Origin of the sequence: Microlunatus sagamiharensis, from assembly GCF_900105785.1 — a bacterium.
GTDB classification, from domain to species: domain Bacteria; phylum Actinomycetota; class Actinomycetes; order Propionibacteriales; family Propionibacteriaceae; genus Microlunatus; species Microlunatus sagamiharensis.
The window spans coordinates 3,996,474-4,051,709 of record NZ_LT629799.1; the positions used below are offsets into that span (position 1 = coordinate 3,996,474).

The following is a 55,236-nucleotide window of genomic DNA, read 5'->3' on the forward strand; positions in this document are numbered from 1 at the left end:
GCCATGGCCGCGGGCGGCCGCGAGCACTGGGTCGTCCCGCTGGCCGTGCTGATCGTCGGCATGTTCATGTCGGTGCTCGACACGAGCATCGTCAACGTGGCGATCTCGGCCATCCAGACCGACTTCGGCGGCAGCACCGCCGACGTCGCCTGGATCTCGACCGCGTACAGCCTCGTGCTCGGCGTCGTCGTCCCGGCCAGCGCCTGGCTGGGCGACCGGATCGGCCTGGGCCGGGTCTACATGTGGTCGCTCGTCGCCTTCTCCGCCGGCTCGGCGCTGTGCGGCCTGGCCTGGAACCTCGACAGCCTCATCGCCTTCCGCGTCGTCCAGGCCATCCCCGGCGGCCTGCTGCCCGCGGTCTGCCTGACGATGGTCTACCGCCTCGTGCCGCCCGCCAAGATCGGTGCGGCCATGGGCATGTACGGGCTCGGCATCATCGTGGCGCCGGCCATCGGCCCGGCGCTCGGCGGCTACCTCGTCGAGTACGTGAACTGGCGCCTCGTCTTCTACATCAACGTGCCCGTGGGCATCCTCGGGCTGATCGCCGCGGTGATCTGGCTGCCGAAGTTCGCGCAGGCCCCCACGCGCCGCTTCGACGTCGCCGGCTTCCTGACGATCGCGACCGGGCTCGTCTCCCTGCTGCTGGCCTTCTCCGAGGGCCCGTCATGGGGCTGGACCGGCTACCGCGTCCTCGGCCTGATCGCCCTCAGCGTGCTGAGCCTCGCCGCGTTCGTGGTCATCGAGCTCGAGGTCGAGCACCCGCTGCTGAACCTGCGCGTGTTCACCAACCGGCTCTACACGACCTCGCTGCTGGCGATGAGCGTGATGATGACCGGCCTGTTCGCGACGCTGTTCTACATCCCGCTCTTCCTGCAGGAGGGGCTCGGCTACCCGGCGCTGCGGGCGGGCTTCCTGCTGCTGCCGCAGGCGCTGGTCATGGCCGTGCTGATGCCGGTCGCCGGGCGCCTGTACGACACGATCGGCCCGCGCTACCTCGCGTTCGGCGGGCTGCTCATCGCGGCGACGGGGACGTTCCTGCTCACGGGCATCAACCCGGACATGACCCGCGGCGAGCTCGTCTTCTGGCTGTGCGTGCGGGCCGCGGGCACCGGCCTGGCGATGATGCCGATCATGACCGGTGGTCTGTCGGCGCTGCCAGGCGACCTGACGACGAGCGGCAGCGCGATCAACACCGTCGCGCAGCGCGTCAGCGCCGCCCTCGGCCTGGCCGGGCTGACGGCCGTGGTCACCAACCAGCAGGGCGGGCTGATGGCGGCCCGCGCCGCGCTGGTCCCCGCCGGGCGCATGCCTCCCGGCGAGGTGCTCGCGGTCTACCAGCGCACCCAGCTCGACGTGCTCGCGGCGTCCTACTCCAACGTCTTCCTGCTGACCGGCGTCCTCACCCTCGTCGCCGCCGCGCTCAGCCTGATGCTGCGCACCGGCTCCAACCCGCACGCGGGCGGCCCGGGCGCCGCGATGATGGAGTGAGCGGTTCGATCACCGGGTCAGTTCCTGCACCGTGACGGTGCAAGATCTCACCCGTTGTCCGTGCCGCGCGGGACCAGGGCGTGTACGGCCTCCTCGACCGGCGTTCCGCCCTCGGTGAGCTCGACGACGACGTGGTGCAGGCGCGGCTCGTGCAGCGCCGCCGCGAGGAACGCGGCCACGTCGTCGCGGGGCACGGCCCCGTACGGCACCGCCCACCCCGAGCGGACCTTCCCGGTGCCGGGGGCGTCGGTGAGCGTGCCCGGCCGGACGACCAGCCAGTCGAGGTCGCTCTCGGTGAGGTGCACGTCGGCGGCCTTCTTGACGCGCATGTAGTGCTCGAAGCCGGCGTTCGTCTCGACGTCGCGCCCGGCCTCGGGGAACACCGACACCACGACGAACCGGCGTACGCCGGCCCGCGCCGCCGCGTCGACCGCGTGCTCGAGGCCGCGCCCGTCGATCAGCGTCGTCTGCTCGCGTCCTGTGCCGTGCGCGCCGGCGGTGAAGACGACCGCGTCCTGCCCGCCCAGCAGCCCGGCCAGCTCCTCCACCGGGCCCTCCACGAGGTCGAAGAGCGCCGAGCGCCCGCCCGCCTCCTCGACGACCGCGGCCTGCTCCGCCCGGCGGTGCACCACCGTCACCTCGTCGCCGGACCCGCTCAGCAGCGACGTCAGCCGCCGCCCGACCCCGCCGGCCCCGCCGATCACGCACACCCGCACGTCCTGCCCCTCTCCTCGTGCCCGCCGACCCCCGCGGGGTCGCTCGCCTACGCTCCCATGGTGGACGTCCTCGACGGCTGGGTGCTGGGTCAGTACACCGAACCGACCGCGCCGGTGCCGACGCACCCGACCTACCGCAGGGGCAGCGGTCCCGGGGTCGTCGTGATCGCCGAGATCCCGGGCATCACGCCCGAGGTCGTGGCCTTCGCCGACGAGGTGGTGGCGCAGGGCTTCACCGTCGTCATGCCGCACCTCTTCGGCGAGGTGCCGAGCGCGTCGGGGGCGGGTGCGGCCGTCCGCACGCTGGCCAAGGTCTGCGTGAACCGCGAGTTCACCAAGCTCCGGCTGCGGGAGACGTCGCCGGTCGCGACGTGGCTGCGCTCGCTCGCCCGTACGCTCCACGCCGAGCTGGGCGGACCGGGCGTCGGGGCGCTCGGGATGTGCTTCACCGGCGGCTTCGCGCTGGCGATGATGGTCGACGAGTCGGTCGCCGCGCCGGTGCTGGCGCAGCCGTCCCTGCCCTTCCCGATCGGCCGGGCGCGGGGCGCCGACCTGAACCTCTCGCCCGCCGACCTCGACGTCGTCAAGCGCCGGGCCGCGGCCGGCTGCGCGGTGCTCGGCCTGCGCTACGCCGACGACCCCGCGACCGGGACGCGCTTCGACACCCTGACCGGGGAGATCGGCGACGCCTTCCTCCGCGTCGAGCTGCCCGGGCGGAAGCACTCCACGGTCACCGGCGACCGGCAGCCGGAGTTCGTCGACGCGGTGATGAGCTTCTTCCGCGACACCCTCCTCGTGGAGGACGACCGCCCGGGGTTGTGACGAAGCCGACCCGCCGGTTCGGAAGCCCGGGCGCGTGCGCCCGGTTGAGCACCTCGTGACCAAGCTCTTCGAACCCCTGACCCTCCGCGGTCTCACCGTCCGCAACCGCGTCTGGCTCGCCCCCATGTGCCAGTACTCCGTCGAGCGCCAGGACGGCGTGCCGACCGACTGGCACCTGGTGAACCTCGGCTCCCGCGCGCAGGGCGGCTTCGGCCTGCTGCTCACCGAGGCCACGGCCGTCGTGCCGGAGGGGCGCATCAGCCCGCAGGACACCGGCCTGTGGAACGACGAGCAGCGCGACGCGTGGGCCCGCATCGTCGACTTCGCCCACAGCCAGGGCGCGGCCATCGGCGTCCAGCTCGCGCACGCCGGGCGCAAGGCGTCGACCTACCGCGGCTTCGCCGACGAGCCGCAGGGCAGCGTGCCCGACGGCGACGGCGGCTGGCCGACGGTGTCCTCCTCGGCCGAGGCCTTCCCGGGCTACGACGCGCCGCGCGAGATGACGGTCGCGGACATCGAGGCCGTCGTCGAGGCGTTCGGCGTCGCCGCCCGCCGCTCGGTCCAGGCCGGCTTCGACACCGTCGAGGTGCACGGCGCCCACGGCTACCTGATCCACCAGTTCCTCAGCCCGCTGACCAACCACCGCACCGACGGCTACGGCGGCGACTTCGACGGTCGTACGCGGTTCCTCGTGGAGATCGTCGACGCGGTCCGGGCCAACGTGCCCGAGCAGATGCCGGTGCTCCTGCGGCTCTCGGCGACCGACTGGACCGAGGGCGGCTGGGACGCCGAGCAGACCGTCGCGGTGTCCGCGCTGCTGAAGGGTCACGGCGTCGACCTCGTCGACGTGTCCTCCGGCGGTGCCGTCCACGCCGACATCCCGGTCGGCCCGGGCTACCAGGTCCCCTTCGCCCGCGCCGTGCGCGAGGGCGCCGACCTGCCGTCCGGCGCGGTCGGGCTCATCACCGAGGCCGAGCAGGCCGAGCGCGTGCTCGAGTCCGGCGACGCCGACGTCGTGCTGCTCGCCCGTGCCGCCCTGCGCGAGCCGGCCTGGCCGCAGCGCGCGGCCGCCGAGCTCGGTGTCGACTGGCAGCAGGCGTCGTACCCCGACCAGTACGCCCGGGCGCACTGGACGCCGGAGCTGCTGGCGAGCTGACCCGCCTCTCTAGCTCCGGGAGGGTCAGGCGGTGAGGCGCTCAGCGAGCGCCTCACCGAGCGCCGTGCCCGAGAGGTAGGCCGCCTCGACGCGTGGCCGGTCGGAGAACGCGTCGCCGCAGACCCCGACCAGGGCGCCGTCGAGGCTGTCGTCGAGAGCGTACGGCTCCTCGCGGCTGCCGGACGGCTTGCCGAACGTCCAGCGGTGCACGTGTGTCGAGACCGGCTCGGTCTCGATCTTCAGCGCGTCGCGGACGGCGACGGCCATCGGACCGGCCGCCTCGTCGGGGGCGTCGAGGTGCTCCGCCGCGAAGTCCGGCGTCGAGTGCGCGACCAGCACCGGGGCGCCGTCGCCGCGGCGGCGGCCGTCGTCGGCGATCCAGCTGATCACGTCGTCGCCCGCCACGAAGGCGCCCTGCACGTCGTCCCACACCCGCTGGTCCCACGTGGCGGTGAGCGCCAGCACCGGCTCGAAGGGGTCGTCCAGGGCCGACCGCAGCCCGGCGTACGCGGGGTCGAGCAGCCTCAGGGCCTGCGGGTCGGGCATCGCCAGGACGACCGCGGCCGTGGGCAGGCCGTCGACGACCGGCCCCGGTCCGACGTGCCCGACGGTCGTCTCCCGCACGTCGAGGCCGGTGGCCAGGTCCTCGACCAGGCTGCGCAGCCCGCCGGCCGCGGACCAGCGCACCGGGCCGCTCTTGGAGGTCAGGTCACCGCCCTGCGACACGGAGAAGGTGTCCGTCCACCCGCGGGCCAGGCCGGCGTCGCGCCAGGCCTCGACGACGGTCTGGAAGCGGTCGTCCGACACCGTGAAGTACGACGCCCCCGTGTCGACCATGCGGCCGTCGGTGCGCCGGCTGGCCATCCGCCCGCCGATCCGCCGGCCCCGGTCGAGGACGACGACCTCGAGGCCGGCGGCGGTCAAGGCGCGAGCTGCAGCGATGCCGGAGATGCCGGCACCGACGACGACGACTGGATCCACCCCGACATCCTGCCCCACGGGCCTAGAGCCGCTGGCCCCCCGACAGCTCGATCGCGGTCCCGTTGGCCCAGCGGAGGTCGTCGGACAGGATCGCGGCGACACCGGCGCCGATGTCGTCGGCCTCGCCGGGGCGGCCGAGCGCGATCATCGCCGACACCGCCGCGTTGTACTGCGCGTTGTCGCGGACGGCCCCGCCGCCGAAGTCGGTGGCGATCGCGCCCGGCCGCAGCACGTTGACGCGGATCCGCCGGGACCCGAGCTCCTGCGCCTGGTAGCGCGTCAAGACCTCGATCGCGCCCTTGGCGGACGCGTACGCCGACATCCCGGGGCCGACGAAGGTCGCGAGGCCCGAGGAGACGTTGAGGACCTGGCCGCCGTCGACGAGCAGCGGCAGCAGGGCCTGGGTGAGCAGGAACGGCGTCTTGACGTGGATGTCGAGGATCGAGTCGAGGTCGGCCCCGGTCGTGTCGACGTACGGCTTGCTCAGCCCGACGCCGGCGTTGTTGACGAGCGCGTCGAAGCCCTCCCGCCCGAAGGTCTCCTGCAGCCGCGCCCTCAGCGCGCCGGCGAAGGCGGGGACCGAGGAGGGGTCGGAGGCGTCGAAGGGCAGGAAGGTGGCGGTGCGGCCGGCCGCGCGGACCGCCTCGACGACCTCGTCGGCCGCGTCGGGGCGGCTCTGGTAGGTGCCGACGACGTCCCAGCCGCGCGCGGCGAGGTGCTCGGCCATGCTGCGGCCCAGGCCGCGGCTGGCTCCGGTGATGACAGCGATCTTGGTGGTGGGTGCGGTGGTCATGCCCCGAGCCTGCGCCGCGACACCGCCCTGGACCACGCCCGCCTCATCCCCGGACCGGCAGGGCGGGGCTGGCGGACGCCGGAGGAGGCAGGCTGGGGGTGTGGACCGTGACGGGCTGGGCGACTTCCTACGGTCGCGGCGCGAGCGGCTGCGGCCCGAGGACGTCGGCCTCGTGCCCGGCCCGCGCCGGCGTACGCCCGGCCTGCGCCGTGACGAGGTGGCGCTGCTGGCGACGATGTCGACCGACTACTACGAGCGCATCGAGCAGGGCCGCGGCCCGCAGCCGTCGCCCTCGATGCTCGGCGCGATCGCCCGCGCGCTGCGGCTGACCCGCGACGAGCGCGACCACGTCTACCTCCTCGCGGGGCACCAGCCGCCGCCGGCGCACGTCGCCCTCGGCTACGCCGACCCGGGCCTGATGACCATCCTCGACGCGCTCGCCCCGAGCGTCCCGGCGATGGTGACCGACGACCTGGAGGGGGTCCTCGCGCAGAACGCGCTCGGTGTCGCGCTGCTCGGTCCCCTCACCGGTTCGGGGGTGCGCGGCGAGGGGGAGGGCGGCGCGAGCTTCCTGTGGCACTGGTTCACCGACGAGCGCTACCGCCGCCTGTACGCCGAGAACGACCGCGAGGTCCTCAGCCGCGGCTACGTCGCCGACCTGCGCGCCGCCGTGGCCCGTCGCGGCTCCGACGCCGAGTCCACCGCGCTCGTGGCCCGGCTGAGCGCGGCGAGCGCTGAGTTCCGGGAGATCTGGGCGCTGCAGGAGGTGCGCACCAAGCGGGTCACGCGCAAGGTGCTGGACCACGAGCGCGTCGGGCGCCTCGACCTGGAGTGCGACGTCGTCGTCAGCCCGCCCTCGGGGCAGCACCTCGTGCTGTTCCGTCCCGTGCCCGGCACCGGCACGGCCGAACGGCTCGCCCTCCTCGCCGTCGTCGGGACGCAGGAGCTCGCTCCGGCGGAGTGAGTCCCGCGACTAGCGTGGCGGCGTGATCAGCGCACTCAGGTACCCCTACGACGGCCTCGTCGTGCTCGTGACCGGCGCCGGCGACGGGATCGGCCGGGCCATCGCCCAGGCCTTCGCCGAGCAGGGGGCGAGCGTCGTCGGGCTCGGACGGCACCCCGAGACGGTGGCGGAGGCGCTCGCCGGCGTGCCGGACGAGCGCAAGCTGGTGGTCAAGGCCGACGTGTCCGCGCGCGCGGATGTCGAGGCCGCCGTGGCGCAGACGGTGGAGCGCTTCGGCCACCTCGACGTCGTCGTGCCGAACGCCGCCGTCTACGAGAACGGCGGACTGCTCGACCTGACCGAGGAGCAGTGGCGCCAGCTGCAGTCGGTGAACGTCGACGGGCTGTTCCACGTGCTGCAGGTGACGGTCCCGCACCTCAAGAGCTCCGGCGGGAACGTCGTCGCGGTCTCATCGGTCTCGGCCCTGCGCGGCGACTGGGGCCAGTTCGCGTACAACGCGACCAAGGGTGCCGGCAAGACGATGCTGCAGTCCCTGGCCCTCGACCTCGGGCCGGACGGCGTCCGGGTCAACATGGTCGCGCCCGCCTTCACCGTCACCCGGATCACCGAGGGCGCGCTGCAGCAGCCAGGCTTCGAGGAGGGCCTGGCGAACCGCGTCACCCTCGGCCGCCCCGGCCAGCCCGAGGACGTGGCGCGGGCCGTGCTGTTCCTGGCCAGCCCGGACGCCGCGTACATCACCGGCGCCGTCCTCCCCGTCGACGGCGGCACGACGGCGGCGACCGGTCAGTTCCACTGAATCGTCTGTCCTCGCTCCGCTCGGACGCGGCGCTCGCTCTGGTCCGGCGCTTTCGTCGTCGGGCATGACGACGAAAAGCGTGTCGTCATGCCCTCCTCCTCAACGCGCCGGCGCTCGCACCGGCTGAGGTCGGGCACAGCGACGTTCTCGCTCACTCCTCGCCGATGTCCTCGTTCCACAGCGCGGGGTGGGCGGCGATGAAGTCGGTCATCATCGCCACGCAGGACTCGTCGTCGAGGACGACGACCTCGACGCCGTTCTCGGCGAGCCAGTCGTGGCCGCCGTGGAAGGTCTGGGCCTCGCCGACGACGAGCCGGGTGATGCCGAACTGCCGCACAAGACCGCTGCAGAACCAGCACGGCGACAGCGTCGTCACCATCGTCGTGCCGCGATAGCTGCGCTGGCGCCCGGCGCGACGGAACGCGTCCGTCTCCCCGTGCACCGACGGGTCGTCGTCCTGGACCCGCCGGTTGTGGCCGCGCCCGAGCAGCTGTCCGTCGGCGTCGAACAGCGCCGCGCCGATGGGGATCCCGCCCTCGGCCAGCCCGGCCCGGGCCTCCTCGATCGCGACGGCGAGCAGCTGGCGGTCGTCCGGGCGGGTCATGCCGCGACCCTACGGCGACCGAGCACCCGGAACAGCACCCCGTACGCGAGCGCCGCCACGACGAACCCGACCAGGGCCGTCAGGTCGCCGGCGTTCGCGTTGGCCGTGGGGACCGGGCCCTCGTACAGCTCCTGGTTGGAGAACAGCGGGATCGAGATGACCAGCCCGAGGGCCATCGCGACGACGCCGGCGAGGTTGCGGTGCCCGCGGTCCTGCGCGATCACGGCGATCTCCTGGCCGCGGCGCAGCAGGCGGTCGGCGTAGACGACCCCGAGCCAGGGGGCGATCCAGTACGCGATCACGAGCAGGAACGCCTCGTAGCTGGCGCCGGCGTTCTGCAGCCCGAAGCTCGCGACGACCAGCCCGAGGATCCCGAACACCACGGCGACGATCGCCCGGGCCTGCTTGAGCGCGATCCTGACCCCGAGGGCCATGAAGGACATGGCGCCGGAGTAGACGTTCAGGACGTTGGCGGCCACGGCGCCGAGGCAGACGGCGAGCAGGGTGAGCTGGCCGAGCCAGTGCGGCAGCAGCGCGGTGAACGACGACGGGTTCACGGCGGTCTGCCCCGCGGTGACGACGGCGGCGCCGGCGATCTCGAGCAGGCAGCAGGAGAGGAAGCACCCCAGCCCGGCAAAGAGCGCGATCGGCAGCTTGCGGGTGCTCTTCGGCAGGTAGCGGGTGTAGTCGGAGGAGTACGGGTTCCAGCCGGCGGCGTAGCCGAAGGCGGCACCGGCGGTGATCAGGAACCCGCCCAGCGGCGGCGGTCCGTCCATCGCGGGCGCTCCCGGGTTCGCCTGCGAGAGGACGATGACCGACCCGACCACGAAGATGATCGCGAGCACCGGGAAGGCGTAGCGCTCGAAGGCGTGCACGAGGTTGTGGCCGAAGAAGGCCACAACCAGCTGCGCGGCCACGACGATGACGAGCGAGACGAAGGCCGGCAGCCCGGTCAGCGCGTTGAGGGCGAGCGCGCCGCTGATGCTGTTGACCGCGAACCAGCCGATGCCGGCGGTCAGGGCGTTGAGCCCGGCGGGCAGGACGTTGCCGCGGTAACCGAACGCGGTCCGGCTCAGCACCATCTGCGCGAGGCCCTCGCGCGGGCCCCACGTCGACAGCACGCCGAGCGAGACCGAGCCGAGCAGCGTGCCCAGCACGATGGCGCCGACGGCCTGGTAGAAGGTCAGCCCGAACGCGAGCACGCTGAGGATGCCGACGGCGATGGTCGCGAACTCGAAGTTCGGCGAGGCCCAGGTCCACAGCAGCTGGACCGGCCGCCCGTGCCGTTCGCCCTCGGGGATCGGCTCGACGCCGCCGGGCTCGACGGCCACGACCTTCGTGCCGTACGCGAGCTGGGCCTGCGTGATGTCCGGGTCGGTGACCGCCATGGTGCGCATTCTCGCCCTATGCACACCCTGCGACCAGGCGCGTCCGGTTACGGGTCCTTTACGGTCGGGCCGGCTGCGACAGGTCAGCCCCTTACAGCTGGAGGTGAAGGCGTAGGGCTGCGTCGAGCGACTCCATCGATGCGGCCGGAAGCCGCCCCACCCGGGCACCCAGACGTTCGACGGCGATCGACCGAACCTGCTCGGCTTGCGCCTTCGAGGGCCTCGAGAGCCCGGACTCGTCCGGCGGGACGAGCAGCTGGAACGGCAGGACGCGCGTGACGTTCGACGTCAGGGGAACGACAGTGATCACGCCGCGGCCCAGAGCCTCGGCACGACGGTTAGCCGCGTCGTTGCTGACGATGACCACCGGGCGTCGCTTGCTCGCCTCCGAGCCTCGCACCGGCTCGAGGTCGGCGACCCGGATCTCGCCCCGCCTCACCGAGGCTGCAGCCCGTCAGCGACGACGGGCTCCCAGAGCGCCGCCTCACCGCTGCTGTCCCACTCGTCCCACGCCTCCTCGTAGGCGTCCGACAGCTCCGACTGCCGCAGGAGCTCGATGGCGTGCTGGAGCGCGGCAGACCGCGACGCGAAGGAATGCGAGTGCGCGTAGGAGTCGAGCAGCTCGACATCGACGCTCGGGAGGCTGACGCTGATCTTCACCCTGCCGATGCTACCGGATTCGCCCGCAGGTCATACCCGTGGTCATACCCCCGCCAGGCGGTCGCACGTCGCGGCGAGGGCGTCGGCGTACGCGTCGTCGCGCAGGTGCTTGGGGACGGTGATCGTGCGGCGGCCGCGCCAGTAGAGGCCCTGGCCGAGGTCGGCCTCGGTGCAGAGGTAGGTCAGCGAGTCGGCCGAGGTGTCGACCGTCCCGGGCGCGCCGGCGGAGGCGAGCTTGGTCTTGACCCAGCCGGGGTCGACGACGGCGGAGCCGACCGGGCCCGCAGCGCTCAGGCGCCGTCCCCAGGCGTTCGCGAGCAGCACGTCGCTCGCCTTGCTGTCGGAGTACGCGCGACTCGGGTCGGTCCTCGCGCCCGGGTCGGACGGGTCCGGGTGGCCGCTGCCGGCCATGCCCGAGCCGAGGAAGACCACCCGGTCGCCGAGGTGGTCGGCCAGGCGGGCGGTGAGCAGGTGCGCGGCGAGCACGTTGACCGCGAAGGTCGTCTCGAAGCCGTCGGCGCTCGTGGGCGGGGTGCTCCCGCGGACCCACACGCCGGCGTTGTTGACCAGCACGTCGAGCGGGCCCTGCTCGCGGACCTGCGTCGCCAGGGCCTCGACCTCGGCGAGCGAGGAGAGGTCGCCGGTGACCAAGACAGCGTCACCCCCGAGGCGGTCCACGACCGCCCGGCCGCGCTCCTCGCTGCGGGCGTGGACGAGGACGCGGTGGCCGGCCGCGAGGAGCCGTTCGGTGGTCGCGAGGCCGATGCCGTCGGTCGCGCCGGTGATGCAGATGGTCGCCATGCAGCCATCCTGCGTCAGCGGGCCTCGCCCGCCCCGGGACCGTCGGGTCGGAGAGCGGCCGCCGCCCCGGCGAGCGCCGCGTGCACGCGCGCGCGGCCCTCGAAGCCGGGCCGGTTGTAGACGCGCTGGCTGGGGTGCGGCGCGAGCAGCACCGTGAACCGGCGCCCGCCGAGCTCCGGGGTCGCCGTCGACAGGTGGGTGACCGCGGCCTGCGCGCTGCGCCCGAGCGCGACGACGACCTCGAGGCGGGGGAGCAGGGTCAGGAAGGGCAGCAGCCAGGTGCGCCCCAGCCGCAGCTCGGCCGCGGAGGGCGTGATGCCGCGCTCGCGCGTCCCGACGAACCACGGCACGGCGTTCCAGACGACCAGCTCCTCGCGGGGGAGCCCGGCCTCCTGCACCGCGCGGAGGAGGTTCGCGGCGGTGGCGTCGTCGTTGTCCAGCGAGATGAGCCCGGAGCCGTACGTCCCGGCGACCGACGGCGTCTCCAGCAGCAGGAGCACCCGGGCCGCGGTGCCGCCCGAGTCCGGGTCGACCCGCGGCGCCGGGCGCCGCGTGCTGCGCTCGACCTGCGCGGCGAGGGCGTTCAGACCGGCGACGTGCGGTTCGTCGAGCCGCGCCCGCTTGGCCGCGAGGAAGGCCGCGTCGCGGTGGGCCCGCGGCTCGGCCGAGCTTTCCGCCATCTGACCACCGTAGAGGTGGTCAGATGGCGAGAAGCTCGTCAGGCGCCGCCCTGCTCGAGGGTCACCGTCGCCGGCGTGAAGCCCTTGCCCTCGACGTCGACGCCCTCGGCCTTGAGCTCGGTGAGCGCCTTCTCGACGTAGGTCGTGCTCTTGGCCGTCGCGGGCGGGTCGGCGCTGATGATCGTCGCGCCGGTCTCGTTCTTGGTGCCCTTGGCGATGCCGACCGTCCGGGTCCAGGCGTCGTCGCTGATCATGCCGATGCCGCCGCTCGCCGACGGCCAGATCAGCTTGTTGACCTCGTTGGTCTGCCACAGCTGGTGGCTCTTGCCGAGCTGCGAACCCGCGTTCGTCACGATGTCGGCCGCCGGCTGCGGGTTGTCCCGGGCGTACACCCAGCCCTTGATCGACGCCTTGATGAAGCGCGTCGTCTGGTCCTGGTAGGCGGCGTCGCTGCCCAGCTTGTCCGAGTTGGCCCAGATCGCGTCCTGCAGCATGTTCGTGCCGACGTCGTTCCAGCTGATCACGTTGAGGTCGGCCGGGGTGAAGAGCTGCCCGGTCGCCGGGTTCTCCGACTCCAGCACCTGGGCGTACTCGTTGTAGGTCATCGCCTGCGCCGCGTCGATGTCGCCGGCGAGGAAGCCGTTCATGTCGAAGGCCTGCTGCACCAGCTTGATGTCGCCGACCTCGACCCCGGCCTTCTGCATGCCGGCGAAGAGCTCCCACTCGTTGCCGTAGCCCCAGCTGCCGACGTTCTTGCCCTTGAGGTCCGCGGGGCTGGTGATGTTCTTGTCCTTGAACGAGATCTGCGTCGTCCCGCTGCGCTCGAAGATCTGGGCGACGTTGGTGATCTTGGCGCCCTTCTCGATCGAGCCGAGCACCTTGGGCACCCAGGAGATGGCGTAGTCGACGTCGCCGGCGGAGAGCACGTCCTGCGGCACGATGTCGGGCCCGCCCTCGAGGATGCTCACGTCGAGCCCGGCGTCCTTGTAGAAGCCCTGGTCCAACGCGGCGTAGTAGCCGGCGAACTGCGCCTGCGCGACCCACTGCAGCTGCAGCTTGACCGGCGTCAGCGAGGCTCCGCCGCCGCTCGAGGCGTCGGCGCCGGGGCTGGCGTCGCCGGAGGAGCCGCAGCCGGCGAGGGTGAGACCGACGGCGGCCGCCGCCAGCCCGGTCCGGCCGAGCATCGCGCGGCGGGTGATCTTCGGTGAGCCCATGGGCTCCTCCTTCTGGCAGGTGTGGGTCGGTGTCAGCGGTGACGGGTCGCGAGGCGCTCGACGGCGAGCGCGACGCAGTAGAAGACGAGGCCGAGCACGATGGCGCCGAGCACGTACGCCCAGGCCAGCGGGTAGTTGCTGGAGGACGCGGCGGAGGTGATCGACTTGCCGAGCCCGCCGATCGGGCCGCCGAAGTACTCCGCGACGAGCGCGGAGATCACGGCCAGCGACGAGGCGATCCGCAGGCCCGTGAACAGGTACGGCGCGGCCGTCGGCAGGGTGAGCGCCCACTGCTGCTGCGCCGGGGTCGCCGCGTACGCCCGCATCAGGTCGCGGTGCACGGCCTTGGTCTGGCGCAGGCCGCGGAGCGTGTTCACGTAGACGGGGATCAGCACGGCGAGGGCGGCGACGAGCACCCGCGCGGTCTCGACGCTCGCGCCGTAGAGCGTGTAGAGCACCGGGGCGAGCGCGACGATCGGCATCACCGACAGCGCGGCGACGACGGGTGCGGCGAGCGCGTCGAGGACCCTGACCACGCTGGCCAGGACGGCGGCCACGACGGCGACGAGCGTGCCGATCACGAGCCCGAGCAGCGCGTTGAGGCCGGTGTGGACGGCGCCGGAGGTCACCGAGCCGAGGTTGTCGACGACCTCGGCGAGGATCGCCGACGGCGCCGGGACGACGTACGGGTCGATGTCGAGCGCGGTGACCAGCACCTGCCACAGGCCGATGACCACGGCGCCGAAGACGAGCGGCGCGACGACGGTCCGGACCGAGGTGCCCGGCGCGAGGACGCGGCTCGGGACGGTCGGCGACCCGGCGGGGACGCCGTCGACCGGGGCGGGCGCCTCCGCGGCGGTGGTGGTCACCGGTTCTCCACCCCGCGCGCGACCGGCGGCGGGGCGCCGTGCAGCGCCTCGCGCACCGCGGCCACGGCGTCGAAGAAGGCCCGGTCCTCGCGCACGGAGTCGTCGCGCGCCTCGCCGGGCAGCCGTACGGGCACGACCTGGACGATCCGGCCCGGCCGCGGTGACATGACGACGACGCGGTCGGAGAGGAAGACCGCCTCGGGGATGGAGTGGGTGACGAAGACGACGGCCGCGCCCGTCTCGGCGCTGATCCGGGCGAGCTCGTTCTGCATGCGCTCGCGCGTCATCTCGTCGAGCGCGCCGAAGGGCTCGTCCATGAGCAGCAGCCGCGGCCGCTCGGCGAGCGCGCGGGCGATGGCCACGCGCTGCTGCATGCCTCCGGAGAGCTGGTCGGGGTAGGAGTCCGCGAACTCCCCGAGCCCGATGAGCTCGACCAGCTCCGAGACCCGCGCCGCGCGCTCGGCCTTGCCCACCTTGTGCAGCGCGAGCGGCAGCTCGATGTTCTTGGCGACGGTGCGCCAGGGCAGCAGCCCGGCCTGCTGGAAGGCGATGCCGTAGTCCTGGTCGAGGCGGGCCTGCCTGGCGCTCTTGCCGAACACCTCCAGCGTCCCGGCCGTCGGCTGGTCGAGGTCGCCGACGAGGCGCAGCAGGGTGCTCTTGCCGCAGCCGCTCGGGCCGATGAGCGACACGAACTCGCCGGGCGCGACGTCGAGGTCGACCCCGCTGAGCGCGGTGACGCTGCCCTGCTTGCTCCGGAACTCCCGGTCGAGCCCGGCGACGTGCACGGCGGGCGTGGTGCCCGCCGCCTCCGACCCCTGAGCCTGTCGAAGGGCGGTGCTCGCCCGGGTCTCCGTCGGGCTGCTCACGCGCCCACCTCTCCTCGTCGATAGGTCTTCAGGAAGACGCCGAGCAGCGCGACGAACGCGGCGGCCACGAGGCCGACCACGATCGCGCCGACGATCGGCGCCCACGGCTTGGCCGGGTCGCCGCCGGCGGCCTGGGCGTACTCGATGACGAGCCGGCCGATGCCGCCCCGCAGGCCGATGGAGACCTCGGCGACCACGGTGCCGATGACGGCGGCGGCCGCGGCGAGGCGCAGCGCCGGCAGCAGGAAGGGCACGCTGGCCGGCAGCCGGAGCCGCAGCAGGGTGGTGCGCCAGCCGACGCCGTACGTGCGCATCAGGTCGAGGTGCGTCGCGTCGGGCGCGCCGAGACCGCGCAGCATGCCGACGGCGACGGGGAAGAAGGCCAGGTAGGCCGCGATCACCGCGACCGAGTCCTGGCTGCTCCAGGCCCAGGAGCCGATCTGGACCTGCGAGCCCCAGCGCCGGACGAGCGGGGCGATGGCGATGAGCGGGACGGTCTGGCTCAGCACGACCCAGGGCAGCACGGCCGCCTCGGCCAGGCGGAAGCGCTGCATCAGCAGGGCGAGCAGCAGCCCGACGACCACACCCACGACCCAGCCGATCGCGGCGGTCTTCAACGTGAACAGGCACGCCTGGCCCACGACCTCCCACAGCGGGGCGCCGGAGCGGCCGAGGGCGGGTTCGGTGAGGCGCGAGGCGATGTCCCACAGGTGCGGCATCGCCCGGTCGCTGGTGCGGGGCAGGACGAGCCGGCCGCCGAGCTTGACGCCCGCGTCGGGCCCGAGGGCCTTGTAGACCTCCCAGACCACCCCGAGGACGACCAGCCCCAGCAGGCCGAGGCCCCAGCCGCGCAGGCGCCTCACGAGCGGGCGGTGACGGAGTCGCGCAGCGCCGGGATGATCGTCTCGCCGTACGCGCGCAGCGTCTCCTCCTTGTTGTCGTGCTGGAGGTAGACCGAGAACTGGTCGACGCCGAGCGCCTTCAGCTCACCGAGCTTGGCGATGTGGTCGTCCGCGGTCCCGAGCAGGCAGAAGCGGTCGACGATCTCGTCGGGCACGAAGGCCGTGTGGGTGTTCCCCGCGCGGCCGTGCTCGTTGTAGTCGTAGCCCTCGCGCGCCTTGATGTAGTCGGTCAGCGCGTGCGGGACGGAGCTCTCGGCGCCGTACTTGGCGACGATGTCGGCGACGTGGTTGCCGACCATCCCGCCGAACCAGCGGCTCTGGTCGCGCATGTGCGGCAGGTCGGTCCCCACGTACGCGGGCGCGGCGACGCAGAAGGTGAGCGCATCCGGGTCACGACCGGCGTTGCTCGCCGCCGTGCGGACCGCCTCGATCATCCAGCGGGCGATGTCGACGTCGGCCAGCTGCAGGATGAAGCCGTCGCCGACCTCTCCGGCCGCCTTGAGCGCGAGCGGCCCGTACGCGGCGATCCACACCTCGAGCTCCGACGTGGTCGCCCACGGGAAGCGGATCGTCGAGCCGTTGTAGTCGACCGCGCGGCAGTTCGCGAGCTCGCGGATGACGTGCGTCGCCTCGCGCATGTCGCGCACGGTCGTCGGCTTGCCGTTGGTCACGCGGACCGCCGAGTCGCCGCGGCCGATGCCGCACACGGTCCGGTTGCCGAACATCTCGTTCAGCGTCGCGAAGACCGACGCGGTGACCGTCCAGTCCCGGGTCGCCGGGTTGGTGACCATCGGGCCGACGATGACGCGGTTCGTGCGCGACAGGATCTGGCTGTAGATGACGTACGGCTCCTGCCACAGCAGGTGCGAGTCGAACGTCCACACGTACTCGAACCCGTGCGCCTCGGCCAGCTCCGCGAGCTGGACGGTCCGCCACGCGGGCGGGTTGGTCTGCAGGACGACCCCGAACTTCACGAGGCAGACCCCCCGTCCGTCGCCCGGGCAGCGGGCCCGGCCACGCTCCCTGAGCTCGTCGAAGGGCTCTCGAGCTCTGCGGTCCGAGGCCCTTCGACAGGCTCAGGGATCGTGGTGGCGTACGTGCCCATCGCTCGCGTCATACGAGGTACTGCGTCAGGTCGCGCTTGAGGAACTTCCCGTGGCTCTTCGAGCCCACGTACCCGGACCCGTCCACGAGGACCGAGCCGCGGGACATCACCCAGTCCACGTGGCCGTCGATCTCGTAGCCCTCCCAGGCCGAGTAGTCCATGTTCATGTGGTGGCTCTTCCCGAGTCCGATCGAGGTGTGGCCCTGCGGGTCGTAGACGACCAGGTCGGCGTCGGCGCCGGGCTGGACGACGCCCTTGCGCCCGTACAGGCCGAACATCCGTGCCGGGGTGGTGGCGATCAGCTCGACCCAGCGCGACAGCGTGATCTCGCCGGTGACGACGCCCTGGTAGAGCAGGTCGACGCGGTGCTCGATCGAGCCGATGCCGTTGGGGATGGCGCGGAAGTCGCCCTGGCCCATGTCCTTCTGGCCCTTCATGCAGAAGGGGCAGTGGTCGGTCGAGACGGTCTGCAGGTCGTTGGTCCGCAGCGCGCGCCACATGGCGTCCTGGTGGCCCTCGGCGCGCGAGCGCAGCGGCGTCGAGCAGACCCACTTGGCCCCCTCGAAGCTGCCCCACTCCTTCCCCTCGGCGCCGAGCTGCTCCTCCAGCGACAGGTAGAGGTACTGCGGGCAGGTCTCGCCGAACACGTTCTGCCCGCGGTCGCGGGCCGCGGCGAGCTGCTCCACGGCCTGCTTGGCGCTGACGTGCACGACGTAGAGCGGGGCGCCGGTGAGGTCGGCCAGCATGATCGCGCGGTGCGTGGCCTCCTCCTCCATCTGCCACGCGCGGGCGATGCCGTGGAAGTACGGCGTGGTCTTGCCGGCGTCGTAGAGCTGCTCGGCGAGGACGTCGATCGCAGGCCCGTTCTCGGCGTGCATCATCGTCAGCAGGCCGGTCTCGCGGGACTTCTGCATCGCGCGCAGGATCTGTGCGTCGTCGGAGTAGAAGACGCCCGGGTAGGCCATGAACAGCTTGAAGCTCGTGATGCCCTCGTCGACCAACGAGTCCATCGCCTTGAGCGAGAACTCGTCGACGCCGCCGACGATCTGGTGGAAGCCGTAGTCGACCGCGCACTCGCCGGCCGCCTTCTCGTGCCAGGCGGCGAGGCCGTCCTCGACCCGCTCGCCGGAGCGCTGGATGGCGAAGTCGATGATGCTCGTCGTCCCGCCCCAGGCCGCGGCGCGCGTCCCGGTCTCGAACGTGTCCGACGCCTCGGTGCCGCCGAAGGGCATCTGCATGTGCGTGTGCGCGTCGATGCCGCCCGGGATCACGTACTTGCCCGTCGCGTCGACCACCTGGTCGACGGAGGCCTTCAGGTCGGTCCCGAGGAGCTGCGAGCCGGGCGTCAGGACGGCGGCGATCGTCTCGCCGTCGACGAGGACGTCGGCCTGGGCGGTCCCCGTCGCGTTGACGACGGTGCCGCCGGTGATCAGTGTCGTGCTCACGCCCGTACGCCCCTCTCCCCCTGGTGGCGACCACTGGTCACCAGTGGTCGCTCTCCCGCCCTGCTGACGACCACACCTGACCACTGGTCGCCGGGGGAGGGAGGTGCGACGCGCGCGAAGCCGGGCGCGCTCACGGCTTGGGGATGCTCGTGTAGGAGTCCGGGCGGCGGTCCCGGTAGAACTGCCAGGCGTTGCGGACCTCGCGGATCATGTCGAGGTCGAGGTCGCGGACGACGACCTCCTCGGAGTCCTTCGACCCCATCGGCCCGACCAGGTTGCCCTGCGGGTCGACGAACTGGCTCGACCCGTAGAACGTGACCGCCTCGTCGCCGTACTCGTTGTCCTCGCGCCCGACGCGGTTGGGTGCGGCGACGAAGTAGCCGTTGGCGGCCGCGGCGGCGGGCTGCTCGATCTCCCACAGCCGGTTCGACAGGCCCGGCTTCGTGGCGTTGGGGTTGAAGACGATCTGCGCACCGTTGAGGCCGAGCTCGCGCCAGCCCTCCGGGAAGTGGCGGTCGTAGCAGATGTAGACCCCGATCGGGCCGACCTTGGTCTGGAAGACGGGGTAGCCGAGGTTGCCGGGGCGGAAGTAGAACTTCTCCCAGAACTTCTCGAGGTTCGGGATGTGGTGCTTGCGGTACTTGCCGAGGACCGTCCCGTCGGCGTCGACCACCACGGCGGTGTTGTAGTAGACGCCCGGGATCTCCTCCTCGTAGATCGGGAGGACCATCACGATCCCGAGCTCGGCGGCCAGCGCGGCGAAGCGCTGCACGACCGGCCCGTCGGCCGGCTCGGCGTAGTCGTAGTACTTCACGTCCTCGGTGATGCCGAAGTAGGGCCCGTAGAAGAGCTCCTGGAAGCAGATGATCTGCGCCCCGTCGGCGGCCGCCTCGCGGGCGAAGCGCTCGTGGAGATCGAGCATCGAGTCCTTGTCGCCCGTCCACGTCGTCTGGGTGATCGCTGCTCTGACGATGGTCACTGCCACGCTCTCCGTCCCGCCGCTGGGTACCCCTTCCGGGGTGAGGAAGTGAACATCACCGGAGTTCCGGCCCCGTGTCAACGGATGACAGCCACATGACGAAGAACTGAGAAGGATCAGGGTCCGCAGGCACCGTGAGCAGGCCGGGTCGGTGCTCTACGCTGCCGCGGTGTCGGTGGCGCTGAGCACGGAGCCGGGGGACGAGGTCCTCCAGGCGCGGGAGGACCGTCCCGTCGTGCGGCACGGGGACCAGGTCCGCCACCCGCGCAACCCGTGGTCGGAGTCGGTGCAGTCGCTCCTGGCCTACCTCGCCGAGGCCGGCTTCGCCGAGGCGCCGCGGCCAGGCGGGGTCGTCGGCGACCACGACGACGTCAGCTACATCGAGGGCATCTCCGGCGACGAGGCCTGCACGCTCGTCCAGTCCGACGAGGCGGTCGCCGAGGTCGCCCAGCTGCTGCGGCGCTACCACGACACGGTCGAGGCCTGGCAGCCCGACGAGGAGCCCGTCTGGTTCGACGGCCGGCGGGGGACCGGGAGCCTGCCCGGCGAGCTCGTCTGCCACGGCGACCCCGGCCCCTGGAACCTCGTCTGGGACCTCTGCCGCCCGGTCGGTGAGCAGCTGGTCGGCCTGATCGACTGGGAGTACGCCTCCGTCGGCACCCGCCTGACCGACATCGGCTACGCCCTGCACTACCTCGCCCCGCTGCGCGACCGCAGCTACTGGCACGGCGTGCTCGGGATGGCCCGTAAGCCGCGCCGGCGGCACCGGATGGCCGTCTTCGCCGAGGCGTACGGCGTCCGGCTCGACGAGGACCTCGTGGAGGCGGTCGTGGCCTCGCAGCAGGCCGGGGTGCAGATGATGATCGACCTGGCCGCGCTCGGGCGTCCGCGGCAGGTCCAGCTGATCGCCGCCGGGGAGCTCGAGCGCGAGCAGCGGGCCGTGGACTGGACCGAGCGGCACCGGCACAAGTTCAGCCTCGCGGGCGTGACGGTGGCGCCGGACGCCTGAGTCCACGACCTCTCCGGTCGAGTCGAACACATGTTCTAATAAGGGCATGTCGCGGCACGGACCTGACCCCGAACGCCTCTTCTTCGGCCGGCTCGTCGGCACCGCCCGGCAGCTGGCCGCCGACCAGGGCTCGATCGCCGACTCGATCGACGTGATCCGCCGGACGGCGAGCGGGCACGAGGACCTGCTCGTCCAGGGTGCCGGGCTCGGGATCGGTGCCTGGTCGGTGAACCCCGGCCTGCCGACCGACATCCTCGCCGCCAGCCTCCTGGTCGGCAGCATGCCGCGCCTCGAGCTCGACGTGCTCCTGCACTGGATCACCGTCGGCCAGCAGCGTGGCCTCAGCGGCGCGCGCTACCGGGCCTGAGCGGTACGGTCCGCCGGCCCTTCGACAGGCTCAGGGGTCGTGGCTGGGCCTCGTCGACTGTGGGGTGGACAGGGATACGGGCTCGACCACGATCCCTGAGCTTGTCGAAGGGCGGTGGTTCCGTGCGGACGGGGCCCTTCGACAGGCTCAGGGATCGTGGTTGGGTCTCGCGCAGAGATGAGCCCTTCGACAGGCTCAGGGGTCGAGGTCGGCTCAGCGGATGCCGGAGGTCGCGAACCCCTGGACGAACCAGCGCTGGAAGACCAGGAAGAGCACGACCAGGGGCCCGACGGTGATCAGCGTCATCGCCATCAGGGCGCCGTAGTCGGTCTGGTACTGCCCCTGCAGGAACTGCAGCCCGATCGGGAGGGTGTAGAGGCTGGGGTCGCGCAGCACGATCAGCGGCCAGAGGAAGTCGTTCCACTGGTACATCAGGCTGAGCAGCGTCAGGACCGCGAGCAGCGGCTTCGACAGCGGCAGCACGATGCTGACGAAGATCCGCACCGGGCCGGCGCCGTCGATCTTGGCCGCCTCGATGAGCTCGTTGGGGATCGCCAGCATGAACTGCCGGGCCAGGAAGATGCCGAAGGTCGCCGCCGCACCCGGGATGATCACGGCCCAGAAGGTGCCGACCAGGCCGAGGGCGTTCACGAGCCGGAACTGCGGCACGAGGATCGCCTGCGTCGGGATCATCATCGTCGAGAGCAGGACGAGGAAGAGCGGCGTCTTCAGCGGGAAGCGCAGCTTGGCGAAGCCGTAGCCGGCCATCACGCTCACCACCACCGAGATGATCGTGGTGAGGGCGGTGACGGTGACCGAGTTGGAGAACCAGGCGCCGACCGGCCACGCGTCGAAGACGCGCGCGAAGTTGTCGAGCGAGACGTCGGTCGGCAGCAGGTCGAGCTCGGAGGAGAAGACGGACTGGCCGGACAGCGCGGTGACGACCATGACCCACAGCGGGAAGGCCATGACCACCGCGACGACGACCGCCACGACGACGCGGACGACCACCGCGACCTTGGAGCGTGTACGCCTCGACATCGGCCCGCGGGCGGTGCTGGCCGGCGCGGCCTCGCGGCCGTGCAGGGCCGCGGCCTGCGGGGTGGTGACGGCCATCAGCGGCTCCTGACTCTCATGCGACCACGTCCCGGTTGCGGTTCGCGCGCCACTGCACGATGGTGAAGATCAGCGTGAGGACGAAGATCACGACGCCGATCGCCGCGCCGTAGCCCTGGTCGCGGGTCGGCCCGAACGCCACCTTGTACGCCCACGTGCCCAGCACCTCGGTGCTGTTGCCGGGCCCGCCGTTGGTCAGCACGAAGATCGTGTCGAAGACCTGGAAGCTGTAGATCACGTTCATGATGATCAGGAAGAACGTGGCCGGCCCGACCAGCGGGAACGTGATGTGGCGGAAGCGCTGCCAGCCGTTGGCGCCCTCCAGCCCCGCCGCCTCGTAGAGGTCGCCGGGCACGGCCTGGAGCGCCGCGAGGTAGATGATCATGCTGAACCCCACCCGGATCCAGACGGTCACCAGCACGACCGAGGTGAACGCCCAGAAGCCGTTCGACTGCCAGGGGACGCCGCCGTTCGCGCCGAGCGCCAGCAGCAGCTTGTTCACCACCCCGATGACCTCGTTGTAGAGGAAGGTGCCGATGAGCCCGACCGAGACGCCCGAGATCACCAGCGGCAGGTAGACGACGGTGCGCCAGACCTTGCGCCAGGGCAGCACCGAGTTCATCAGCACCGCGAGCGCGAGCCCGAGGCCCATGCTCAGCGGGACGGTGATGATCGTGAAGACCGCCGTGTTGACCAGGGCCCGCAGGAAGGTCGGGTCGGACAGCATCGTCGTGTAGTTCTCGAGCCCGCGAGGGGTGCTCGTACCGGTCAGCGGCGAGACCTTGCGGGTCGAGTAGTAGAACGACCCGAGCATCGGCAGGATCAGGAACGCCAGCGCCAGCAGCACCGACGGACCGACGAAGAGCAGCGCCGAGGGCTCCCACAACGAGCGCCCGCGGCGGCGCGACGAGGGCTGCGAGCCCCCCGCCGGGGCGACGGGGTTCTCGCCGGCGGCCAGCGCGGCCGCCGAGCTCACTGCACGGCCTTCTGCACCGCCGCGGCCAGCGCGGCCGTGGTGTCCGCCGACGACCTGCCGCCGAGGAAGGCCTTCTCGAGCTCGTTCTGGAGCGCGAGGTTGAGGTCGGCGAACTGCGGCACCGTCACCTGCGAGACCTGCTCCGGCGTCAGGGTCTTGGCCTGCAGAACGAAGGGCGCCATCAGGTCGGGCCGGATGTCGAAGTCGAGCTGCGACGACGTCAGGCTCTTCAGCGTCGGCAGCTGGTTGGTGGCCTGGCAGTAGGTGCGCATCGCGTCCTCGGTGACGAGGTACTGCAGGAACTTCGTCGCGGCCTCGGTGTTCTTGCCGTCCTTCGGCGCGACGACGGCGTTGCCGCCGAGGTCGGTCGAGGCGGCCACGTCGCGCGGCTGCGGCATCGCGCCGTACTCGAACTTCTTCTTGACCCCGTCGTCGATCCCGGGGACGAGGAAGCTGCCCGCGAAGGCCATCGCGACGGTGCCCGAGATGAAGGCACCGTCGGGGTAGGTCGTGCTCTTGACCGAGCTGTTCTTGGCGACCCATCCACGGTCGAAGAAGCTCTTGGTGAAGTCGACGGCCTTGCGTCCGGCGTCGGAGTCGATCGCGGCGCTCTTGAGGTCGGGGCCCAGCAGGGCGCCGCCGGCCTCGAAGAGCCAGGTGAGCCAGCGGTACGCGCCCGCGCTCTGCCAGTCGTAGATGAAGGCCGACTGGCCGCTCTTGGTGACCTTGGCCAGCTTGTTCGCCGCGTCGGTGAACTGCTCCCAGGTCCAGGCCTCCTCCAGCGTCGTCGGCACGTCGGTGATGCCGGCGGCCTCGAAGGCGTCGAGGCGGTAGAGGATCGCGGTGGTGTCGATCTGGTGCGGGGCGCCGTACGGCTTGCCGTTCGCGACGACGGCCTGGAAGAGCCCGGGCTCGAAGGCGTTCGCGTCGAGGCTCGCCGACAGGTCGAGCAGGACGTCCTGGCTCGTGTACTGCCCCATGTCGATGTAGGAGACGCGGAAGAGGTCCGGCGGGTTACCGGCCTGGAAGCGGGTGTCCAGGTTGGTCTGCACGCTGGCGTACGGAACCGTGTCGGTCTTGATCGTGATGCCCGGGTTGGCCTGCTCGAAGGCGGCGATGACGGCGTCGAACGCTGCCTTCTCGCCCTCGCCGGACCAGTTGACGAAGGTCAGCTCGACCGGGGCGCCGGCGCTGGCGCTGGTGGTGGGGGCGCTGCTGCCCGCCTTGCTGGTGAGCCCGGAGCAGGCGCTCAGCCCCACGGCGGCCCCGAGGCCGAGACCACCTGCCAGGACCTGTCGACGGTTCAAAGCCATTGGGTCGTTCCTCTCCCTCGAGTGCTGCCGATGATGGCAGGCACCCTGCCTTCCCGACCTCCGGTGGGGTCGGATGCACCGTCCGTCGTGACGCATATCGCCCTGACCAGGCCATATGCACGAGAGGGCTGGGTTCCTACCCCGACAGCAGGAAACGGAACATGGGGCTGTCGCTGGGGATCGGCTCGACCTGCGCCGGGGCCGCGGCCATCCGCTCGAGCAGCGGCGGCAGGTCCTCACGCCGCGCGAGCTCGATGCCGACGAGCGCGGGACCGGTCTCACGGTTGCTCCGCTTGACGTACTCGAAGAGCGTGATGTCGTCGTCGGGCCCGAGGACCTCGTCGAGGAAGTGCCGCAGCGCGCCCGGCTGCTGGGGGAACTCGACGAGGAAGTAGTGCTTGCGGCCCTCGAAGACCGCGGCCCGCTCGGCGATGTCGTCGTAGCGGCTGACGTCGTTGTTGCCGCCGGAGAGGATGCAGACGACCCGCTGGCCGGGCTCCACCCGGACCGTGCCGCCCGTCAGCGCGGTGGAGGCGAGGGCGCCCGCGGGCTCGGCGACGATGCCGTCGGCGGCGTACATCCCGAGCAGCTCGACGCAGACCCCGCCCTCGGGGACCTGCACGAGCTCGGCCCCGGAGGCGGCGATGACCGGCGTGGTCAGCGAACCCGCCCGGCGCACCGACGCCCCGTCCACGAAGGTGTCGAGGTCGACCAGGTCCACCGGGCCGCCCGCGGCCAGCGCGGCGGCGACGCAGGCGGCGCCCTGGGGCTCCACCCCGACGACGCGGATGCCCGGGTGCCGCTCGCCGAGCCAGGACACGCAGCCGGCGAGCAGCCCGCCGCCGCCGACCGGCACGACGAGGACGTCGGGCAGGTGGCCGGTCTGCTCGAGGAGCTGCTCGACGAGCTCGAGGGCGACGGTGCCCTGGCCGGCGATGGTGCGCAGGTCGTCGAACGCGGGCACGACGGTCGCCCCGGTGCGGAGGGCGTCGGCCGCGGCGGCCACGGCCGCCTCGTCGTAGGTCGCGCCGGTGACGACGACCTGGACGTGGTCGCCGCCGATGGCGGTGATCCGCTCGCGCTTCTGGCGCGGGGTGTTGCGCGGGAGGAAGATCCGGCCCTGCACGCCGAGCGCGGCGCACGCGTACGCCAGGCCCTGGCCGTGGTTGCCGGCGCTGGCGCAGACGACGCCACGGGCGCGGGCCGTCTCGTCGAGCTGGGCGATGACGTTGTACGCGCCGCGCACCTTGTAGGAGCGCACGACCTGGAGGTCCTCGCGCTTGAACCAGACCTCCGCGCCGCCGGCCGAGAGCCGGGCGTTGCGCTGCAGCGGGGTGCGGTCGACGACCCCCGACAGCCGCGCCGCGGCCTGCTCGACGAGGTCCGCCCCCAGGGGGGCGAGCACGGCGTCGAGCCTCGTCCCCAGCGCAGCCCCGGAGCCTGTTCCCGTCACGACGCCCACCTCCCGATCATCGCGCACGCGAACTCTCAAGTGTGACGCCAGGGACGAGAGTTTCTGGCGACGACTCGCCGAAACCCTTCCCGCGGTCGTCCCCAGGTGCTTAAGGTCTCCCAGTCCGCGGCACGAGCAGGGGGCTGGGCCGCTGGGCAGCACGCGCCCGCGCCGACCCCGAGGACCCGCCATGCCTGCGCCGCAGCCGCACACCCGTACCCGTTCCGCCCGGACCGCCTCCGGACGCCCGGACGCCACCCCGAGCGCGCTGCGCCGCAGCCTGCCGGTGCTGGCGCTCGGCGTCGCCGGCCTCGGTCTCGCGCTGCCGACCGCGCTCCCGGCCAGCGCCGCGCCCGGCGGGCCGGGCACGAGCACCGCGCCGGTCGCCTCCGACGGCGCCACGGCGAAGGAGACCACGGCGATCGGCTCGACCCCCCGGCTCACGACCGAGGCCCGCGAGGCCGGGGTGGAGTTCGGGAACGCGCCGATGGGCTGGCGCCAGCGTGGCACCGAGCGCGCCGAGCTGGCGGCGCTGAACCAGCCGAAGTCACCGCTGCTGCGCTACGGGGCGTCGGCGGCCGCACGCTCCTCCTCGACCAGCTCCTTCGTCCCGAAGGGCGTGCTGGGGGTCGACGTCTCCAGCTACCAGCGCGACATCAAGTGGTCGACCTGGACCAAGAAGGACCGCGACTTCGCCTACATCAAGGCGACCGAGGGCACGTCGTACAAGAACCCCTACTTCAAGACCCAGTACAACGGGGCGACCAAGGCCGGCCTGATCCGTGGCGCCTACCACTTCGCCAGCCCCTCGGGGAAAGCCGGCTACCTGCAGGCCCGCTACTTCGTGAAGAACGGTGGCGGCTGGAGCGCCGACGGCAAGACCCTGCCCGGCGTGCTCGACATCGAGTACAACCCCTACGGCAAGACCTGCTACGGCGTCAGCAAGAAGAACATGGTCAAGTGGATCAGCTCCTTCACTAAGGAGTACAAGAAGCTGACGCGCAAGGACGCCGTCATCTACACGACCACCGACTGGTGGACGCAGTGCACGGGCAACAGCAGCGCCTTCGCCACGACGAACCCGCTGTGGATCGCCCGCTACGGCACCACCAAGCCGGGCACGCTGCCGAAGGGCTGGAAGGTCGCGACCTTCTGGCAGTACGGCGTCAACCCGATCGACCAGGACGTCTTCCCGAGCAAGCCCGACCGGCTGAAGGTCCTGGCGACCAAGATCTGACCCCGCGCGCCGGGCGGTGTGGAAGCATCGCCCGGTGCCCCTGCCGTACGCCGCCGTCAGCCGCCGCGCGGTCCTCGCGCTGGGGCTGACGGCCGGCCTGGCCGCGGCCTGCGGCTCGCCCTCCGACCCGGGCCCGGCGCCCTGGCAGGCGCGGCTGCGCAGCGGGACGGACGACCGGCCGCGCGAGGTCGCCGTGCTCGGCGACTCGATCGCCTTCGGCGGGGGCCAGTGGGGGAGCAGCGCGCCCAAGTGGCAGCACTCGTTCGTCGGGCGGCTGCGGACCGCGCTCGAGCCGGCGTCCGGCGACGCCGGCACCGGCTGGGTCTTCCTCAACCAGGCGCTCTGGCCGACCACCGCGCTCAACCGGGGCTGGGACCCGCGGCTCGCCGTCGTGGGGGACGTCGCGAAGGTCGAGCGGGGCCTGTTCCGCCGGACCTGCGCGCGCGTCCCCGCCGCGGCGTCCGGCCGCGCGCCCGCCGCGTACGTGGAGCTGACCGCGAGCGGGACGTCCTTCTCGGTCCTCGCCCTCGCCGACCCGACCGGCCGCGCCCGCCCGCTCGTCTCGGTGGACGGGGCCGAGCCGCTGCGGCTGAGCGGCGGGCCGGAGGACACCCGGACGCCCGACGTCGCCCCGCGCACCGGGCTGCACCCGGGCCACGTGGTGACCGACGTGCCGACCCCGGGAGGGGGCCCGCACACGCTCCGGGTCTGGGGCGACGGCGGTGCCGTCGACCTGGTCGCGCTGCGCGCGAGCACCGGCACCGGGCGCCTGGTCGTCACCTCGGCGGCGGTCTCGGGGGAGTCGCTGGGGACCTTCTGCGGACCCGGCGCCGACGACGAGCAGGGCGGAACGACGGGGCTCGCGTTCCTCGACACGCTGCGCGCGGACCTGCTGCTGGTCGAGCTGGGCGCGAACGACTACAACGCCGGCCGACCCCTCGCGCCGGTGCGGGACGAGCTGCTCGCGGTGGTGGCACGTCAGCGCGCGTGGGGCGGGGACGTGGCGCTGCTGTTCCCGCCGATCAGCTCGCCCACGCTCTACAAGGGCGGGGACGCCCCGACGTACGCGGCGTACGCGGCCATGTTCGGCGAGGTCGCCCGCGACCAGTCGGTGCCCTTCCTCGACCTGACGCACCTGTGGGGCGCGACCTTCGAGGAGTCCTCGGCGCTCCGGCCGGCGCGCTACGCCGACGCGATCCACCCCAGCGACGCCGGCGCCACCGACATCGCCGAGCGGTGCCGGGCCTTCCTGGGCCTCTAGGGCCTAGCTGACGTCCTCGTCGTCCTCGCTGGCGGTGCCGGCGAGCTCGGACGGGTCGACCGTGCCCTCGGGGTCGTCCTCGACGGTCAGGTTGCCGATCGTCGACTCGGGGTCGACCGCCTCCTGGGCCTGGCCGGTCTCGTCGGCGGGCACGGAGGGCTCCTGGGCCTGGGACGACATGGGGTCTCCTCGCTGAGGGGGTGCCGTCGTCGCGATCGCGGCGCCGGGGCGACCACTCTAGGCGGAGCCCGTGATCACGACTGCGCTGCGGTCGGGCGGTCCGGGCGCGCGCGACCCGATTGCTCGATAACCTTCCGCGAGGACGTCGGCGATCGGCTGGGGGGTTGGGCGCCGGCGTCCGCCCACCCGGTCGACGCCGTGCACCGGCGGGCTGCGCAGGTCTGCCAGGGTTGAGGGATGCACGCAGCAGCGGACCGCTCCTCCTGGGTCGACCACGTCGTGTGGTGGCACGTCTACCCGATGGGCTTCGTCGGCGCCGAGCGCGAGCTCTCAGAGCTCGGCGGGCTCGGTGGGCTCGACGGGCGGGTCGAGCACCGGCTCGGCCGGATCGAGGCCTGGCTCGACCACCTCGTCTCGCTCGGCTGCAACGGGCTGCTCCTCGGGCCGGTCTTCGCGTCGGCGACCCACGGCTACGACACGGTCGACCACTTCCGCATCGACCCGCGACTGGGTGACGACGCCGACTTCGACGCCCTCGTCGCCGCCTGCCGCGAGCGGGGGGTCCGGGTCCTGCTCGACGGGGTGTTCAACCACGTGGGCCGAGACTTCGCGCCCGTGGCCCAGGCCCTCGCCGAGGGCCCGGGATCGGCGGCCGCGGAGTGGGTCCACGGGCTCTACGAGAACGACGGCGTCGTCACCGCCGACTACTTCGAGGGCCACGACACCCTCGTGACGCTGAACCACGACGCCCAGGTCGTGCGTGACCACGTCCGCGACGTGATGCTGCACTGGCTGCGCCGCGGCGTCGACGGCTGGCGCCTCGACGCGGCGTACGCGGTCCCCGCCTCCTTCTGGGCCGCGGTGCTGCCGGCCGTGCGCGAGGAGTTCGCCGAGGCGTGGTTCGTCGGCGAGATGATCCACGGCGACTACGTCGCCTACGTGGCGGAGTCCGGGCTCGACTCGATCACCGCGTACGAGCTGTGGAAGGCCGTCTGGTCCTCCCTCGACACCGTCAACCTCCACGAGCTCGACTGGACCGTCGGCCGTCACGCGGCTCTCGTCGAGCGGTTCGTGCCGATGACCTTCCTCGGCAACCACGACGTCACCCGGATCGCGAGCCAGGTCCACGACGAGCGGCACCGCCCGCACGCGGTGGCGCTGCTGGGCTTCCTGCCCGGCGTGCCCTGCGTCTACTACGGCGACGAGCTCGGCCTCGAGGGGGTCAAGGAGGACCGGGCAGGCGGGGACGACGCGGTCCGGCCCGCGATGCCCGCCGAGCGCGGGCTGCTCGAGAACGCCCACCCCGAGGTCGAGGAGCTCTACCGCCGCGTGCTCGGGCTGCGCCGGCGCCACCCGTGGCTCGTCGACGCGGTGACCTCGACCGAGCAGGTCGCCAACGAGCACCTGCTCGTCCGGGCCCGGGCGCGCTCGGGGGAGGGTTCGCTGACGCTGGCCCTCAACCTGGGCGACCAGCCGTACGGGCTCCCGGCCGGCGCGTCGGTGGTGGAGGGCTCGGCGCCCGGCGGTGCCGGTTCGGTGGAGCCGCACGGCTGGGCCGTGCTCGAGGGCTGAGCCAGCCGGTCGTCCTCAGCCCGGCGTCCTCGGGGCTGCGGCTCCGGCCCGTCGAGGACTGACACTCCTCCAGCGGGCGAGGAAAGACCCTGGTTCTGTCGTGTGCGACTCTTTCGGGGTGCGGCCAGGGTGCGGGATGCACGGGATCCGTCCGACCATCACTTACGGTGTAAGTCTGGGCGGCGGCCCCGACCGGGGGGTCGGCCGCCGCCGCTCAGGCCGCGGTCGACGTCCACGAGGGCGACGGCTCGCGGCTGCCCCCACGGGTCCCGGTCCGACCGGTCTCCGCGGAGGGGCGGGGCGACGGAGGAAGGGGCAGGTGTTGGAGCAGGCCGAGAGCCGGACGGGCGCTGGCCCGAGCGACGCGCCGACCGACGGGCCGCGCGGCTCGGCGAGCGAGCTCCGGGCGAGGGTCGGCAGCACCGTGTCGGTGCACCGGGGCGTGTTCCGGATCGAGCCCACCCTGCGCGGCTCGTGGTCGGGCGCCCCTGGCTCCTCCGTGTCCGCAGGTGCCCCGCTCGACGGCATCGTGCTCCACGTGCGGGAGCGTCTCGTCGACCTCGAGGTCAACATCTCGACACGCGCCGACCACCAGGCGCACCTCACCGTCACCGAGCTCCGGGCGCGGCTGGCCGAGGTGGTCGCCGAGCTCGGCTTCGTCTGCCGGGCTCTCACCATCAACGTGCTGAGCATCGAGCCGGCGAGGTAGGAGGCGGGGCCGGACCCCGCCTCCTGCGTCCGTCAGGCGAGCAGCGCCCGCGCCGCGTCGGCGATGCCCTCCGGCGACATGCCCGCGCGGTCGATGAGGAACTCCGCCGACCCGGTCGGCTGGAAGGCGTCGAAGCCGAGGATCGACACGCGCGTCGGGTGGTGCGCGACGACGGTCTCGGCGACCGCACCGCCGAGGCCGCCGGCCCTGGTCGACTCCTCGGCGGTCACGATGCCGCGGGTCTCGCGGGCCGCGGCGAGGACGGCGTCGACGTCGAGCGGCTTGACCGTCGGCATGGAGACGACGCGGGCGAAGACACCCTCGGCGGCCAGCTGCTCGGCCGCGGCGAGCGCGCGCCACAGGATCGTCCCGTTGCTGATGATCGTGACGTCGTCGCCCTCGCGGACCGTCGTGGCGCGGCCGGGCTCGAACGTGTAGTCCTCGTCGTGGACGGCCGGCACGGCCATACGGCTGACGCGGACGAACACGGGCCCGTCGACCTCGGCGGCCCAACGCATCGCCGCCGCGGTCTCGACCGGGTCGGCCGGGACGATGATCGTCATGTTGTCGACCGCCCGCAGCCAGGCGATGTCCTCGATCGACTGGTGGGTCGGGCCGAGCTCGCCGTACGCGACGCCCGGGCTCATGCCGCAGAGCTTGACGTTGCGGTCGGAGTAGGAGACGTCGGCCTTGATCTGCTCCAGCGCCCGCGCGGTGAGGAAGCACGAGGCGGCCGACACGAAGGGGATGCGCCCGCCGTTGGCCAGCCCGGCCGCGACGCCGACCATGTCCTGCTCGGCGATGCCGACGTTGATCAGCCGGTCGGGGAACGCCTTCTTGAAGGCGTCGAGCTTGGACGAGCCGACCGAGTCGTTGACGACCCCGACGATCCGGTGGTCGGTCCTCGCGAGCTCGACCAGGGTCTCGACGTAGGCGTTGCGGCAGTCGAAGCGCGCCTGGTCCTTGATCGAACCGGTGCTGAGCTCGGTCGTGGTGGTCATGGGCGTCCCTCGTCCTTCGTGGTGCCGGTGCCGGTGGTCGCGGCGGCGACCTCCTCGTCGAGCTGCTCCTGCTGGAGCCGGTCGAGCTCGGTGATCGCCTGGTCGAGCTGCTCGGGGCTCGGGACCTTGTGGTGCCAGGCGACGTTGCCGCTCATGTACGAGATCGGGTGGCCCTTGTGGGTGTGCGCGATCACGAAGGTCGGCCTGCCCGGCTCGACGGGCACCGACGAGAGCACGTCGAGGAGCGCGCCGTGGTCGTGGCCGTCGACCTCGACGACGGCGAATCCGAAGGCCGCGGCCTTGGCGTCGAGCGGGTCGAGGTCGTTGGTCTCGTGCGTCGTCGCGCCCTGCTGGAGCCGGTTGCGGTCCACGATCACGGTCAGGCGGTCGAGCCCGTGGTGCGAGGCGGTCATCATCGCCTCCCAGTTGCTGCCCTCCTGCAGCTCGCCGTCGCCGACGAGCACGTACGTGCGCCGTCGCGACCCGTCGAGCTTGGCCGCGATCGCGTGGCCGACGGCGATCGGCAGGCCGTGCCCGAGCGGGCCGGTGTTGGCCTCGACCCCGCGGACGTAGGTGCGGTTCGGGTGGCCGTTCAGCTTGGACAGCGGCTTGAGGAAGGTCGCCAGCTCCTCGACCGGCAGGAACCCGAAAGCCGCCAGGGTCGTGTAGAGCGCGCCGGCGACGTGGCCCTTGGACAGGATGAACCGGTCGCGCTCGGGGTCGTCCGGGCGCGCCGGGTCGACGTCCAGCACCGCCCCGTACAGGGTGGCCAGCACGTCGATCGCGGAGAAGTCGCCGCCGATGTGGCCGGCCCCGGCGAAGTGGACCAGCTTGAGGTCCTGGATCCGGATCTGCCGGGCGGCCTCGGCGATGTGGGCGATCTGCTCCGCGCGGCTCGCGTGGGGCGAGAGCCGGCCGAGGACCGGCATGGTCACGTGCTCGGGGGCGAGGGCCGTCATGCGGCGCTCCTTCCGGGGCTGGACGGGTGGGTGGTCATGCGGACGACGTGGCTCACCACGCGGTGAAGCCGCCGTCGACCAGCAGGTCGATGCCGGTGCAGAAGCTCGCGGCGTCGCTGAGCAGGAAGACCGCGGGTCCGACGAGCTCGTCGACCCGGGCCATCCGCCCCAGCGGGGTGTCGGCCTCGAACCGGCGGACCTGGTCGGCGACCTCGCTGCGGCTGTTCATCGGCGTGGCGGTGTAGCCGGGGCTGATCGCGTTGACGCGGATCCCGCGCGGGGCCCACTCCATCGCGAGGCTCCGGCTGAGGTGCACCACCGCGGCCTTGGCCGAGTTGTAGTGCGCCTGCAGCAGCCCGCGGTTGACGATCGAGCCCGACATCGAGGCGATGTTGACGATCGCGCCCCGGCCGCGGGGGAGCATCGCGCGGGCCTCGGCCTGGCAGGAGAGGAAGACGCCGGTGTAGTCGACGTCGACGACCCGCTGCCACTGCGCGCGGGACATCTCCTCGGCCGGGGCGGCGTCGGCGATGCCGGCGCTGTTCACGGCCAGGGTGAGCGGGCCCAGCTCGTCCTCGACGCGGGCGACCGCGTCGGCGAGGCTCGCCGCGTCGGTCACGTCGGCCGGGGTGGCGACGGCACGGCGACCGGTGTCCTCGATCTCTCCGACGACCGCGTCGAGCGCCGGGCCGGCGAGGTCGAGGCAGGCCACGTCGGCGCCGCTGGCCGCCAGGCCGCGGGCGATCCCGCGGCCGATGCCGCTGGCCGCGCCGGTGACCAGGGCGACCTGGCCGTCGAGGCGGAAGTCGGGGGCGCTCATGCCTGCTGCCCTTCGTCGACGGGCGGGGTGTCCAGGTGGGTGCCCGGCACCGCGGCGGTCCCGAGCGCGCCGGCGACCGCGGCGTGCCAGGTGTGCCGACGTCGGTCGCGCTCCTGCGGGCTGGACCGCGGCGCGTACGTCGTGCGCTCCCGTGGCAGCGCGTCGAGGTCGTCGAGCGTCCACACGCCGGCGCCGAGCCCGGCGAGGTGGGCGGCGCCGAGCGCGGAGAGCTCGGCGACCTGCGAGGCGGCGACGTCGCGCCCGGACGTGTCCGCCTGGAGCTGCATGAGGTCGGCGTTGGCCGAGGGTCCGCCGTCGGCCAGGATCACCCCGATCGGGTCCCCGGCCTCCTCGGCGGCGGCGATCACGTCCTCGATCTGGGACGTGATGGCCTCGAGCCCCGCCCGCGCGAGGTGCTCGAGGCGGGTGCCCGCGCTGATGCCGGTGATCGTCGCGCGCGCCTGGTCGTCCCACCACGGGGCCCCGAGCCCGGTGAACGCGGGCACCAGGACGACGCCGTCGCTGCTCGGTCCGGCGGCCGCGGCGACCTCGGCGGGCGAGCGTCCGACGACCGCCCCGAGCCAGCCGAGCGTGGCCCCGCTCGAGCGGATGTTGCCCTCCAGCGCGTACGCGGGGGCGTCGAGCTCCCAGGCGATGGTCTTGGCCACGCCGGTCGACGGCCGGGTGGGGGTGTGGCTGACGGCCATGACCGACGAGCCGGTGCCGTAGGTGACCTTGACCCGGCCGGGCTGCCAGCCGGCGTGGGCGAAGAGCGCCGCGTGGCTGTCGCCGAGGACGCCGGTGACGGGGACGTCCGGTGCGAGCGGGGCCAGGTCGCGGCAGGCGACGAACGGGCCGCTGGACGCGACGACGCGCGGCAGCGCCTCGAGGGGCACGTCGAAGAGGTCGAGCAGCCACGGGTCCCAGGTCCGCGTGGCCAGGTCGAGCAGCTGCGTGCGGGAGGCGTTGCCGGCCTCGACCAGGTGCTCGCCGCCGATCCGCCAGAGCAGCCAGGAGTCGACCGTGCCCAGGCAGAGCTCGCCGCGACGGCTCGCGGAGCGGTCCGGGTCGTACGCGTCGAGCAGCGCCGAGGCCTTGGAGGCGGAGAACATCGCGTCGAGGGGGAGGCCGGTCAGCGCGCGGACGCGGTCGGTGCGCCCCTCGGACCGGAGCCGGGCGCACTGCTCGGCGCCCCGCGTGTCCTGCCAGCCGAGCACGGGTCCGCGCGGCTCGCCGGTGGCCCGGTCCCACAGCAGCATCGACTCGCGCTGGGTGCTGAGGCCCACCGCGACGACGGCCGCGGGGTCGAGGCCGTCCAGCGCCTGACGCACCGACTCCTGCACCGACGCCCAGATCTCCAGGGCGTCCTGCTCGGCCCAGCCCGGTCGCGGGAACTGTTGGGCGAGGGGCACCGAGGCCCGCGCCACGACGGCGCCGGTGAGGTCGACCACGACCGCCTTGGTGGCGCTGGTGCCCTGGTCGACCGCCACGAGGAGGCCGTCCGCGCGGCGCGTCGGGACGGCGGGTGCGGGGAGGTCGGCGTGCATCGGTCCTGCGTCTCCGTCCGCTCGTCGGGGTGGGCTGCGGGCTCCAGAATGTCGGCCGGTCGAATCTCTTGTCAATGCTGAATATCTAGTCATAGAGTGGCGGCATGGCGACCACGCCCGCCCGTCCGGGGATCGACGACGACCAGCTGCGGCTGATGAGCAAGGTCGCGCGGATGTACCACGAGCGCGGTCTGCGCCAGGCCCAGATCGCCGCCGACCTGCACATCTCCCAGTCCCGCATCTCGCGGCTGCTGCGCCAGGCGGTCGAGGTCGGCATCGTCCGGACGACCGTCACCCTGCCCAGCGGCGTGCACACCGACCTGGAGGAGGCGCTCGCCCGCCGCTACGGCCTGGCCGACGTGGTGGTCGTGGACGCCGACGGCGCCTCCGGCGACGTCATCCCCGCGCTGGGGGCGGCGGCGGCGGCGTACCTCTCGGAGACTCTGGCCACAGGCGACGTCGTCGGCATCTCCTCGTGGAGCGCGAGCCTGCTCGCCACCACGGAGCGGATGCGGCCCAAGAACGGGGCCACCGTCGAGGTCGTCGCCCAGCTGGTCGGAGGCATCGGAGACCCGCGGGTGCAGATGAGCGCCAACCGGCTGCTCGACCGCTTCTCCACGGTCACGGGCGCGCGGCCGGTGTTCATGCCGACGCCCGGGCTGGTCGGCGACGCGGCCGCGCGTCGGGCCCTGCTCGCCGACGCCTCCGTCGCCCCGGCGCTGGAGGCGTGGGACCGGCTGAGCGTCGCCCTCGTCGGGATCGGCAGCCTCGCCCCCTCGCCCCTGCTGCGTCGCAGCGGCAACGCGGTCGACGCCGCCCAGCAGGACGAGCTGCGCACCCTCGGCGCGGTCGGTGACGTGTGCCTGCGCTTCTTCGACGAGCGCGGCCGCCTCGTCGCCTCCGAGCTCGACGAGCACGTCCTCGGCGTGACCCCGGACCAGCTGCGCCGGGTGCCGCGCCGCATCGGCGTGGCCGGCGGCGAGGAGAAGGTCGGCGCCGTCCACGCCGCGCTCGTCGGCGACTGGGTCAACATCCTCGTCACCGACCTCGAGACCGCCCGCCGGCTCGAGGCCGGGCCGTGACCGCGCACGGGCCCCTCGGCGACCCCGCACCTCCGCACCACCCACCCACAAGGAAACGGAGCACCACCTCATGAGCGACCTCCCCGTCTTCGGTGCCGGCATCTGGCACTTCGCGACGTACGTCGACCGGTACGCGACCGAGGGCTACGGCGAGCCGGTCGGGCTGCTGGAGCAGATCGACCTGGCCGGGTCGGTGGGCGACCTGTCCGTCGTGGACCTGAACTGGCCGTTCGCCGGCTTCGACGGCACGACCGACGACGTCAAGGCGGCGCTGGCCCGCAACGGCCTGCGTGCGGTGGCGATCACGCCGGAGATCTACAACAAGGACTTCATCCGCGGCTCCATCACCAACCCCGACCCCGCCGTCCGCGCGCAGGCGATCGCGCTGCTGCACGAGGCGACCGAGCTCGCGCTCGAGCTGGGCTGCGACTACGTCAAGCTCTGGTTCGGCCAGGACGGGTGGGACTACCCCTTCCAGGTCAGCTACCGCGACGTCTGGAAGAACGCGGTCGACGCGCTGCGCGAGCTCTGCAGCGCGCACCCGGAGATCAAGTTCGTGATCGAGTACAAGCCGCGCGAGCCCCGCAACAAGATCATCTTCCCGAACGCCGCCCGGACGCTGCTGGCGATCCAGCAGACCGGCTGCGACAACCTCGGCGTGCTCCTCGACTTCGGCCACAGCCTGTACGGGCTGGAGACCCCCGCCGACGCCGCCCAGCTCTGCATCGACGCGGGCAAGCTCTTCGCCATCGACGTGAACGACAACTTCCGCGGCTGGGACGACGACATGGTCGTCGGCTCGGTGCACCTGGTCGAGACCTTCGAGTTCTTCCACACCCTGCGCGCCAACGGCTGGGACGGCGTCTGGCAGCTCGACCAGTTCCCGTTCCGCGAGGACCGCGTCCAGGCCGCGAAGCAGGCGATCACCTTCCTCAAGGCGATCCACCGCGCGCTCGACGCCCTCGACGAGGACGCTCTGGCGCAGGCGCAGTCGCGCCACGACGCCCTCGCCGCGCAGAAGCTCGTGCAGAAGGTCCTGCTCAGCTCCATGGCCGACGCGCTGGACGACTGAGGGGGAGCCCTTCGACGGGTTCAGGACCGCGGCGATGGAGAGCGCCGGGCCGGGTCGTGATCCCTGAGCTCGTCGAAGGGCGGGTACGCACCGCTCAGCGCAGGTGGTCGTCGAAGAAGTCGGCGGTGCGGTCCATGGCCGTGGTGAACGTGCGGCCCTCGAACGTGTGGTCGGCGCCGGGGTAGATGGTCGAGCGGACCTCGACCCCGGCGTCCTCCAGGGCGTCCACCGTGGTCCTCGCCCAGCGCACGGGGCAGGTGCGGTCGGAGCCCCCGTGCTGGACGAGGACCGGCTCGGTGATCCGGTCGAAGGAGGGCCGGGCCGACGCCCGGCGCCAGAAGGCGGGGGAGTCGTCGGGCAGGCCGTACGAGCGGTCGATCCTGCGGTTCGTCGCGCGGCGCTCGGGGTCGTCCTCGTACCAGCGCTCCCAGTTGTCCGCCTCCGACGAGCTCACCGACGCCCACACCGCGGCCGCGTCGACGAGGCCGGGCTGGACGGCGAGCGCCCGCAGGGTCACGCCGCCGCCCATCGAGCGGCCGAACCACCCGACGCTGCCACGGTCGAGGCTCGTCCAGCGCGAGCCCGTCGCGCCCTTGACGGCCTTGACCGCGTTGATCGTGTCGACGACGTACGGCAGCCGCAGGCGGTAGTCGGTCCCGGCCTCCCCGCCGTCGTCGTCGCTCGAACCGGCGTGGTTGCGGTAGTCGACGTGCAGCACCGCGAACCCGCGCCGGGCCAGCACGTCCTGCTCGCGCGGCATGCCCTGGCCCGACCAGTAGGTGTCCGGGTCGATGTAGCCGTGGTTGAGGACGACGACGGGGAAGGGCCCCTCGCCGTCGGGGAGGTTCATGATCCCGGTGATCTTCTTGCCGTCGCCGCGGAAGGAGACGGCGTAGCGCTTGTACGGCCCCGGGTCGGCGAGCAGCCGGCCGCGATCCAGGTCGCGCCCGTCGTAGCGGAGGTCGATCAGCGCCGCCATGGAGACCGGGTCAGGCTTCGGCGTCGGCTCGGCCTCGGGGGTCGCCGAGGGGGTCGGGCTCGGACTCGGCGAGGGCGACGCGCTCGGGGTGGGGTCCGGGCCGGCGGTGGCCGCGGCGGAGGACGGGGCGGACGCTGACGGGCTCGAGGACCGCTCCGGATCGGGCTGCGCGCTGCACCCCGCCAGCAGGCCGAGCAGGCCGAGGGCCGCGGGCAGGACGGTCGAGGCGAGCGGGAGCCGCGTCATCGCCCCAGTGTGGCCGAGGGCTCCTCGGGCTGGGCCGGGGCGAGCCGGGCGACGATGGCGTCCACCACCGGGAGGTCCGGCGTGAGCCAGGCGAGGTCGTTGATCGAGGCGGCGTCGACCCAGGCGAGGGCGTCGTGGGCCTCGCCGGCGTGCGCCTCGCCCGACGCGACCGCGCACCACCAGACGCGCATCACCAGGCCGGCGGTGAGCGGCCAGCCCGGGAGGCTGCCGGGCGCCTCCAGCTCGGCGCCCACCTCGAGGTCGACCTCCAGCTCCTCGCGCAGCTCGCGGCGCAGCGCGGCGACGGGGTCCTCACCGGGCTCGACCTTGCCGCCCGGCAGCTCCCAGCGCCCGGCGAGGGACTCCGGCCGCGTACGGCGGGCGGCGAGCGCGCGGGTGGGTGCGGAGAGGTCGTCGACGAGCACCGCCGCGACGACGAGCTGGTCGGCCACGCGCCGAGTGTGGCAGCCCGCACGGGGCTCCGGCGCCCGGCGCCCACCACAAAGTCCCTGGAAGGTCCGCGCGAGCCGGAATAGCCTCGGCAGGCGATGAGTTCCCGCCCTCGGCAGGGTCAGGACGACGACCGCCGCGGCAAGGATGCCGGCACCCGCACGACACCAGCAGCAGCACGACGATCGGACGACCCGTGACCGCCACCAGCACCCCGCAGACCGCCGACGCGGCGCAGCCAGCCGTCCCCGCGAACGTCAGCACCCGCGCCGTCATCGCGATCCTGCTCGTCGCGACCTTCGTCGTGATCCTCAACGAGACGATCATGAACGTCGCCCTCCCGCGCCTGATGGAGGACCTGAGCGTCTCCGCGCGCACGGGTCAGTGGCTCGCCACGGTCTTCATGCTGACGCTGGCGATCGTCATCCCCACGACGGGCTACCTGCTGCAGCGCCTCACCACGCGCCAGGTCTTCATGACGGCCATGAGCCTCTTCAGCCTGGGCACGCTGCTCGCGGCCGTCTCGCCGGCCTTCTGGCTGCTGCTCCCGGCCCGCGTCGTGCAGGCCAGCGGCACCGCGATGATGCTGCCGCTGCTGATCACCACGATCCTCACCCTGGTCCCGGTCGAGCGCCGCGGCGTGGTCATGGGCAACGTCACCGTCGTCATCTCCGTCGCACCGGCCATCGGGCCGACGGTCTCGGGCGTCGTCCTGCACTTCTTCCCGTGGCGCTTCATGTTCATCCTCGTGCTGCCGATCGCGCTCGGCGCGCTCTTCTTCGGCTACAAGAAGCTGGTCAACGTCGGCACGCCCGGCCGCTCCAAGCTCGACGTGCTCTCGGTCGTGCTGACCGTCCCGGCCTTCGGCGGCATCGTCTACGGCCTGAGCCTGCTCGGCACCGACGGACCGGCCGGCATCCCGCCCCTCGCCTTCGTGGGCGTCGGTGCGCTCGCCCTGCTCGTCTTCGGCTGGCGGCAGTCGCGCCTCTACCGGACCGACAACCCGCTGCTCGACCTGCGCTCGTTCAGGTTCCCGTCCTTCAGCATCAGCGTGGCCCTGCTGTGCGCGGCGATGCTCGCCCTCTTCGGCATGGTCATCCTGCTGCCGATCTACCTGCAGCAGGTCCGCGGCATCGGGGCCCTGGAGACCGGCCTGATGCTGCTGCCCGGCGGCCTGGTGATGGGTCTGCTCGGCCCGCAGGTCGGCAAGCTCTTCGACCGCTACGGCCCGCGCGGCCTGACGCTCTTCGGCTCCGTGGTGCTCGTCGTCTCGATGTGGCGGCTCAGCACCATCGACCAGACCACGCCGATCTGGATGCTCATCGGCATCCACGTGCTGCTCTCGATCGGTCTGGCGTTCCTCTTCACGCCCGGCTTCACCACCGGCCTCAACCCGCTGCCGCCCAAGCTCTACTCCCACGGCAGCGCGATCCTGAGCACGCTTCAGCAGGTCGCTGGCGCGGCCGGGACCGCCCTGCTCGTCGCCATCTACTCCGGCCACGCGGCCACCGAGCAGGCGGCGGGCGCGAGCCCGTCGGACGCCGAGCTCGCGGGCATCCAGACCGCCTTCCGCATCGCGGCCCTGATCTCGATCTCGACCGTCGTGCTCGCCGCGTTCATGCACAACGCCAAGCGTCCTGAGGGTGCCGAGGCGCACGAGCCTGTCGCCGCCCACTGACCGACGACCGTCGTCGCGCCGTCCGGCCCTGACCGCCCGCCGCCAGCGGGCCCACGGGTCGGCGGCAGACTGTCGCCCGTGAGCACGAGTCGGGTCGCGGTCGTCACCGGTGCCGGCAGCGGCATCGGCCGAGGGGCGGCGGAGGGGCTGGCCCGCGAGGGCTGGCGCGTCGTCCTCGCCGGCCGCCGTGAGGACGCGCTCCGCGAGGTGGCCGCCGGGCCCGCGGGCGCCGGCGGCGGCTTCGACGTCGTGCCGACCGACGTCACCGACGAGGACGCGGTCCGGGCGCTGTTCGACGGCGCCGTCGAGCGCCACGAGCGGGTCGACCTCCTGGTCAACAACGCCGGCCGCGGGGCGCCCGCGACCGAGATCGACCAGGTCGCGCTGGCCGACTGGCAGGCCGTCGTCGACGTGAACCTCACCGGCATGTTCCTGTGCCTGCGCGAGGCGTTCCGGGTGATGCGCGCGCAGGACCCGCAGGGCGGCCGCATCATCAACAACGGCTCCATCTCGGCCCAGACGCCCAGGCCGCGCTCGATCGCGTACACCGCGACGAAGCACGCGGTCACCGGCCTCACCAAGCAGGTCCAGCTCGACGGGCGCCCGTACGGGATCACCTGCGGCCAGATCGACGTGGGCAACGCGGCCACGGCCATCGGGGTCGGCGTCTCGCAGGGAGCGCTGCAGGCCGACGGGTCGGTGCGCCACGAGCCGACGATGCCGGTCGACGACGTGACCCGGGCGGTGCTGCTGATGGCCGACCTGCCGCCGGGCAGCAACGTCGGGACCCTGACCGTCACCGCGTCGGCGATGCCCTACGTCGGGCGTGGCTGAGCGGTCCGGAGGCCCCTGGGGCCGCTGGGTAGGGTCCGCAGCATGAGCACCGAGACCCCCGAGACCCCGCCGGCGACCGCCGAGGACGAGCAGACGATCGAGAAGCTGGTCGCGAAGGCGTCGATCGCCCTCGTGACCACCGTGGCCGAGGACGGCGCGCTGGTGAGCCGCCCGCTCGCGGTGCAGCAGCGCGAGTTCGACGGCGACCTGTGGTTCTTCACCGAGGACCCGTCGGCCAAGACCGACCAGGTCCGCGCCAACGACCAGGTCAACGTCGCGATCGAGGCGGGCCACGGCTGGCTGTCGATCAGCGGCACCGGCAGCGTCGTCAAGGACCCGGCCAAGATCGACGAGCTCTGGAGCACGGGGGCCGAGGCGTGGTTCGAGCAGGGTCGCGACGACCCCAAGGTCGCGCTGCTGCGGGTCGAGGCCAGGACGGCCGAGTACTGGACCTCGAACGCACCGATGGTCGTCACGCTCGCCAAGTACGCGAAGGCGGCCGTGACCGGCGGACGTCCCGACGTCGGCGAGAGCAAGGTCGTCGAGCTCTGATCCCGACCTGCTCCGCGTAACGCCGGTCGCGGGGTGGGCGATCCACACGTCGTACGCCCACCCCCGACCGGACGGAGCGCCCGATGACCACGACGACCCGCGGCCTCGCCGCCCTCGCGCTGGGCCTGGCCACCGCCGCCTCGCTCCTCGCCCCGCAGACGTCGGCCGTGGCGGCGCCCACGGCTCCCGCGGCCGCCACCGTCTCCGCGGCACCCGCGGCGTCGTCGTCGGTGAAGACCGCGAACCGCGCGTCCTGGGAGACGGCCGTCCTCACCCAGCTGAACGCCGAGCGCGCCGCGAACGGGCTGAAGCCCCTCGAGCGCAACAAGAAGCTCGACGGCTCGGCGCACAAGCACAACCTGGCGATGGCGAAGAAGAACCTCATGAGCCACCAGGTGAAGGGGGAGAAGGACCTCGGCAAGCGGGTGACCGCGGCGAAGTACAGGTGGTCGACCTGCGGGGAGAACATTGCCTGGAACAGCGACCGCTCCGAGGCGGGCGTGCTCGCGCTCGAGACGATGATGTACGAGGAGGTCGCCCCGAACGACGGGCACCGCCGCAACATCCTCAGCACCAGCTTCACCGAGGTCGGCGTCGACGTGATCGAGGACAAGACCCACCACAAGGTCTGGCTGACGACCGACTTCGGCCGTCCGCGCTGAGGTCGCGCCCGTCAGGGGTGCAGCGCGAGCCAGCGACGCGCGCGGGCTGACCACACGAGGGCGCGCACCGAGAGCACGCCCAACCAGGCGATCAGCACGCCGAAGACGACAAGGTTCGACAGGCTCGGTCCGTCGACGAGCGTGCCGGCGTAGGAGCAGCAGAGTCCCGAGTAGACGAGGACCTGATTGCCCTCGGATCTCATCTGCTGCGCGATCACGGTCACCACGTCGCGACGCTCCGGTACGACGGCTCGACCGGCAGCGATCTGGTGCCGCGCCCAGGCGCGACCTCTCCTTGGGAGGTAGGCGTCCAGACCGATGAAGGAACGGTCGAGATCCTTCGCGACGGATCGGGCGGCGCCAGCGATCATGAGAACGAGGCCCACGACGACGAGGCCGATCCCGACGACGAGCTGCGGCGTCGAGCTCGGCCAGAGGTTGCGGTACGAGTCGTCGAGCCCTCCGAAGGCGAGATCGGTGCCGACCACCAGGACCACGGCGACGGCGACGAGGCCGACGACCCGTCGGACCCAGATCTGACGTCCTCGGCCGGTGAGGCGTGGGTCGAGCGTGGGTTGGGTCGCCACCTGCCAGGCGTCCGCCCAGGGGTCCGGTGCCGTCGTCGTCAGGGCAGCAGCATGCGCTGCGGACGGCTCGCGACGGAAGAGCTGTCACCCCTGCGCACTACGGTGAGCCCGTGGGTGACCCAGCAGAACAGCCCTTCGACCCCGAGCTCTGGGAGCCGGTCCCCGGCTTCGCGCTGACCGACGTCACCTACCACCGGGCGCGCCGCTCGCCGGTGGTCCGCGTGGCGTTCGACCGGCCCGAGGTGCGCAACGCCTTCCGCCCGCACACCGTCGACGAGCTCGTCGCCGTCCTCGACCACGCGCGGACGTCGTCCGACGTCGGCTGCGTCCTCCTGACCGGCAACGGGCCCTCGCCCAAGGACGGCGGCTGGGCCTTCTGCAGCGGGGGAGACCAGCGCATCCGCGGGCGCTCCGGCTACACCTACGCCGACGACGAGGCGCCCGAGCAGGTGGATCCCGCGAAGCAGGGCCGGCTGCACATCCTCGAGGTGCAGCGGCTGGTGCGCTTCATGCCCAAGGTCGTCATCGCCCTCGTCGGGGGCTGGGCGGCCGGCGGCGGGCACAGCCTGCACGTCGTCTGCGACCTGACGATCGCCAGCGCCGAGCACGCGCGGTTCAAGCAGACCGACGCCGACGTCGGCTCCTTCGACGGCGGCTTCGGCTCGGCGTACCTCGCGCGTCAGGTCGGGCAGAAGTTCGCCCGCGAGATCTTCTTCCTCGGCGACACCTACGACGCCGAGGCCGCGCACCGCATGGGCATGGTCAACGCCGTCGTCCCGCACGCCGACCTCGAGCGCGTCGGCCTGGAGTGGGGCGAGAAGGTCTGCGGCAAGAGCCCGACCGCGCAACGGATGCTCAAGTACGCCTTCAACGCCGTCGACGACGGGCTGGTCGGCCAGCAGCTCTTCGCCGGCGAGGCGACGCGCCTGGCCTACATGACCGACGAGGCCGTCGAGGGCCGCGACTCCTTCCTCGAGAAGCGCGCGCCCGACTGGTCGGCGTTCCCCTACTACTACTGAGGCCGGCGATGACCACGAGCCCCGCAGCCCCGAACGCGTACGACCCCTGGTTCCTCGGCACGCCGCTGGCCCTGCCCGGCACGCCCGAGGGCGTCGAGACGGTCGAGCTGCCCTTCACCCACTTCACGGTGGTGCTGGCGCCCGAGCGGCGGCTGGCCGTCCTCACGGCGGTCAACGTCGACGGCGCCAGGCTGCTCGACATCGACCGCGGCGACGACTGGCACCTCGACGAGCGGGTGGGGGTCGACGCGCAGACCGGCCCGGAGGTCTACGCCCGCAACGACCTCGACCGCGGGCACCTCGTCCGCCGCCGCGACCCGGTGTGGGGAGACCGCGCGGTCGCGCAGCAGGCGAACGTGGACACGTTCAGCTACGTCAACGCCGCGCCCCAGGCCGCGCTGTTCAACCAGGGCGAGCTGCTGTGGTCGGGGTTGGAGGACTACGTCCTCGAGCACGCCCGCACGTACGCGGCTCGCCTCACCGTCCTGACCGCGCCGGTCTTCGGCGATGACGACCCGCCCTACCGCGGCACCCGCGTCCCGCGCCGCTTCTGGAAGATCGCGGCCTGGAACGCCGGCGAGGAGACCGAGCCGGTGCTCGCCGCGACGGCGTACGTGCTCGACCAGTCCACGCAGCTCGACGCGATCGACCTGAGCGACGCCGGGCGCGCGGCCGCGGCACCGCCGGACCTCGGGGCCTACCTGACCTACCAGGTCCCGGTGGTCGACGTCGGGACGCTGACCGGTCTCGACCTCGGGCCGCTCGTCGAGGCCGACCGGCTGCCGGTGCCGGTCGGGGCGCGTCCCGCCGACCTCGGCCGGGGCTCGGCGGAGCTCGACGCGCGGTGGACGCGCCTGACGCGCGTCTCCGACGTCACGCTCTGAGCGGGGTCACACCACCCCGTACAGGCGGTCGCCCGCGTCGCCCAGCCCGGGGACGATGTAGCCCTTCTCGTTGAGCCGCTCGTCGAGGCCGGCCAGGACCAGGGTGCAGGGCACGTGCAGGTCGTCGAGCAGCTGCGTCAGCCGCTCGATGCCCTCGGGCGCGGCGAGCAGGCAGATGCAGGTGATGTGGTCGGCGCCCCGGTCGACGAGGAAGCGGACCGCGGCGGCGAGCGTGCCGCCGGTCGCCAGCATCGGGTCGAGGACGTAGCACTGGCGCCCGCTGAGGTCCTCGGGCAGGCGCTCCGCGTACGTGGACGGCTCGAGGGTCTCCTCGTTGCGCACCATGCCCACGAAGCCGACCTCGGCGGTCGGGACCAGCCGGGTCATGCCCTCGAGCATCCCGAGCCCGGCCCGCAGGATCGGCACGACGAGCGGCTTGGGCAGCGCGAGCCTGACCCCGTCGGCCGGGGCGACCGGGGTCTGCACCGTCGTCGGGGTGACCCGCACCTCCCGCGTCGCCTCGTACGCGAGGAGCGTGACGAGCTCCTCGGTCAGGCGACGGAAGGTCGGCGAGTCCGTCTCCACGTCGCGCAGGGCCGTCAGCTTGTGCGCGACGAGGGGGTGGTCGATGACCGTGACATCCACGGCGGCCACGCTATCGCCGAGCGACGCCTCGTCCGCGACCGGACAGGAAGGATTGGGCAGGGTCTGACACGATGTGGCACCGGAGCGGGACGGGTGACGGCCGGGGCTGGTGCCCTGACGCGCGCGCCCGCCGGTGTGGGGGAGGACAGTCATGGCGGGGTTCGACGACGAGGAGTACGTGTCGTTCGAGGAGGCGGACAAGCCGGGCGTCGCGACTCCTGACGCCGACGACCCGGACGACTCCGACCCCGACGACGACCTCGAGGACGCGGCCGAGGACGAGATCGACTACGTCCTCGCCGCCTACCGCGAGGACGGCCAGCTGCACGTCCAGGCGCTGGACGACGAGCTCGCCAACGACCTCGACGGCCTGATCGACCAGCTCCGGCGCCTGCCGGGCGACGCCGGTGCCCTCGGCTTCGTGAGCCTGGTCGACGAGGTGTTCGTGGTCCTGCGGGTCCGGGGCCAGCACGTGCAGGCGATCCTGTCGGACTCGGCGGCCGCGGCCGACTTCCCGATCGCGCACGACGTGCTCGACTTCCTCGGCGAGGACCTCGACCTCGACCAGCTCGACGACGAGGACGGCGAGCTCGTGGGTGACCTCGAGATGCTGGCGGACCTCGGGCTGAGCGAGTTCGACCTCAGCCGGATCGTCGACGACCTCGACCTGGGCAGCGACCAGATGCTCGGCACCATCGCCGACCGCATCAACATCAACCCCGACTTCTCGCGGGCGACCGAGGCGGCGTTCCGGGACTGAGCTCCCGGGACCAGGGGCGATGACCGCAGCGACGGGCGGGCGCTGGGGCGCCGCGATGCGGCTCGCGCTCGACCGGGCCCGGCTGGCCGTCGGCTCCGGGGACGTGCCGGTGGGGGCCGTCGTGCTCGACCCGGCCGGGGAGGTCGTGGCGGCCGCGGGCAACGAGCGCGAGCTCACGCAGGACCCGACCGCCCACGCCGAGGTGCTCGCGCTGCGGCGGGCGGCCGAGGCCGCGGGCACCTGGCGCCTGGACGGGCACACGCTGGTCGCGACGCTCGAGCCCTGCACCATGTGTGCGGGAGCCCTTGTGCTCGCGCGGGTCGAGCGGTGCGTGTTCGGCGCGTACGACCCCAAGGCAGGGGCGGTGGCGTCGCTGTTCGACGTGCTGCGCGACCCCCGGCTCAACCACCGCGTCGACGTGCGCGGCGGGATCATGGAGGCCGAGTGCTCGGCCGTCCTGCTCGACTTCTTCTCCGGCCACCGGAGGGTTGGGACGGATTAGCGTCGACCGAGCCGCCCGGGTACTCTCTTCGGCGGTGGCGTGTCTGAGCGGCCTAAAGAGCGCGCCTCGAAAGCGCGTGAAGTGAAAACTTCCGAGAGTTCAAATCTCTCCGCCACCGCCAGCAGGACCAGACGCCGGCGCCCTCCAGGGGGCGTCGGCGTCTGTCGTCCGTGCTGCCCGTCGCGCCGGGCCGTCGTCCTCCGACCGCTCAGGCGCGCGGGTCGACGTGGACCTTCGGGCCGGGGCCCGCACCGGCCGGGCGGGTGCCCGCGAGGACGTCGGCGACCTCCTCGAGCCCGACGGTCGCCGCGACGAGCGGTCGCGGGTCGACGCGGCCCTCGGCGAAGAGCCGGGCGGCACCCTCGAGCCCTCCGGAGGCGCTGAGGACACCGGTGACCGTCACGTCCTTGAGCACGACGGACCGGGAGTCGAGCCGGCTCTCGCGACCCGAGAGACCGACGAGCACGACGTGCCCGCCCGGCTCGACGAGCTCCACCGCGAGCGCGGGCAGGCGGGCGTCGTTCGACGCGTCGACCACGGCGTCGAACGCCACGCCGCGGTCCAGCGTCGCGCTGGTCCAGAGCTGCTCGAAGCCGAGGGTGGTCGCGAGCGCCCGGAACCGGTCGTCCGGGCCGAGCAGGTGGACCTCGGCGCCCTCGGCGCGGGCGACCTGCGCCACGAGCAGCCCGATGGTGCCCGGTCCGAGGACGAGCACCCGCGCGCCGGGCTCCAGGGCGGCCGCCCGGACGCTGCGCAGCGCGTTGCCGGCCGGCTCGACCAGGGCGCCGAGCACGGGGTCGAGCCCGTCCGGCAGGGCGACGAGGGCGGACGCGGGCACCGGGAGCTGCTCCGCCAGCGCCCCGGGCCAGCCGTTCCGGACCCCGATCTCGTGGCGGTCGGCGCACAGGTGCTGGCGCCCGGACGTGCAGCGCCGGCAGTGCCCGCAGCCGAGCATGGTGTCGCCCGTGACGCGGCGACCGAGCCAGGCGGCGTCCACGTCCGCACCGACGGCGCTGACGCGGCCGCACCACTCGTGCCCGAGGCGCAGCGGGTAGCGCGCCTCTCCGGTCTCGAGGTAGGCCATCTCGCCCGAGAACAGCTCGGCGTCGGTGCCGCACACGCCGGCGCGCTCGACGTCGACCACCACCAGCCCCGGGGCGGCCACGGGTGCCGGGACCTCCTGCACCTCGCCCCGCCCCGGCCCGGTGACGACGAACGCGCGCAAGACGGCCAGCCTCCTGTCGCCCCCGGAGGGGGTCGCTCAGGCCGAGACGGCCTGGCTCTGCCGCGCAGCCTCCCACACGTCGCCCCAGCCGGGCGCGAGCTCGGCCGCCCGACGGCAGGACAGCACCAGGCTCGCCTCCCGGGCGATGCCCTGCCCGGCGATGTCGAAGGCCGTGCCGTGGTCGACCGAGACCCGCACGACGGGCAGGCCGATGGTGATGTTGACGCCGTCGTCGCCGTAGACCGCCTTGAAGGGCGCGTGCCCCTGGTCGTGGTAGCAGGCGATGACCACGTTCCACTTGCCGCGCACGGCGGCGGGGATGAGCGCGTCGGCCGGGATCGGGCCGTGCGCGTTGATCCCGCGCGCGCGGGCCCGCTCGACGGCGGGGGCGAGGACGTCGGCGTCCTCGTCGCCGAAGATCCGGTTCTCACCGGCGTGGGGGTTGAGCCCGCACAGGCCGATGGCCTCGTCCGGCCGGCCGAGGGCGCGGGTGAAGGCCGACGCCAGGGTGAAGATGTCGTCGGTGCGCTCGGGCGTGGTGTCGGTGATCGCCCGCTCCAGCGAGACGTGCGCGGTGAGGTGGAAGAAGTAGAGGTCGCCGGCCGACAGGACGAGGCTGTAGTTGTCCACGCCGAACTCGTGCGCCAGCAGCTCGGTGTGGCCGGGCCACTTGTGCCCGCCGGCCTGCATCGCCGCCTTGTTGAGCGGCGCGGTGACGATGCCGTCCACCTGTCCCTCGCGCGCCAGGCGGCAGGCCTCGACGACGAAGCGGTACGCCCCGTCGCCGGCGACGGGGCTCAGCTCGCCCACGACGACGTCGGCGAGCGACGGCCCGGTCTGCCAGAGCTCGATGGTGCCGGGGTCGTTGCTGGTGGCCCGCGGGTCCTCGACGACCCGGACGGTGTCCGGGTCGAGCCCGGCGCGCACCGCTCCCGCCCGCATGGCGTCCGCGTCCCCGACGACGACGGGCACGCACACCTCGCGCAGCTCGGGGTGCAGCAGCAGCGTCTTGGCGGTGATCTCGGGCCCGATGCCGGCGACGTCGCCGAGGGTCAGGGCGAGCACGGGCAGGGGGGAGGTGTCGGTCATCGTGCTTCTTTCGGGGTCGGCCGGGGTCCGGCGTCGGGGTGGTCGGAGCCGGGGTGTGCCGGTGAGGGCGTGGGGTGGCGCAGGGTGCGGACGATCGCCTCGAGGGCCGACGCCACGCCGAAGCCCCCCGACTTGGTGACGAGCCGGAGCCCGTCGGCCGGCCCGCCGGTTAGGGAGCCCGTCGGGCAGCCGGGGACGGCGGCGCCGTCCACGTCGATGCCGTCCGCGTCGAGGAGGTCGAGGACGGCGGCGGCGCCGTCCCCGCCGACGAGGACCAGGGCGTCGTACGACCGCGTGGTCAGGGAGTCGGCCACCCGGGCGGCCAGGTCACGGGCGGCGACGACGGGGTCGCCCACCTCGGGGGCGGTGGTCAGCACGTCGACCCCGGCCTCTCCCCGGGCCCGCAGCCACCCGACCTGGTCGAGGGCGGCGGGGTGGAGCGAGCTCACGGCGACCAGCACCCGTCCGCCGACCGGGGCGGGCACGGGTCGGAGCCGGGGGACGGACCAGGCGCGGCCGAGCGCGGCGGCCAGGCCGCCCGATCCGACGACCACCAGCTCGGGGCCGAGGGCGTCGACCCGCCGGGCGAGGCGGTCGAGGTCGGTCTCGTCCCGGGCGTCGGCGACGAGGCGGGAGCCGGGCGCGCCGAGGAGGTGGCCGTCGACGTCGCGCACCGCGTCGCGGACGAGCCTCGAGAGGTGGCCGTCCTCCCGCGGGGTCACCGGGTCGAGCGCGGCCGCGGAGCGGGCGAGCGGCGACCCCGCCACGAGGACTTCCCCGGCCTCCACGGTCCGCCCCAGGGCGGGGAAGGCGGGGCAGACCACGGCCCGGGCTCCTGGCCGGTGACGTTCCCAGGCGGACAGGGCGCCGTCGACCTGGCCGGCCACCGAGCCGCGGACGGTCGAGTCGATCTTGACGTACAGACGCTCGGCCCCGGCGGCCACGAGCGCGTCGACGGCCTCGGCGGTCCGGACGGCCGCCTCGTCGTCGGAGGTCGCGCGGGTCGCGGTGCTGACCGCGAGCACGACGGGACCTGCGGCGACCGGCTGCCGGAGCCGGGTGGCACGGAGGGCGAGGACCGCCGTCCAGCCGGCGGCCGCGAACCCCACGGCCGAGTCGCCGGCCCCTGTGAGGTCGTCCGCCACGAGCCCGAGCACCGGGGGCCTCACAGCGACGCACCCCCGCAGACGACGAGCCGCTGGCCCGTGATGGACCGGCCGTCGGGCCCGAGCAGGAAGGCGACGAGCGCAGCGACCTCGGACGGTTCGACGAAGCGGCCGAGGCTGGGGACCTGCGGCGGTGTCCCGGAGCGGCCCGGGTCGTCGAGCATGGCCGTACGGGTCGGTCCGGGGGCGACCACGTTCACCGTGACCTGCCGCGGCGCCAGCTCGATCGCCCAGGAGCGACTCAGGGCCTCCTGGGCGGCCTTCGTCGCGGCGTACTGGCTCTTGCCGGCGGTGCCCACGCTCGTCCGGCTGCCGATGAGGACCACCCGTCCGCCGTCGGCCAGGCGTCCCGCCAGCGCGTCCACCAGCCGGCTCGGGACGTCGACGTGGAGCCGCCACATGGTCGCGAGCGCGTCGGGGTCCAGGGAGCCGAGCGGGGCGGACCTCAGGACCCCCGCCGCGTGCACCACGGCGTCCGGGTCCGGCGCCCGTGCGGCCACGGCGTCCACCGCCGCCGGGTCGAGCAGGTCGGCCTGCAGCCAGGTCAGGTGGGCCGACTCGAACGCGGGCCGGCGCCGGCTGATCCCCGTGACGGCCCAGCCGTCGTCGAGCAGGCGGCGCGCGACCGCCTCGCCGATCCCGGAGCTGACGCCGGTGACCACGGCGACGGGCCGGCCGCCCGCTTCGGCGAGCATCAGGCGTCCTGGCGCCAGCCCGCAGGGATGCGGACGTGCTTGATCGTCTGGCGGTGCCAGGTGTACGCCACGTCGAGGCTCCCGTCAGGCGCCTCGAGCACGGCGGGGTAGGAGAGCTCCCGGTTGAGCCGGTCCCGCGAGTTGTTGGTCAGGCAGAAGCCGTCGCCCTCGTCGAGGTCGCCGGCCACCTCGAAGGTCGCGCCGCCGTCGCTGGAGAACGCCAGGCTCAGCGGCGCCCGGGGCGCGCCCCAGAACGCCCGGCGCGCGCCCGGGTCCCGCTCGGGAGCGGTCGCCGCCACCAGCTGCCCCGGCTCGACCAGGCCGTCGTCGCCGATCTCGTCGTACAGGTTCTCGCGGCGCCCGGTGGCGTCCTCCCGGCTCGCGTGGTTGTAGACCAGCGCCAGCCGGCCGTCGGCCAGGCGCTGCTGCTGGATCGAGGAGTTGTTGTTAGGCAGCGCGGTCGGCGCGGGGACCGACCAGGTCTCGCCGTCGTCGTCGGAGCGGCTCTCGTAGACGTGGTCGGCCCAGCGGCTGCGGAACAGCGCGTGCAGGCTCCCGTCGCTCAGCTCGACCGGGTTCATGTGGACGCACCCGGTGCTGCCGGGGACGGCGACCTCGCGCCACGTCGTGCCCTCGTCGTCGGAGATCATCACCGAGCTCGTGTCGTCGTCGCCGGACCAGGCCTGGCCCGGGACCCGCGCGCACCGGAACACGGGGAGCAGCCACCGTCCCGAGGCCGTCACGAGGACCGGCTGACGCACGAAGACGCCGCCCTGCTCGTCGGCGGCGAAGAGGGTCTCGGCCTCGCCCCAGGTGGCGCCGTCGTCGTCCGACAGCCGGCGCCGGACCTCGGCCGTGTCCTGGTGGCCCGCGCGCTGGGCGGTGTACAGGAGCCACAGCCGCCCGGTCGGGGTCCGGAACAGCACCGGGTTCTGCTCCGAGCGCGTGCCGTCGTCGCTCAGCCGGACCGGTTCGCTCCAGCGCTCGGCGCCGTCGGCGAGACGCGAGAACCAGACCGAGACGTCGCCGACGCCCTCCTGCGTCCCGCCGAACCACACCAGGCCCAGGTCGCCGTTCCCGAGCCGGTGCAGCATCGCCGCGTGGCTCTGCACGGTCGCGGTCGCCAGGTAGGCGTCCTGGCGGCCCGTGCCCGGTCCCGGCCGTAGCCGACCGTCGAACAGCTCCGGGGGGACGGTCGCGACGACCCCGGCCTGGTCGGCGTAGCGCGACGTCATCGCCGCTCCCGCGCGGCGTCCAGGTGACCGCGGGCCACCGCCTCGAGGTGCGTCAGGTCGGAGGCGACCGTCACGAGCCGGAACCCCGCCTCGAGCCGCTGCCGCGCCACGTCGCCGGACGGGGTGTGGATCCCGGGGACGACCCCGCTGGCCTGCGCCGCGGCGAGGACGCGACCGATCGCCGCCTCGAGCTCGGCGGCCTTGGCCGGGTCGCCCGGCCGTGCCGCACCGACGGCGAGAGCCAGGTCGGACGGGCCGATGTAGAGGCCGTCGAGGCCCGGGGTCGCGGCGATCTCCTCGACGTTCGCGAGGCCCTGAGGGGTCTCGATCATGGCGAGGACGACCACGCTCTCGTTCGCGTCGACCGGGTCCGGCCCGACCCGGAGGGCCGAGCGCATCGGCCCGTACGACCGGATGCCCGTGGGCGGGTACTTGGCGGCGGCCACGGCCGCCGCCGCGTCCTGCGCCGTGTTGACCAGGGGGACGATCACGCCGGCGGCACCCGCGTCGAGGGCCTTGCCGATCGGGGTCGGGAGGTTGGCCTCCACGCGGACGAGGCCGACCGCCTGACCGGCGGCGTCGACCGCGGTCAGCCCGCCGAGCATCCCCGAGTAGCCGATCAGCCCGTGCTGCAGGTCCAGGGCGACGTAGTCGTAGCCCGTCCGGGCCAGCCGCTCGGTCCCGACCGGGTTGTCGGTGACGACCCAGTAGCCCAGGACGGGGTCGCCGGACCGGAGGCGACGGGCGAACTCTGCTGCGGTGCTCATGCTCGGGTGTGCTCCTGCTCAGCGGTTGTATGCGGGCATCGAGCCCGCCAGGGTGGTGCCGACCTCGTCGCACGCGGCGACGACGTCGGCGGGGAGGGGGCCGCGGGCCGCGGCGGCGATGTTGGCCTCGAGCTGCGCCGGTCTCGAACCGCCCAGCAGCACCGCGGCCACCAGCGGACGGTGCAGCAGCCAGCGCAGCGCGAGCTCGGGCAGCCCGACGCCGGCGTCGCCGGCGATCGTGGTCAGGGCGTCGACCGCATCGAAGACGGTCCTGTTCCAGTAGCGCTGCCGGTACATCGCCGCCAGCGCGGAGCTGCCGAAGCGGCCCTCGCCGGGGTCGTCGTCGAAGCGGTGGCGGCCCGTCAGGAGGCCCCCGCCGAGCGGGTTGTAGACGATCGTCGCGACCTGGTGCGTCGCGGCGAACTCGGCGTACTCGTCCTCGACCCGACGGGCGAGCAGGTTGTAGAGCTGCTGGGCGATCACCGGGCGGGGCGCGCCGGTCTGCTCGCACGCGACGGCGACGTCGCCGACCTGCCAGGCGGCGTAGTTCGAGACGCCGACCGCGCGGACCATGCCGGCGTCGACCACCTCGGCGAGCGCCCGGGCGGTCTCCTCCAACGGCACCGATCGGTCGGGCTGGTGCAGGTAGAAGAGGTCGACGTGGTCCGTTCCCAGGCGTCGCAGGCTCGCCTCGAGCGATGCCCGCAGACCGGCGCGGGAGAGCAGCGGGTGCCCTCCGGCGTCACCGGGGTAGATGCCGGCCTTGGTCGCCAGCAGCACCCGGTCGCGGCGGCCACGCAGGATCTCGCCGAGCATCGTCTCGCTGCGGCCCGCCGCGTACCCGTTGGCGGTGTCGATCGAGGTGACGCCGGCGTCGAGGGCGACGTCGACCATGGCGCGGGCGCCGTCGAGGTCGACGGTGTCGCCGAACGTCATCGTGCCCAGCGCCAGCTCGGGCAGCGCGGCGGGCAGCCCGGCCAGGTCGGTGGTCCTCACGCGGTCACCGCCCCGGTGCGCTCGGCGCTCCGCGCCGCGGCGACGGCGCGGACGACCTCGCGCGGCTTGCGCCCGTGCATCAGCGCGGGCTCCAGGGCGGAACGGCGGAGCCGGCGCGTGTACGGCTCGGCCGGCTCGGACAGCACCTGCTGAGTCGTGCCGCGCTCGACGACCCGGCCCTTGCGGAGGACGACCACCTCGTCGGAGATCGCCTGGACCACGCCGAGGTTGTGCGAGATGAAGAGGTAGGTGAGCCCGTGCTCGGCCCGCAGGTCGGCGAGGATCTGCAGGACCTGCGCCTGCACGGACACGTCGAGCGCGCTGGTGGCCTCGTCGAGCACGAGCAGGTCGGGGTCGGAGGCGAGGGCGCGCGCGATCCCGATGCGCTGGCGCTGGCCGCCGCTGAACTCGTGCGGCTTGCGCTGCAGCGCGCTGGACGGCAGGCCGACCTGGTCCAGCAGCGCGGCGGCCCGCGCGCGCCGCTTCGAGGCGTCGCGCTGCCCGCGCACCGCCATCGGCTCGGCGACGACCTGCTCGGCGGTCAGGTGCGGGTCGAGCGAGCCGTACGGGTCCTGGAAGACCATCTGGATGCGGTGCCGCAGCGGTCGGAGCCGGCGCTCGGGCAGCGTGGCGAGGTCGGTGCCGTCGAAGACCATCGACCCGGCGGAGGGCTTGACCAGTCGGACGAGGGCTCGCGCGATCGTGGACTTGCCGGAGCCCGACTCCCCGACGACCGCGACGCAACCGCCGCGCGGGACGGAGAAGGACACGTCGTCGACGGCGCGGAAGCTCTCCCGGTCGCGGCGGTACTCGACGACGAGGCCCGACACGTCGAGCAGCGGAGCGGCGACGGTGGTTCCGCCCGGCTCGGCAGGTCCATTCGGCGTCGTCACAGGAGCTCAGCCCCGGTGGCGGTCTGCGCGCTCGACGCCGGCTCGCGCGCCGTCAGGTCGTGAGGCAGCGGCGGGTCGGGGGGTGTCGGCTCCGGTGCCGTGGGCACCGGCGCTGCGCCGCCGCCGGTCGTGGCCTCGGCGTCGTGCCACGGCCCGAGCTCGGGGATCGCGGCGAGCAGCGCCTGCGTGTACTCGTGCTGCGGGCGGTCGACGACCTGCTCGACCGGACCGCCCTCGACGAAGACGCCCCGGCGCATGACGTGCACGCGGTCGCTCATCAGCCGGGCGACCCCGAGGTCGTGAGTGATCAGCAGCATCGCGACGCCCGTCCTCTCCTGCAGCTCGAGCAGCAGGTCGAGGATCCCCGCCTGCACGGTGACGTCGAGGGCCGACGTCGGCTCGTCGGCCACGATCAGCTGCGGCTCGGCCCCGATGGCGGCCGCGATGAGGATGCGCTGGAGCATCCCGC

General features: G+C 73.2%; 59 protein-coding genes and 1 tRNA gene (2 of these 60 running past the window's edge). 22 read left to right on the forward strand and 38 right to left on the reverse strand.

The annotated features are described in order from the left end of the window. Nucleotides 1–1,488 carry the 3' portion of a DHA2 family efflux MFS transporter permease subunit gene (locus tag BLU42_RS18440; protein WP_091077872.1) on the forward strand. 129 nt of this gene lie to the left of the window's left edge, so the window shows 1,488 of its 1,617 coding nt (coding positions 130–1,617); the start codon falls outside the window, past its left edge; its stop codon occupies nt 1,486–1,488. Between the two features lie 47 nt (nt 1,489–1,535). Here the strand turns inward: BLU42_RS18440 and BLU42_RS18445 are convergent, their stop codons facing one another. Next, nucleotides 1,536–2,204, reverse strand: a complete 669-nt coding sequence (locus BLU42_RS18445) for an NAD(P)-binding oxidoreductase (RefSeq protein WP_091077875.1) — start codon at nt 2,202–2,204, stop codon at nt 1,536–1,538. 57 nt (nt 2,205–2,261) lie between these two features. Between BLU42_RS18445 and BLU42_RS18450 the strand changes: the two genes are divergently transcribed. Together BLU42_RS18450 and BLU42_RS18455 are read left to right on the forward strand one after the other, a co-directional pair. Next, nucleotides 2,262–3,026, forward strand: coding sequence for a dienelactone hydrolase family protein (locus BLU42_RS18450; protein ID WP_091077880.1), 765 nt, complete (start codon nt 2,262–2,264; stop codon nt 3,024–3,026). Between the two features lie 55 nt (nt 3,027–3,081). Then, the gene (locus BLU42_RS18455; protein ID WP_091077885.1) at nt 3,082–4,182 is read left to right on the forward strand and encodes an NADH:flavin oxidoreductase/NADH oxidase; all 1,101 of its coding nucleotides are present in this window, start codon (nt 3,082–3,084) and stop codon (nt 4,180–4,182) included. A 24-nt stretch (nt 4,183–4,206) separates the two neighbouring features. On the opposite strand, the gene BLU42_RS18460 is transcribed toward BLU42_RS18455, so the two are convergent. After that, nucleotides 4,207–5,163, reverse strand: coding sequence for an NAD(P)/FAD-dependent oxidoreductase (locus BLU42_RS18460; RefSeq protein WP_091077889.1), 957 nt, complete (start codon nt 5,161–5,163; stop codon nt 4,207–4,209). A 22-nt stretch (nt 5,164–5,185) separates the two neighbouring features. Then, a complete protein-coding gene (locus tag BLU42_RS18465; RefSeq protein WP_091080983.1) occupies nt 5,186–5,956 on the reverse strand; it encodes an SDR family NAD(P)-dependent oxidoreductase in 771 nt (256 codons plus the stop codon). A 100-nt stretch (nt 5,957–6,056) separates the two neighbouring features. Here BLU42_RS18465 and BLU42_RS18470 point away from each other — a divergent pair, with 100 nt between their 5' ends. Further along, nucleotides 6,057–6,920 (forward strand): helix-turn-helix transcriptional regulator, encoded by an 864-nt coding sequence (locus tag BLU42_RS18470; RefSeq protein WP_091077891.1) that lies wholly within the window; start codon nt 6,057–6,059, stop codon nt 6,918–6,920. Between the two features lie 22 nt (nt 6,921–6,942). Then, nucleotides 6,943–7,716: an SDR family NAD(P)-dependent oxidoreductase gene (locus tag BLU42_RS18475; protein WP_197680509.1), complete on the forward strand. Its 774-nt coding sequence runs from the start codon at nt 6,943–6,945 to the stop codon at nt 7,714–7,716. A gap of 151 nt (nt 7,717–7,867) precedes the next feature. Here BLU42_RS18475 and BLU42_RS18480 read toward each other — a convergent pair whose 3' ends face one another. From BLU42_RS18480 to BLU42_RS18540, 13 genes are all read right to left on the reverse strand, one after another. Next, nucleotides 7,868–8,320, reverse strand: a complete 453-nt coding sequence (locus BLU42_RS18480; protein ID WP_091077894.1) for a nucleoside deaminase — start codon at nt 8,318–8,320, stop codon at nt 7,868–7,870. Then, a complete protein-coding gene (locus BLU42_RS18485) occupies nt 8,317–9,708 on the reverse strand; it encodes a purine-cytosine permease family protein (RefSeq protein ID WP_091080989.1) in 1,392 nt (463 codons plus the stop codon). The genes BLU42_RS18480 and BLU42_RS18485 overlap by 4 nt, the downstream gene beginning before the upstream one ends. A gap of 91 nt (nt 9,709–9,799) precedes the next feature. Beyond that, nucleotides 9,800–10,147, reverse strand: coding sequence for a type II toxin-antitoxin system PemK/MazF family toxin (locus BLU42_RS18490; protein WP_091077897.1), 348 nt, complete (start codon nt 10,145–10,147; stop codon nt 9,800–9,802). Beyond that, complete coding sequence (locus BLU42_RS18495) at nt 10,144–10,368, reverse strand: ribbon-helix-helix domain-containing protein (protein WP_091077900.1); 225 nt, start codon at nt 10,366–10,368, stop codon at nt 10,144–10,146. The genes BLU42_RS18490 and BLU42_RS18495 overlap by 4 nt, the downstream gene beginning before the upstream one ends. A 42-nt stretch (nt 10,369–10,410) precedes the next feature. Next, nucleotides 10,411–11,169 carry an SDR family NAD(P)-dependent oxidoreductase gene (locus BLU42_RS18500; protein ID WP_091077903.1) on the reverse strand — a complete coding sequence of 253 codons (759 nt, stop codon included), beginning with the start codon at nt 11,167–11,169 and terminating at the stop codon, nt 10,411–10,413. A 14-nt stretch (nt 11,170–11,183) separates the two neighbouring features. After that, on the reverse strand, nt 11,184–11,849 hold the full coding sequence (locus tag BLU42_RS18505; RefSeq protein ID WP_091077907.1) for a uracil-DNA glycosylase: 666 nt from the start codon (nt 11,847–11,849) through the stop codon (nt 11,184–11,186). 38 nt (nt 11,850–11,887) lie between these two features. After that, nucleotides 11,888–13,063 carry an ABC transporter substrate-binding protein gene (locus BLU42_RS18510; RefSeq protein WP_231918290.1) on the reverse strand — a complete coding sequence of 392 codons (1,176 nt, stop codon included), beginning with the start codon at nt 13,061–13,063 and terminating at the stop codon, nt 11,888–11,890. A gap of 32 nt (nt 13,064–13,095) precedes the next feature. Further along, nucleotides 13,096–13,932, reverse strand: a complete 837-nt coding sequence (locus tag BLU42_RS18515; protein WP_091077911.1) for an ABC transporter permease — start codon at nt 13,930–13,932, stop codon at nt 13,096–13,098. Further along, a complete protein-coding gene (locus BLU42_RS18520; protein WP_091077914.1) occupies nt 13,929–14,798 on the reverse strand; it encodes an ABC transporter ATP-binding protein in 870 nt (289 codons plus the stop codon). Before BLU42_RS18520 ends, BLU42_RS18515 begins: the two co-directional genes overlap by 4 nt. Then, nucleotides 14,795–15,661, reverse strand: coding sequence for an ABC transporter permease (locus tag BLU42_RS18525; protein ID WP_091077917.1), 867 nt, complete (start codon nt 15,659–15,661; stop codon nt 14,795–14,797). Before BLU42_RS18525 ends, BLU42_RS18520 begins: the two co-directional genes overlap by 4 nt. Continuing rightward, the gene (locus tag BLU42_RS18530; protein WP_091077920.1) at nt 15,658–16,674 is read right to left on the reverse strand and encodes a TIGR03842 family LLM class F420-dependent oxidoreductase; all 1,017 of its coding nucleotides are present in this window, start codon (nt 16,672–16,674) and stop codon (nt 15,658–15,660) included. Before BLU42_RS18530 ends, BLU42_RS18525 begins: the two co-directional genes overlap by 4 nt. Before the next feature lie 139 nt (nt 16,675–16,813). After that, nucleotides 16,814–18,250: a dihydropyrimidinase gene (gene hydA, locus BLU42_RS18535; protein WP_091077924.1), complete on the reverse strand. Its 1,437-nt coding sequence runs from the start codon at nt 18,248–18,250 to the stop codon at nt 16,814–16,816. Between the two features lie 130 nt (nt 18,251–18,380). After that, the gene (locus BLU42_RS18540) at nt 18,381–19,235 is read right to left on the reverse strand and encodes a nitrilase-related carbon-nitrogen hydrolase (protein ID WP_231918292.1); all 855 of its coding nucleotides are present in this window, start codon (nt 19,233–19,235) and stop codon (nt 18,381–18,383) included. A 145-nt stretch (nt 19,236–19,380) separates the two neighbouring features. Here BLU42_RS18540 and BLU42_RS18545 point away from each other — a divergent pair, with 145 nt between their 5' ends. Both BLU42_RS18545 and BLU42_RS18550 read left to right on the forward strand, forming a co-directional pair. Next, a complete protein-coding gene (locus tag BLU42_RS18545) occupies nt 19,381–20,238 on the forward strand; it encodes a phosphotransferase (RefSeq protein WP_157720086.1) in 858 nt (285 codons plus the stop codon). A gap of 46 nt (nt 20,239–20,284) precedes the next feature. Further along, a complete protein-coding gene (locus BLU42_RS18550; protein ID WP_091077936.1) occupies nt 20,285–20,605 on the forward strand; it encodes a hypothetical protein in 321 nt (106 codons plus the stop codon). Between the two features lie 213 nt (nt 20,606–20,818). On the opposite strand, the gene BLU42_RS18555 is transcribed toward BLU42_RS18550, so the two are convergent. From BLU42_RS18555 to ilvA, 4 genes are all read right to left on the reverse strand, one after another. Beyond that, nucleotides 20,819–21,721: a carbohydrate ABC transporter permease gene (locus BLU42_RS18555; RefSeq protein WP_197680510.1), complete on the reverse strand. Its 903-nt coding sequence runs from the start codon at nt 21,719–21,721 to the stop codon at nt 20,819–20,821. Nucleotides 21,722–21,737: 16 nt separating this feature from the next. Beyond that, a complete protein-coding gene (locus BLU42_RS18560) occupies nt 21,738–22,697 on the reverse strand; it encodes a carbohydrate ABC transporter permease (protein WP_091077939.1) in 960 nt (319 codons plus the stop codon). Then, on the reverse strand, nt 22,694–24,010 hold the full coding sequence (locus BLU42_RS18565) for an ABC transporter substrate-binding protein (protein WP_157720087.1): 1,317 nt from the start codon (nt 24,008–24,010) through the stop codon (nt 22,694–22,696). The genes BLU42_RS18560 and BLU42_RS18565 overlap by 4 nt, the downstream gene beginning before the upstream one ends. Before the next feature lie 136 nt (nt 24,011–24,146). Continuing rightward, entirely contained in the window at nt 24,147–25,463 is a 1,317-nt protein-coding gene (gene ilvA, locus BLU42_RS18570; RefSeq protein WP_407940225.1) for a threonine ammonia-lyase IlvA, read from the reverse strand. 190 nt (nt 25,464–25,653) lie between these two features. On the opposite strand from ilvA, the gene BLU42_RS18575 reads away from it, so the two are divergent. Both BLU42_RS18575 and BLU42_RS18580 read left to right on the forward strand, forming a co-directional pair. After that, nucleotides 25,654–26,700, forward strand: a complete 1,047-nt coding sequence (locus BLU42_RS18575) for a GH25 family lysozyme (protein WP_231918294.1) — start codon at nt 25,654–25,656, stop codon at nt 26,698–26,700. 34 nt (nt 26,701–26,734) lie between these two features. After that, complete coding sequence (locus BLU42_RS18580; RefSeq protein ID WP_157720088.1) at nt 26,735–27,961, forward strand: SGNH/GDSL hydrolase family protein; 1,227 nt, start codon at nt 26,735–26,737, stop codon at nt 27,959–27,961. 3 nt (nt 27,962–27,964) lie between these two features. Here BLU42_RS18580 and BLU42_RS20770 read toward each other — a convergent pair whose 3' ends face one another. Next, entirely contained in the window at nt 27,965–28,141 is a 177-nt protein-coding gene (locus BLU42_RS20770) for a hypothetical protein (protein ID WP_157720089.1), read from the reverse strand. Nucleotides 28,142–28,378: 237 nt separating this feature from the next. On the opposite strand from BLU42_RS20770, the gene BLU42_RS18585 reads away from it, so the two are divergent. Together BLU42_RS18585 and BLU42_RS18590 are read left to right on the forward strand one after the other, a co-directional pair. Further along, nucleotides 28,379–29,713 (forward strand): alpha-amylase family glycosyl hydrolase, encoded by a 1,335-nt coding sequence (locus BLU42_RS18585; RefSeq protein ID WP_091077951.1) that lies wholly within the window; start codon nt 28,379–28,381, stop codon nt 29,711–29,713. A gap of 319 nt (nt 29,714–30,032) precedes the next feature. After that, complete coding sequence (locus BLU42_RS18590) at nt 30,033–30,422, forward strand: hypothetical protein (protein WP_091077955.1); 390 nt, start codon at nt 30,033–30,035, stop codon at nt 30,420–30,422. 32 nt (nt 30,423–30,454) lie between these two features. Here the strand turns inward: BLU42_RS18590 and BLU42_RS18595 are convergent, their stop codons facing one another. Genes BLU42_RS18595 through BLU42_RS18610 form a run of 4 tightly spaced genes read right to left on the reverse strand, consistent with a single transcriptional unit; the run spans nt 30,455 to nt 34,749 of the window. Next, entirely contained in the window at nt 30,455–31,423 is a 969-nt protein-coding gene (locus BLU42_RS18595) for a transketolase family protein (RefSeq protein WP_091077958.1), read from the reverse strand. Continuing rightward, nucleotides 31,420–32,382 carry a transketolase gene (locus tag BLU42_RS18600; RefSeq protein WP_172825828.1) on the reverse strand — a complete coding sequence of 321 codons (963 nt, stop codon included), beginning with the start codon at nt 32,380–32,382 and terminating at the stop codon, nt 31,420–31,422. Before BLU42_RS18600 ends, BLU42_RS18595 begins: the two co-directional genes overlap by 4 nt. Before the next feature lie 52 nt (nt 32,383–32,434). Continuing rightward, nucleotides 32,435–33,202: an SDR family oxidoreductase gene (locus BLU42_RS18605; RefSeq protein WP_091077961.1), complete on the reverse strand. Its 768-nt coding sequence runs from the start codon at nt 33,200–33,202 to the stop codon at nt 32,435–32,437. Continuing rightward, nucleotides 33,199–34,749 (reverse strand): FGGY-family carbohydrate kinase, encoded by a 1,551-nt coding sequence (locus BLU42_RS18610; RefSeq protein WP_091077965.1) that lies wholly within the window; start codon nt 34,747–34,749, stop codon nt 33,199–33,201. The genes BLU42_RS18605 and BLU42_RS18610 overlap by 4 nt, the downstream gene beginning before the upstream one ends. Nucleotides 34,750–34,853: 104 nt before the next feature. On the opposite strand from BLU42_RS18610, the gene BLU42_RS18615 reads away from it, so the two are divergent. Continuing rightward, nucleotides 34,854–35,831, forward strand: coding sequence for a sugar-binding transcriptional regulator (locus BLU42_RS18615; protein WP_091077969.1), 978 nt, complete (start codon nt 34,854–34,856; stop codon nt 35,829–35,831). A 70-nt stretch (nt 35,832–35,901) separates the two neighbouring features. Then, nucleotides 35,902–36,903 carry a sugar phosphate isomerase/epimerase family protein gene (locus tag BLU42_RS18620; protein WP_091077973.1) on the forward strand — a complete coding sequence of 334 codons (1,002 nt, stop codon included), beginning with the start codon at nt 35,902–35,904 and terminating at the stop codon, nt 36,901–36,903. A 94-nt stretch (nt 36,904–36,997) separates the two neighbouring features. Here BLU42_RS18620 and BLU42_RS18625 read toward each other — a convergent pair whose 3' ends face one another. Further along, nucleotides 36,998–38,128, reverse strand: coding sequence for an alpha/beta hydrolase family protein (locus tag BLU42_RS18625; protein WP_091077977.1), 1,131 nt, complete (start codon nt 38,126–38,128; stop codon nt 36,998–37,000). Then, entirely contained in the window at nt 38,125–38,580 is a 456-nt protein-coding gene (locus BLU42_RS18630; protein WP_091081009.1) for an NUDIX domain-containing protein, read from the reverse strand. Before BLU42_RS18630 ends, BLU42_RS18625 begins: the two co-directional genes overlap by 4 nt. Nucleotides 38,581–38,774: 194 nt before the next feature. Here BLU42_RS18630 and BLU42_RS18635 point away from each other — a divergent pair, with 194 nt between their 5' ends. The 4 genes from BLU42_RS18635 to BLU42_RS18650 all read left to right on the forward strand — a co-directional run bounded on the left by BLU42_RS18635 (nt 38,775) and on the right by BLU42_RS18650 (nt 42,304). Beyond that, the gene (locus BLU42_RS18635) at nt 38,775–40,256 is read left to right on the forward strand and encodes an MDR family MFS transporter (RefSeq protein WP_197680511.1); all 1,482 of its coding nucleotides are present in this window, start codon (nt 38,775–38,777) and stop codon (nt 40,254–40,256) included. A gap of 78 nt (nt 40,257–40,334) precedes the next feature. Beyond that, complete coding sequence (locus BLU42_RS18640) at nt 40,335–41,090, forward strand: SDR family oxidoreductase (protein ID WP_091077982.1); 756 nt, start codon at nt 40,335–40,337, stop codon at nt 41,088–41,090. A 42-nt stretch (nt 41,091–41,132) separates the two neighbouring features. Continuing rightward, complete coding sequence (locus BLU42_RS18645; protein ID WP_091077986.1) at nt 41,133–41,642, forward strand: pyridoxamine 5'-phosphate oxidase family protein; 510 nt, start codon at nt 41,133–41,135, stop codon at nt 41,640–41,642. An 83-nt stretch (nt 41,643–41,725) separates the two neighbouring features. Then, on the forward strand, nt 41,726–42,304 hold the full coding sequence (locus BLU42_RS18650; protein WP_091077989.1) for a CAP domain-containing protein: 579 nt from the start codon (nt 41,726–41,728) through the stop codon (nt 42,302–42,304). Between the two features lie 11 nt (nt 42,305–42,315). Here BLU42_RS18650 and BLU42_RS18655 read toward each other — a convergent pair whose 3' ends face one another. Further along, entirely contained in the window at nt 42,316–42,891 is a 576-nt protein-coding gene (locus BLU42_RS18655) for a hypothetical protein (RefSeq protein WP_091077992.1), read from the reverse strand. A 110-nt stretch (nt 42,892–43,001) separates the two neighbouring features. Between BLU42_RS18655 and BLU42_RS18660 the strand changes: the two genes are divergently transcribed. After that, the gene (locus tag BLU42_RS18660) at nt 43,002–43,910 is read left to right on the forward strand and encodes a 1,4-dihydroxy-2-naphthoyl-CoA synthase (protein WP_091077996.1); all 909 of its coding nucleotides are present in this window, start codon (nt 43,002–43,004) and stop codon (nt 43,908–43,910) included. Between the two features lie 8 nt (nt 43,911–43,918). Next, complete coding sequence (locus tag BLU42_RS18665) at nt 43,919–44,794, forward strand: DNA/RNA non-specific endonuclease (RefSeq protein WP_091078000.1); 876 nt, start codon at nt 43,919–43,921, stop codon at nt 44,792–44,794. A 6-nt stretch (nt 44,795–44,800) separates the two neighbouring features. Here BLU42_RS18665 and upp read toward each other — a convergent pair whose 3' ends face one another. Further along, a complete protein-coding gene (gene upp / locus BLU42_RS18670) occupies nt 44,801–45,439 on the reverse strand; it encodes a uracil phosphoribosyltransferase (protein ID WP_091081016.1) in 639 nt (212 codons plus the stop codon). Nucleotides 45,440–45,590: 151 nt separating this feature from the next. Between upp and BLU42_RS18675 the strand changes: the two genes are divergently transcribed. The 3 genes from BLU42_RS18675 (at nt 45,591) to BLU42_RS18685 (ending at nt 46,822) form a co-directional block, all read left to right on the forward strand. Beyond that, the gene (locus BLU42_RS18675; RefSeq protein ID WP_091078003.1) at nt 45,591–46,199 is read left to right on the forward strand and encodes a tRNA adenosine deaminase-associated protein; all 609 of its coding nucleotides are present in this window, start codon (nt 45,591–45,593) and stop codon (nt 46,197–46,199) included. 55 nt (nt 46,200–46,254) lie between these two features. Beyond that, complete coding sequence (locus tag BLU42_RS18680; protein WP_197680840.1) at nt 46,255–46,701, forward strand: nucleoside deaminase; 447 nt, start codon at nt 46,255–46,257, stop codon at nt 46,699–46,701. Nucleotides 46,702–46,734: 33 nt separating this feature from the next. Beyond that, nucleotides 46,735–46,822: transfer RNA gene (locus tag BLU42_RS18685), tRNA-Ser, on the forward strand. Nucleotides 46,823–46,909: 87 nt separating this feature from the next. On the opposite strand, the gene BLU42_RS18690 is transcribed toward BLU42_RS18685, so the two are convergent. The 9 genes in view from BLU42_RS18690 to BLU42_RS18730 are tightly spaced (at most 59 nt apart) and all read right to left on the reverse strand, a layout consistent with a single transcriptional unit that may run on beyond the window. Beyond that, a complete protein-coding gene (locus tag BLU42_RS18690; RefSeq protein ID WP_197680512.1) occupies nt 46,910–47,926 on the reverse strand; it encodes a zinc-dependent alcohol dehydrogenase in 1,017 nt (338 codons plus the stop codon). Nucleotides 47,927–47,962: 36 nt separating this feature from the next. Next, the gene (gene pdxA, locus BLU42_RS18695; protein ID WP_091078014.1) at nt 47,963–49,015 is read right to left on the reverse strand and encodes a 4-hydroxythreonine-4-phosphate dehydrogenase PdxA; all 1,053 of its coding nucleotides are present in this window, start codon (nt 49,013–49,015) and stop codon (nt 47,963–47,965) included. Beyond that, the gene (locus BLU42_RS20940) at nt 49,012–50,184 is read right to left on the reverse strand and encodes a four-carbon acid sugar kinase family protein (protein WP_172825829.1); all 1,173 of its coding nucleotides are present in this window, start codon (nt 50,182–50,184) and stop codon (nt 49,012–49,014) included. The genes pdxA and BLU42_RS20940 overlap by 4 nt, the downstream gene beginning before the upstream one ends. Further along, a complete protein-coding gene (locus BLU42_RS18705; protein WP_091078023.1) occupies nt 50,181–50,876 on the reverse strand; it encodes an SDR family NAD(P)-dependent oxidoreductase in 696 nt (231 codons plus the stop codon). The genes BLU42_RS20940 and BLU42_RS18705 overlap by 4 nt, the downstream gene beginning before the upstream one ends. Further along, entirely contained in the window at nt 50,876–52,111 is a 1,236-nt protein-coding gene (locus BLU42_RS18710; protein ID WP_091078026.1) for a sialidase family protein, read from the reverse strand. Before BLU42_RS18710 ends, BLU42_RS18705 begins: the two co-directional genes overlap by 1 nt. Then, nucleotides 52,108–52,878 carry an HpcH/HpaI aldolase family protein gene (locus tag BLU42_RS18715; protein ID WP_091078030.1) on the reverse strand — a complete coding sequence of 257 codons (771 nt, stop codon included), beginning with the start codon at nt 52,876–52,878 and terminating at the stop codon, nt 52,108–52,110. The genes BLU42_RS18710 and BLU42_RS18715 overlap by 4 nt, the downstream gene beginning before the upstream one ends. Before the next feature lie 18 nt (nt 52,879–52,896). Beyond that, nucleotides 52,897–53,874 carry an aldo/keto reductase gene (locus BLU42_RS18720; RefSeq protein WP_231918296.1) on the reverse strand — a complete coding sequence of 326 codons (978 nt, stop codon included), beginning with the start codon at nt 53,872–53,874 and terminating at the stop codon, nt 52,897–52,899. Next, nucleotides 53,871–54,704: an ATP-binding cassette domain-containing protein gene (locus BLU42_RS18725; protein ID WP_197680513.1), complete on the reverse strand. Its 834-nt coding sequence runs from the start codon at nt 54,702–54,704 to the stop codon at nt 53,871–53,873. The genes BLU42_RS18720 and BLU42_RS18725 overlap by 4 nt, the downstream gene beginning before the upstream one ends. Before the next feature lie 59 nt (nt 54,705–54,763). After that, nucleotides 54,764–55,236 carry the 3' portion of an ABC transporter ATP-binding protein gene (locus BLU42_RS18730; protein WP_091078036.1) on the reverse strand. 469 nt of this gene lie beyond the right edge of the window, so 473 of the gene's 942 nt are visible here — the last part of the coding sequence; its start codon lies beyond the right edge, outside the window — the gene reads right to left on this strand; its stop codon occupies nt 54,764–54,766.

Coding starts and splice junctions, on each gene's coding strand:
- BLU42_RS18450 (WP_091077880.1), top strand. CDS start 2,262: ATGGTGGACGTCCTCGACGGCTGGGTGCTGGGTCAGTACACCGAACCG.
- BLU42_RS18465 (WP_091080983.1), bottom strand. CDS start 5,956: ATGACCACCGCACCCACCACCAAGATCGCTGTCATCACCGGAGCCAGC.
- BLU42_RS18480 (WP_091077894.1), bottom strand. CDS start 8,320: ATGACCCGCCCGGACGACCGCCAGCTGCTCGCCGTCGCGATCGAGGAG.
- BLU42_RS18485 (WP_091080989.1), bottom strand. CDS start 9,708: ATGGCGGTCACCGACCCGGACATCACGCAGGCCCAGCTCGCGTACGGC.
- BLU42_RS18500 (WP_091077903.1), bottom strand. CDS start 11,169: ATGGCGACCATCTGCATCACCGGCGCGACCGACGGCATCGGCCTCGCG.
- BLU42_RS18505 (WP_091077907.1), bottom strand. CDS start 11,849: ATGGCGGAAAGCTCGGCCGAGCCGCGGGCCCACCGCGACGCGGCCTTC.
- BLU42_RS18510 (WP_231918290.1), bottom strand. CDS start 13,063: ATGGGCTCACCGAAGATCACCCGCCGCGCGATGCTCGGCCGGACCGGG.
- BLU42_RS18550 (WP_091077936.1), top strand. CDS start 20,285: ATGTCGCGGCACGGACCTGACCCCGAACGCCTCTTCTTCGGCCGGCTC.
- BLU42_RS18555 (WP_197680510.1), bottom strand. CDS start 21,721: ATGGCCGTCACCACCCCGCAGGCCGCGGCCCTGCACGGCCGCGAGGCC.
- BLU42_RS18565 (WP_157720087.1), bottom strand. CDS start 24,010: ATGGCTTTGAACCGTCGACAGGTCCTGGCAGGTGGTCTCGGCCTCGGG.
- BLU42_RS18575 (WP_231918294.1), top strand. CDS start 25,654: ATGCCTGCGCCGCAGCCGCACACCCGTACCCGTTCCGCCCGGACCGCC.
- BLU42_RS20770 (WP_157720089.1), bottom strand. CDS start 28,141: ATGTCGTCCCAGGCCCAGGAGCCCTCCGTGCCCGCCGACGAGACCGGC.
- BLU42_RS18585 (WP_091077951.1), top strand. CDS start 28,379: ATGCACGCAGCAGCGGACCGCTCCTCCTGGGTCGACCACGTCGTGTGG.
- BLU42_RS18595 (WP_091077958.1), bottom strand. CDS start 31,423: ATGACCACCACGACCGAGCTCAGCACCGGTTCGATCAAGGACCAGGCG.
- BLU42_RS18600 (WP_172825828.1), bottom strand. CDS start 32,382: ATGACGGCCCTCGCCCCCGAGCACGTGACCATGCCGGTCCTCGGCCGG.
- BLU42_RS18605 (WP_091077961.1), bottom strand. CDS start 33,202: ATGAGCGCCCCCGACTTCCGCCTCGACGGCCAGGTCGCCCTGGTCACC.
- BLU42_RS18610 (WP_091077965.1), bottom strand. CDS start 34,749: ATGCACGCCGACCTCCCCGCACCCGCCGTCCCGACGCGCCGCGCGGAC.
- BLU42_RS18615 (WP_091077969.1), top strand. CDS start 34,854: ATGGCGACCACGCCCGCCCGTCCGGGGATCGACGACGACCAGCTGCGG.
- BLU42_RS18620 (WP_091077973.1), top strand. CDS start 35,902: ATGAGCGACCTCCCCGTCTTCGGTGCCGGCATCTGGCACTTCGCGACG.
- BLU42_RS18625 (WP_091077977.1), bottom strand. CDS start 38,128: ATGACGCGGCTCCCGCTCGCCTCGACCGTCCTGCCCGCGGCCCTCGGC.
- BLU42_RS18645 (WP_091077986.1), top strand. CDS start 41,133: ATGAGCACCGAGACCCCCGAGACCCCGCCGGCGACCGCCGAGGACGAG.
- BLU42_RS18650 (WP_091077989.1), top strand. CDS start 41,726: ATGACCACGACGACCCGCGGCCTCGCCGCCCTCGCGCTGGGCCTGGCC.
- BLU42_RS18665 (WP_091078000.1), top strand. CDS start 43,919: ATGACCACGAGCCCCGCAGCCCCGAACGCGTACGACCCCTGGTTCCTC.
- BLU42_RS18675 (WP_091078003.1), top strand. CDS start 45,591: ATGGCGGGGTTCGACGACGAGGAGTACGTGTCGTTCGAGGAGGCGGAC.
- BLU42_RS18680 (WP_197680840.1), top strand. CDS start 46,255: ATGCGGCTCGCGCTCGACCGGGCCCGGCTGGCCGTCGGCTCCGGGGAC.
- pdxA (WP_091078014.1), bottom strand. CDS start 49,015: ATGACCGACACCTCCCCCCTGCCCGTGCTCGCCCTGACCCTCGGCGAC.
- BLU42_RS18705 (WP_091078023.1), bottom strand. CDS start 50,876: ATGCTCGCCGAAGCGGGCGGCCGGCCCGTCGCCGTGGTCACCGGCGTC.
- BLU42_RS18710 (WP_091078026.1), bottom strand. CDS start 52,111: ATGACGTCGCGCTACGCCGACCAGGCCGGGGTCGTCGCGACCGTCCCC.
- BLU42_RS18715 (WP_091078030.1), bottom strand. CDS start 52,878: ATGAGCACCGCAGCAGAGTTCGCCCGTCGCCTCCGGTCCGGCGACCCC.